The organism is Segatella sp., assembly GCF_977051555.1.
Genome location: NZ_CDRSSE010000024.1, coordinates 1 through 46,553 on the forward strand (window position 1 = coordinate 1; position 46,553 = coordinate 46,553).

Annotated in this window: 35 protein-coding genes and 2 pseudogenes; 4 read left to right on the forward strand and 33 right to left on the reverse strand. The window is 43.0% G+C overall.

The features are described from left to right. The first annotated feature begins 207 nt into the window (after positions 1–207). A complete protein-coding gene (locus tag ACWJAO_RS07275; protein WP_449139778.1) occupies positions 208–381 on the forward strand; it encodes a tyrosine-type recombinase/integrase in 174 nt (57 codons plus the stop codon). A 130-nt stretch (positions 382–511) separates the two neighbouring features. Here ACWJAO_RS07275 and ACWJAO_RS07280 read toward each other — a convergent pair whose 3' ends face one another. The 11 genes from ACWJAO_RS07280 to ACWJAO_RS07330 all read right to left on the reverse strand — a co-directional run bounded on the left by ACWJAO_RS07280 (position 512) and on the right by ACWJAO_RS07330 (position 19,784). After that, a complete protein-coding gene (locus ACWJAO_RS07280) occupies positions 512–2,176 on the reverse strand; it encodes a dipeptidase (RefSeq protein WP_449139779.1) in 1,665 nt (554 codons plus the stop codon). Between the two features lie 78 nt (positions 2,177–2,254). Then, a complete protein-coding gene (gene nadC / locus ACWJAO_RS07285; RefSeq protein ID WP_089543435.1) occupies positions 2,255–3,106 on the reverse strand; it encodes a carboxylating nicotinate-nucleotide diphosphorylase in 852 nt (283 codons plus the stop codon). A gap of 17 nt (positions 3,107–3,123) precedes the next feature. Then, positions 3,124–3,348: a hypothetical protein gene (locus ACWJAO_RS07290; protein WP_117586629.1), complete on the reverse strand. Its 225-nt coding sequence runs from the start codon at positions 3,346–3,348 to the stop codon at positions 3,124–3,126. A gap of 16 nt (positions 3,349–3,364) precedes the next feature. Beyond that, entirely contained in the window at positions 3,365–4,324 is a 960-nt protein-coding gene (locus ACWJAO_RS07295; protein WP_449139780.1) for a DUF4296 domain-containing protein, read from the reverse strand. 2 nt (positions 4,325–4,326) lie between these two features. Beyond that, the gene (locus tag ACWJAO_RS07300; RefSeq protein ID WP_449139781.1) at positions 4,327–5,040 is read right to left on the reverse strand and encodes a lipoprotein signal peptidase; all 714 of its coding nucleotides are present in this window, start codon (positions 5,038–5,040) and stop codon (positions 4,327–4,329) included. 3 nt (positions 5,041–5,043) lie between these two features. Then, positions 5,044–5,427, reverse strand: a complete 384-nt coding sequence (locus tag ACWJAO_RS07305) for a TraR/DksA family transcriptional regulator (RefSeq protein ID WP_022120972.1) — start codon at positions 5,425–5,427, stop codon at positions 5,044–5,046. A gap of 104 nt (positions 5,428–5,531) precedes the next feature. After that, positions 5,532–9,143: an isoleucine--tRNA ligase gene (gene ileS, locus ACWJAO_RS07310; RefSeq protein ID WP_449139782.1), complete on the reverse strand. Its 3,612-nt coding sequence runs from the start codon at positions 9,141–9,143 to the stop codon at positions 5,532–5,534. Positions 9,144–9,367: 224 nt separating this feature from the next. Further along, on the reverse strand, positions 9,368–12,721 hold the full coding sequence (locus ACWJAO_RS07315; protein WP_449139783.1) for an alpha-amylase family glycosyl hydrolase: 3,354 nt from the start codon (positions 12,719–12,721) through the stop codon (positions 9,368–9,370). Between the two features lie 291 nt (positions 12,722–13,012). After that, positions 13,013–16,384, reverse strand: a complete 3,372-nt coding sequence (locus tag ACWJAO_RS07320; protein WP_449139784.1) for an alpha-amylase family glycosyl hydrolase — start codon at positions 16,382–16,384, stop codon at positions 13,013–13,015. 259 nt (positions 16,385–16,643) lie between these two features. Continuing rightward, positions 16,644–18,638 carry an NAD(+) synthase gene (locus ACWJAO_RS07325; RefSeq protein WP_449139785.1) on the reverse strand — a complete coding sequence of 665 codons (1,995 nt, stop codon included), beginning with the start codon at positions 18,636–18,638 and terminating at the stop codon, positions 16,644–16,646. A gap of 6 nt (positions 18,639–18,644) precedes the next feature. Beyond that, positions 18,645–19,784, reverse strand: a complete 1,140-nt coding sequence (locus ACWJAO_RS07330) for a DUF2027 domain-containing protein (protein WP_118141458.1) — start codon at positions 19,782–19,784, stop codon at positions 18,645–18,647. Positions 19,785–19,961: 177 nt separating this feature from the next. On the opposite strand from ACWJAO_RS07330, the gene ispE reads away from it, so the two are divergent. Then, positions 19,962–20,822 carry a 4-(cytidine 5'-diphospho)-2-C-methyl-D-erythritol kinase gene (gene ispE, locus ACWJAO_RS07335; protein ID WP_119227710.1) on the forward strand — a complete coding sequence of 287 codons (861 nt, stop codon included), beginning with the start codon at positions 19,962–19,964 and terminating at the stop codon, positions 20,820–20,822. Between the two features lie 27 nt (positions 20,823–20,849). Next, the gene (locus ACWJAO_RS07340; RefSeq protein ID WP_287837781.1) at positions 20,850–21,464 is read left to right on the forward strand and encodes a DNA alkylation repair protein; all 615 of its coding nucleotides are present in this window, start codon (positions 20,850–20,852) and stop codon (positions 21,462–21,464) included. Between the two features lie 147 nt (positions 21,465–21,611). On the opposite strand, the gene ACWJAO_RS07345 is transcribed toward ACWJAO_RS07340, so the two are convergent. Together ACWJAO_RS07345 and ACWJAO_RS07350 are read right to left on the reverse strand one after the other, a co-directional pair. Then, a complete protein-coding gene (locus ACWJAO_RS07345) occupies positions 21,612–22,112 on the reverse strand; it encodes an NUDIX hydrolase (RefSeq protein WP_006846843.1) in 501 nt (166 codons plus the stop codon). A gap of 11 nt (positions 22,113–22,123) precedes the next feature. After that, positions 22,124–24,130: a dipeptidyl-peptidase 3 family protein gene (locus ACWJAO_RS07350; RefSeq protein ID WP_449139786.1), complete on the reverse strand. Its 2,007-nt coding sequence runs from the start codon at positions 24,128–24,130 to the stop codon at positions 22,124–22,126. Between the two features lie 207 nt (positions 24,131–24,337). Here ACWJAO_RS07350 and recQ point away from each other — a divergent pair, with 207 nt between their 5' ends. Continuing rightward, the gene (recQ, locus tag ACWJAO_RS07355; protein WP_449139787.1) at positions 24,338–26,200 is read left to right on the forward strand and encodes a DNA helicase RecQ; all 1,863 of its coding nucleotides are present in this window, start codon (positions 24,338–24,340) and stop codon (positions 26,198–26,200) included. A 51-nt stretch (positions 26,201–26,251) separates the two neighbouring features. Here recQ and ACWJAO_RS07360 read toward each other — a convergent pair whose 3' ends face one another. The 20 genes and pseudogenes from ACWJAO_RS07360 to ACWJAO_RS07455 form a co-directional block, all read right to left on the reverse strand. Next, positions 26,252–27,817: an ATP-binding protein gene (locus ACWJAO_RS07360; RefSeq protein ID WP_449139788.1), complete on the reverse strand. Its 1,566-nt coding sequence runs from the start codon at positions 27,815–27,817 to the stop codon at positions 26,252–26,254. A gap of 155 nt (positions 27,818–27,972) precedes the next feature. Then, the gene (locus ACWJAO_RS07365) at positions 27,973–28,761 is read right to left on the reverse strand and encodes a hypothetical protein (RefSeq protein WP_449139789.1); all 789 of its coding nucleotides are present in this window, start codon (positions 28,759–28,761) and stop codon (positions 27,973–27,975) included. Continuing rightward, on the reverse strand, positions 28,742–30,073 hold the full coding sequence (locus ACWJAO_RS07370; protein WP_449139790.1) for an AAA family ATPase: 1,332 nt from the start codon (positions 30,071–30,073) through the stop codon (positions 28,742–28,744). The genes ACWJAO_RS07365 and ACWJAO_RS07370 overlap by 20 nt, the downstream gene beginning before the upstream one ends. A 205-nt stretch (positions 30,074–30,278) precedes the next feature. After that, on the reverse strand, positions 30,279–31,394 hold the full coding sequence (locus tag ACWJAO_RS07375; RefSeq protein ID WP_317576554.1) for an MraY family glycosyltransferase: 1,116 nt from the start codon (positions 31,392–31,394) through the stop codon (positions 30,279–30,281). Positions 31,395–31,414: 20 nt separating this feature from the next. Next, positions 31,415–32,182, reverse strand: a complete 768-nt coding sequence (locus ACWJAO_RS07380; RefSeq protein ID WP_144150784.1) for a glycosyltransferase family 2 protein — start codon at positions 32,180–32,182, stop codon at positions 31,415–31,417. 59 nt (positions 32,183–32,241) lie between these two features. After that, entirely contained in the window at positions 32,242–32,802 is a 561-nt protein-coding gene (locus tag ACWJAO_RS07385; RefSeq protein ID WP_260849543.1) for a WcaF family extracellular polysaccharide biosynthesis acetyltransferase, read from the reverse strand. Positions 32,803–33,164: 362 nt separating this feature from the next. Next, positions 33,165–34,370 carry a glycosyltransferase gene (locus tag ACWJAO_RS07390; RefSeq protein WP_287837788.1) on the reverse strand — a complete coding sequence of 402 codons (1,206 nt, stop codon included), beginning with the start codon at positions 34,368–34,370 and terminating at the stop codon, positions 33,165–33,167. A 9-nt stretch (positions 34,371–34,379) separates the two neighbouring features. After that, positions 34,380–35,396 (reverse strand): glycosyltransferase family 2 protein, encoded by a 1,017-nt coding sequence (locus ACWJAO_RS07395; RefSeq protein ID WP_144150732.1) that lies wholly within the window; start codon positions 35,394–35,396, stop codon positions 34,380–34,382. Positions 35,397–35,406: 10 nt separating this feature from the next. Then, a pseudogene (locus ACWJAO_RS07400) lies at positions 35,407–36,412 on the reverse strand (acyltransferase family protein). Beyond that, positions 36,405–37,436, reverse strand: a complete 1,032-nt coding sequence (locus ACWJAO_RS07405) for a CgeB family protein (RefSeq protein WP_144150728.1) — start codon at positions 37,434–37,436, stop codon at positions 36,405–36,407. The pseudogene ACWJAO_RS07400 and the gene ACWJAO_RS07405 overlap by 8 nt, the downstream one beginning before the upstream one ends. A gap of 26 nt (positions 37,437–37,462) precedes the next feature. Further along, a complete protein-coding gene (locus tag ACWJAO_RS07410; protein ID WP_449139791.1) occupies positions 37,463–38,332 on the reverse strand; it encodes a sugar-transfer associated ATP-grasp domain-containing protein in 870 nt (289 codons plus the stop codon). Between the two features lie 49 nt (positions 38,333–38,381). Further along, positions 38,382–38,588, reverse strand: a complete 207-nt coding sequence (locus ACWJAO_RS07415; protein WP_449139792.1) for a hypothetical protein — start codon at positions 38,586–38,588, stop codon at positions 38,382–38,384. A 33-nt stretch (positions 38,589–38,621) separates the two neighbouring features. Then, positions 38,622–39,047 carry an ATP-grasp fold amidoligase family protein gene (locus ACWJAO_RS07420; protein ID WP_144150724.1) on the reverse strand — a complete coding sequence of 142 codons (426 nt, stop codon included), beginning with the start codon at positions 39,045–39,047 and terminating at the stop codon, positions 38,622–38,624. Beyond that, positions 39,041–40,000, reverse strand: a complete 960-nt coding sequence (locus ACWJAO_RS07425) for an ATP-grasp fold amidoligase family protein (protein ID WP_144150722.1) — start codon at positions 39,998–40,000, stop codon at positions 39,041–39,043. Before ACWJAO_RS07425 ends, ACWJAO_RS07420 begins: the two co-directional genes overlap by 7 nt. Next, positions 39,990–41,237, reverse strand: coding sequence for a hypothetical protein (locus ACWJAO_RS07430; protein WP_144150720.1), 1,248 nt, complete (start codon positions 41,235–41,237; stop codon positions 39,990–39,992). The genes ACWJAO_RS07425 and ACWJAO_RS07430 overlap by 11 nt, the downstream gene beginning before the upstream one ends. Beyond that, positions 41,230–42,780 carry a hypothetical protein gene (locus ACWJAO_RS07435; RefSeq protein WP_449139793.1) on the reverse strand — a complete coding sequence of 517 codons (1,551 nt, stop codon included), beginning with the start codon at positions 42,778–42,780 and terminating at the stop codon, positions 41,230–41,232. The genes ACWJAO_RS07430 and ACWJAO_RS07435 overlap by 8 nt, the downstream gene beginning before the upstream one ends. Before the next feature lie 189 nt (positions 42,781–42,969). Beyond that, a complete protein-coding gene (rfbC, locus tag ACWJAO_RS07440; RefSeq protein ID WP_144150716.1) occupies positions 42,970–43,533 on the reverse strand; it encodes a dTDP-4-dehydrorhamnose 3,5-epimerase in 564 nt (187 codons plus the stop codon). Positions 43,534–43,594: 61 nt separating this feature from the next. Then, complete coding sequence (locus tag ACWJAO_RS07445) at positions 43,595–44,656, reverse strand: NAD-dependent epimerase/dehydratase family protein (protein ID WP_287837794.1); 1,062 nt, start codon at positions 44,654–44,656, stop codon at positions 43,595–43,597. Between the two features lie 2 nt (positions 44,657–44,658). Next, positions 44,659–45,978 (reverse strand): nucleotide sugar dehydrogenase, encoded by a 1,320-nt coding sequence (locus ACWJAO_RS07450; protein ID WP_449139794.1) that lies wholly within the window; start codon positions 45,976–45,978, stop codon positions 44,659–44,661. 178 nt (positions 45,979–46,156) lie between these two features. Further along, a pseudogene (locus ACWJAO_RS07455) lies at positions 46,157–46,411 on the reverse strand (UDP binding domain-containing protein); the annotation flags it as partial. Positions 46,412–46,553: the final 142 nt, after the last annotated feature.

Genomic DNA, 46,553 nt, shown 5'->3' on the forward strand with positions numbered 1-46,553 from the left:
TCGGCGAACTTTGGCTTGCTGTTTAATTGTTTCTTGCCTTGTACCATAATTTGAATAATTTAAAATCACGATGCAAAGGTACGAAACTTTATCTAGGCACACAATACGGCATTCACCGAACACTTACGAATTATGAAATATTGCTCATTCTCAACCACTTGCAGCTCATTTCTCTCATCTTCACTTTCCGTTGCTTTTGCTTAAATTGTGCACTCGTCTCGACATACCTTTGCCACCCAGGCACTTGCCATGGGAGTAGATATCTATACCGTATCGCAACTACTGGGCCATACCCACATCAGCACCACCCAGGTATATGTTCACTCCCTGCTGCAGAAAAAGCAGGAAGCCATCCGGCTGATTGCCGGTATGGCGGCATAAAGAAAAGAATAATAGCAAACATAGTCACCCGCACTTCGGACAACGACAAGGGTCTATATGCCACGATGAACAGGTGGTATATAGACCCTTCTTACTTTCCGGTATCTTTGATTCTCAAGAATCAAAAAACTTATTTTTTCTCCTCTGGAACCAGGAACTTATCGCCACTCTGCTTGACAAGCTGCTTGGCAAACTTCTCTGGATAACCAGGACGAACTGGAGTAGCACCCAAACCGTATAGAGTCTTCTTGAAGGTACCATTCTTATCGGTTGGCTTGATGATCATATCATTGTACTTCACCACCATGAACTCGAAAAGCTGGTTCCAGCGAGCCAACATCTGCTGAGCCTTCTCTACACTATAGCCGTTGAGATACTTGACGGCAGCCTGTGGGTTCTGGGCATAAAGCTCCTGAGCCTTCTTCTCAACACCTGCCTGAGCAGCAAAATAGCTATTGTCCAAGCTATCACGAACCTCCTTCAAGGTTGGGAACATCAGACTGTAACGAGGATAAACCATGTTGCTGGTCATATTGCAAACCCAGTAAGCATTCTTCTTACTGAAATGCACCGCATCAACACCAGGAGTATTATAGCACTCAGGACGCTCGGTCATAGAGCAATATACAGGAGTGAACGCAGCCATGTTGGCATCATCGTTGGCAAACCAGAACACGCCACCAATCTCTCTTGGCAACCATGAACGCATCTGGCTCACGAATACGAAACCACTCTGCTGAGTGCTGACAGGACGCTCGTTGAAATACTGCTTGCCATCCACCTTGTACATCAATGGTGTAGGACGATAAGGCATCTCCCAGATACCACCGCCGATATCAGAACCGTCGGCTACAGAAAGAGGAGTACCCTCGTAATGGTCGCGCATCACATTCTCTACATCCTGAACGCTCACCTTCTTGTTAGGAACCACCCAGAGAGGCATATCCTTCGCATTAGGATCCTTGCCCAAAGCCCAATCAAGATAAGGACTCATATCATAGAAATGATTCAAGAGAGCCCAAGCACGAGCATCGCAGAAACGACGTCCTGAGAAATCAGGCTTAGCATATGCCATTTTCCATGAGAAATCTGCATCCTTGCCCTGATACCAACCCTTACTGCGAGCAAAAGAAACGACATCCTTGGCATACATCACGTTTTTCTTGTCCTTCATATTGAACTTGCCGATGCGACTCTGGTTAGCATGTGCACAAACTGCATTATCAGGAATACGGAGAGCTACCCAAACCACGCCCTTAGAGCCTGGTCCCTTGCCCATCATCTCCATAATCCAAGCTTCGTTCGGATCACAGATGGTAAAGGTTTCGCCTTCTGAATTATAACCATAGGTATTGGCGAGGGTGGTCATCACCTTGATAGCCTCGCGTGCCGATTTACTGCGCTGGAGAGCTACATAGATGAGTGAACCGTAGTCCATGATACCGGTAGAATCCACCATCTCCTCACGACCGCCATAGGTAGTCTCGCCGATGGTAACCTGCCACTCGTTGATGTTGCCGATTACGTTGTAGGTCTCGGCAGCCTCAGGAATCTCACCATGATATTTATTGGTATCCCAATCGTAAATCTTACGCATCTCGCCCTTGGCATGCTTAGCCGCAGGATAATGGCAGAGGTTCTGGAACATTCCGTAGTCATCGGCACTATATGAACACATCACAGATCCATCTACTGATGCTTTTTTTCCTACTATAAAGTTGGTACATGCCTCAGCCTCAGAGACACTGCCCAACATAGCTACAGCCATCAAGGCTGAAGCAAAAATCTTATTCATAAAATATATCTTTATTTATATAAACAAAGAGAAGAGCTAGAATTCCTAATTCTCCACTCTTCCCTCTTTATTCTTCACTTAATCACAAGCCTTGAAGCTCATATCCAAGCCCTTCACACTATGTGTCAAGGCACCAACTGAGATGAAATCAACGCCCTGCTCTGCATAATCGCGGATGGTATCGTAAGTGATACCGCCAGAAGACTCAGTCTCATACTTACCTGCGATGATGTCTACTGCCTTCTTTGTATCAGGCACAGAGAAGTTATCGAGCATGATACGATTTACACCACCATGCTTCAATACTTGGTCGAGTTCATCGAAACTGCGAACCTCGATTTCAATCTTCAGGTCGAGGCCCTTCTCCTTCAGATAAGCATGACAACGGTCGATAGCATTGTCGATACCGCCGGCGAAATCGATATGGTTATCTTTCAAGAGAATCATATCGAAGAGACCGATACGATGGTTCATACCACCACCGATCTTAACTGCCTGCTTTTCCAACATGCGGAGACCTGGAGTGGTCTTACGGGTATCGAGGATATGAGTCTTTGTACCCTCAAGGCGCTTTACATACTTAGCAGTCATGGTAGCGATGCCGCTCATACGCTGCATGATATTGAGCATCAAACGCTCTGTCTGGAGCAAAGAACGGGTCTTACCCTCTACAATCATTGCAATGTCACCCTTCTTAACATGGGTGCCATCCTGAAGCAACACTTCTACCTTCATGGTAGGATCGAAACGGGCAAATACCTTCTTTGCCATTTCAACACCTGCCAACACGCCATCTTCCTTGATAAGCAAGTGGCTCTTACCCATGGCGTCTTCTGGTATACAACACAAAGTTGTGTGGTCGCCATCACCGATATCCTCAGCAAATGCCAAGTCTATCAACTTGTCTTCTAATTGATCTACGCTTAACATATTATTAATGTTTATGTTTAATGTTTATTGATTACTTTTCCGTTCCACAGGGCACGGAGGATGCCTTCCTCATCGCGTTCCACCCGGATTTCGCCGCCTAACCATTCGGTCATCGGCAACTCCTCGCGAAACTCGAAGTAGTTCACCACCCTGCCCTCTTGTATTTCTACCACAGCCTGCTGCAATATCGAGCCATCCGGCAATATCACCTGATGGGCTCCACATCTTCTCATTTCAGCCATATCTTAAACATCGAGACTAATTACTCCTCATCTGAATAGGTTTATCAGGCATAGGAACCGGTGCACTGGTCGGAGGCGCCAAAGCTCCATCCGGACGTGCAGGAACACTTGGACCTGGTATACGGGTTTTACGAGCAGTATCTACTTTTGCCGAATCAGAAGATGCAGCAGAAGAAGAAACCGGTGCCACCTTTTTAGGATGCATACGGATGAGACGAATCTTATTGACAAACATCAGTTTAAGAGTCGTCAAAGAACCGGCATCAGAACTGAAGCCACCCTCATTCAACATAAAGTACCCCTTTATACATTTGACTCCAAGGCTATCATTATCAGCGAGTTCAATACTATAGTGCTGAGCACTCTGAATATGAACTACAGTCTGTGCCACACTATCGTTCTTAAACTGTATAGCCAGTAAGGCAACACCATCGCGCATACCATCTTGGAAGATAAACTGCGATTCGAAATCAAGACGGAACCGGTCACCCTTATGGAAAGCTGTATCAGCTTCAATTTTAAAACTGCGACTGTTGAAACCAGCATCTGTCGAGAATACCATTGAAGTAGCCTCTTTCCAGATATTGGCAGTATCGCCTACAGAAGTAAGATTGTCAAAATCACTATTTCCAGCACTATTTCCACCTAAAGCAACCGCCTCTTTATCCAATCTTTCAGCCAGATCCTTATACACATCATGCAACAACTCTGTATGGCGCATGTAATAAACCATCGAACTGTCGAAGTCTGCCGATGTGACATCATGTTTCTTCAGTACAGCCTCGCGATAAGCCAGACTATTCTTCTCACTACCACCGTCTTCGCTCTGCGCCATAGCAAGAGCGATGTGATAATCGAAGAGAATATCCGTCATCTTTCCTTTAGAGAGCACATCTCTTGGCAGCGAAGGCTTGCAAGAAGCGAAGGCTGCACAAAAGGTTACTATCCAACAGAGATAAAGAAAAGCTTTCTTCATGATTACTTGTCCTCCTTATTTTCTTGAGATTCAGACTTTTTCTTATCTTCAGCAGTTTCAACAGAAGAAGCGTCTGTAACATTCTTCTTATCACCACCTCCGAGAGCTTCCAGTTCTTTTCTACAGAAAAGCAAGAGAAAAATGATGCCGACTGATACACAGGAATCTGCAAAATTGAATACAGGATCGAAGAATGTACCATGCTGTCCACCCCAGAAAGGGAACCATTCAGGCCATGTATAGGTGAAGAACGGAAAGCGGAACATATCTACCACCTTGCCCATGAGCACGGGTGCATACCCCTCGCCGAAAGGCACAAGATAAGATACATAATAAGGTGAAGCACCGGTGAAGATAAGTCCGTAGAAGATGGAATCAATCATATTGCCGATTGCACCTGTCAGAACCAGCGCCACCAAAATGATGTATAACAAGCGATAGGTACCACGCTTAATGATGCGATGAAGATAAATGCTCAACGCACAGATGGCAACCAGGCGCAACAGACTAAGCCAGAACTTGCCGATAAACGACATGCCCCAAGCCATTCCGTTGTTCTCAACAAACTCGATATAAAACCAATCAGTAACACGAACAGACTCGCCAAGGCAAAAATGGGTCTTGATGTACACCTTGATAATCTGATCGATAACAAGAAGCACAACCACCATTGCCGTGACGAGCCATCCGTATTTAATTTTACTTGTTTTCTCCATTTATTACTTCTTTCTAGCCTCCTTAGAAGCTACACTCAAAGTGGCATGAGGTACAGCACGCAAACGCTCCTTAGGAATCAACTCACCTGTTTCGCGGTCAATACCATAGGTCTTGTTCTGGATACGAACCAAAGCTGCTTCCAATCCCTTGATGAACTTCTGCTGACGCTGAGCCATCTGGATGATTTCTTCCTTGCTTTGTGCTTCACTACCCTCTTCAAGAGCCTTGTAGGTTGGTGATGTATCTACCACATCATTACTGTCTGAGTGGTTCAGCTGAGCCATGCAATCATGATAAGTCTGCTTTGCCACCTTCAATTTCTCATCAATGATAGCGCGGAACTCCTCGAGTTCCTGATCGCTATAACGCAGTTTTTCGTTAGCCATAGATGTTATCTATTATATTATTTATTAATGCTTTTAGGAAATAAGGGCTAGAAAGTTAGAAGCAAGCAGTTTGGAAATGCTCCTAACTTCTAACTCCTAACTATTTAATTCTTCTCTACGAGAATGTTCAACTTAAAGTCATCAAACTCGGTCTCAACACCTGCGTTGTCGCCGATTTCGATGCTGTCTGCCAATACCTGACCCTTGATGTAGTCGGCGAATGCCTCGATGGCTGCGTCAGTCTCCTCATTAGGAGCCACAGTTACGTTGATGCGGTCGGTAATCTCCAGACCAGTCTCCTTGCGGAGGTTCTGGATACGGTTGATCAGCTCACGAGCCATACCTTCCTTCTTCAATTCTGGGGTCAACTCTACCTCAAGCGCTACAGTCAGATTGCCCTCGTTAGATACGAGCCATCCTGGGATATCCTCTGAGATAATCTCCACGTCAGCTACCTCTACCACGGCTTCCTGTCCGTCGATATTCAATGTGATGTTGCCTGCCTTCTCGAAGGCTGCAATCTGGTCCTGATCGAGTGCTGACATCTGGGCTGCAACACCCTTCATCAGCTTGCCGAACTTCTTACCCATCACTCTAAAGTTACACTTCACCTTCTTTACGAGAATACCCTGACCCTCAATGAAGTTAACCTCCTTCACGTTCACCTCGTTCTTCAACAGTCCTGCTACTGCCTCGATGTGTGTCTTCTGTACATCATCTACTGCAGGAATCATGATCTGCTGGAGTGGCTGACGAACCTTGATGTTCACCTTGCGGCGCAATGCCAATACCATAGAAGTAATCTTCTGGGCGATGGCCATACGCTCCTCCAGATCGGCATCGATAGCAGCCTCATCAGCTACAGGGAACTTATCGAGATGTACGCTCTCCAACTCGCCTCCCAAGTCGTGATACAACTCGTCTGCATAGAATGGAGCGAATGGTGCCAGCAGCTTAGCCACTGTCATCAGGCAGGTATAGAGAGTCTGGTAAGCACTCAGCTTATCCTCGCTCATCTCCTTACCCCAGAAACGTTTACGGTTCAGACGAACGTACCAGTTAGAGAGGTCATCGTTGACGAAAGCATCGATGAGACGGCCTGCGCGGGTTGGATCGTAGCCAGCCAACTCTCTGTCAACGCCCTTGATGAGGGTATTGAGTGATGAGAGAATCCAGCGGTCAATCTCTGGGCGCTTCTCGAATGGCACCTGAGCAGCCTCAGCATCGAAACCATCTACGTTAGCATAGAGGGCGAAGAAGCTGTATGTATTATATAAGGTACCGAAGAACTTGCGACGGGTCTCGTCCACACCGTTAGGGTCGAACTTGAGGTTGTCCCAAGGCTCACTGTTGGTCATCATATAGAAACGAACAGGGTCGGCACCATACTTATCAATCATCTCGAATGGGTTGGTTACATTACCAACGTGCTTACTCATCTTGTTGCCCTTGGCATCGAGAACGAGACCTGAAGAGATTACGTTCTTGAAGGCTACACTATCGAATACCATGGTAGCGATGGCGTGCAGGGTGAAGAACCATCCACGGGTCTGATCCACGCCCTCGTTGATGAAGTCGGCTGGATAGAACTTAGGAGGAATAGCATATCCCTCGTAGGTGCTGTGGATGAGTGCATCGCGGTCTGCCTCTGTGCCACGGGTCATCTCACCCTCGAATGGGTAGTGGAGCTGGGCGTAAGGCATTGAACCAGAATCGAACCAAACGTCAATCAGGTCGCTCTCACGATACATTGGCTTGCCCTCCTCGTTAACCAATACAATCTTGTCAACGTATGGACGGTGGAGGTCAATCTTATCATAGTTCTCCTGACTATAGTCGCCAGGAACGAAACCGTTATCCTTCAATGGGTTGCTCTGCATGATGCCGGCAGCCACAGACTTCTCGATTTCAGCATACAGTTCCTCCAGACTACCGATGCACTTCTCGCCACGGTTCTCATCACGCCAGATTGGCAATGGAGTACCCCAGAAGCGGGAACGTGAAAGGTTCCAGTCGTTCAGGTTCTCAAGCCAGTTGCCGAAACGGCCTGTACCGGTGCTCTCAGGCTGCCAGTTGATAGTCTTGTTGAGTTCTACCATGCGCTCCTTGCGGGCAGTATCCTTGATAAACCAGCTATCCAATGGGTAGTAGAGGATAGGCTTGTCGGTACGCCAGCAGTGAGGATAGTTGTGAACGTGCTTCTCGCTCTTGAATGCCTTACCCTCCTGCTTCAACTCATAGCAGAGTACGATGTTCAGGTCTTCAGCCTTATCAGAAGCCTTCTTGTCCCAAACACCATCCACATTAAACTGTGGGTCGTAGGCATTCTTCACGTAGTCGCCAGCATGATGAGCGTATGCCTCTTTGTTGACGCAAGCGTTCACGAAGTTGTTATCGAGGTCTTCGATGAGATAGAACTTACCCTGCAGGTCAACCATTGGGCGTGTCTCACCCTTCTTATTAATAAGGTATAGGGCTGGAATGTTGGCATCCTTAGCCACCTTGGCATCATCAGCACCGAATGTAGGAGCGATATGAACGATACCGGTACCATCATCGGTAGTAACGTAGTCGCCGAGGATGACACGGAAAGCCTCGCTATCCATCTCAACAAACTGATCACGACCATCCTCAGATGTAAATACCTTATCCTTATGAGCCGCAGCATATTCCGTAACGAAAGCCGGTGCAAAGAGATCAACCTTCTCGCATGGCTTTACCCATGGAAGGAGCTGCTCGTAGTGCATGCCTTCGAGATCAGTACCCTTCACATGGTCGATGATGCGCCATGGGCACTGTTTCTTCTCCTTATCGAATGGAAGGAGATCACCCTCCTTACACTCCTGATCAGCCTTCAGATATGAACCTACCAGCGCCTCAGCCATCACGAGAGTCATAGGCTCGCCATTGTAGAGGTTGTAGGTTTCGATAGCTACATAGTCAATCTTAGGACCCACACAGAGAGCCACGTTTGATGGCAAAGTCCAAGGAGTTGTGGTCCATGCAATGAAGTATGGCTTGCCCCACTTGGTCCACTCTGCCTTAGGATCCTTGATGAGGAACTGGGCTGTGGTGGTGAGGTCCTTGACATCGCGATAGCATCCAGGCTGGTTCAACTCGTGAGAGCTCAAACCAGTACCTGCACCTGGAGAGTATGGCTGGATGGTGTAACCCTTGTAGAGCAGACCCTTGTTGTAGAGCTGCTTGAGGAGCCACCAGAGCGTCTCGATATACTTGTTGTCATAAGTAATGTAAGGATGATCGAGATCCACAAAGTAACCCATCTTCTCGGTCAACTCGCGCCACTCTGCGGTGAACTTCATCACGTTCTCGCGGCACTTGTGGTTATAATCCTCTGTAGAGATATACTTCTCAGAAGCCTTGTTGTCGATATCCTTCTTGGTAATACCCAATTCTTTCTCTACACCCAACTCAACAGGAAGTCCGTGGGTATCCCATCCAGCCTTACGGTGAACCTGGAATCCCTTCATAGTCTTGTATCTGTTGAATGTATCCTTGATACTACGTGCCAACACATGGTGAATACCAGGGTGGCCATTAGCAGATGGAGGTCCCTCGAAGAAGATAAACTGAGGGCAGCCTTCACGCTCGTCGATAGACTTGTGAAAGATATCATTCTTCTCCCACGCTGCGAGTACGTCATTGTTGGTCTGTGTAAGATTCAGACCATTATGCTCGGCAAATTTCTTAGCCATATTATCTATTTTATTTTTATATTGTTTTTACTTTTGGGCGCAAAGTTACAAAAAAAAAAGGTTTTACCCAAAATCTTTAATATATTTTCTACTTATATATACAAAAAAGACTCCTAAATGACTGAAAGATTGCTCTATTCAAGTCATTTAGGAGTACTTAAACCTAAAATAAATGAAATATGATAAACTAAATGTTTCTAAAAGTAATGGCGGCTAACCATTTACTACTTGATAACAAACTTCTTGCCATTGCAGATATACATACCTGGAGCGAGAACGTATTCTGCATCAGAAACCTTGTTCACTTCGGCTACCTTCACACCGTTGATAGAGTAGATCTTCAACTTAGCAGTCTTCTGGACTGTTGTAGCCTGATTGATACCTGTAACAACCTCGTTAGTCTTACCGTCACGGTTATAGACTGCACCGTTTACGAAATCCAAGTTGGCTGTCTGCTGACCATTACCGCCATTATTAAAGATAATCTTGGTAGGAGTACTTGTCAAGTCGCCATCATACTTCCACATCCAGACATCCAAACCATTCTTCTTCTCACCAGTCTTGGTACAAGCAACACCTGGCCATTTACCTTCGCCACCAGTAAAGTTTTCTGTACCATTCCAAGCCCAGCAGTCAACCTGACTCCAGTCTGAAGGAGCGAGGAAGTAAGCGTAGATTCCTGTTGGAGTAGGAACAATCAACTTTTCCTTCTTGTTGAAGGTAGCTGTACCAGTCTTGGTAACATCGTCTGCATTGGTAGCGCTCCAAGTTACTGTCTGGCTCTCGCCTTCCATCATGTCTGCACCGATAGTGAAGGTAGCAGCCTGACCAGGAGTAAGATTTACCTGCTCACCATTACCTATCTTGTACCAACCGCTCTTTGCATTGCTGCTCAATGTAGCAGTAACAGATATAGTATTCTCGAAGTCCCCACCATTAGGGCTGAAAGTAACCTTAGCTGCAGCAACAGTATTGACAGGAGCGTCAATTTTCTTGGCACTAGAACCACCATCATACTCCAAATAGATGTCTCCTGTGATACCAGTAATATCACCAGACTGAGCACCGTTACCATTGTTCAAGATGACATTGAAGTTCTCTACACCATCGAAAGAGTAAGTCCAGTATTTAGCACCATCGATTTCCTCAGGACCATTCATTACCTTACCAGGCCATGCACCAGTCAAATCCTTACCGTCAGTACCTGTTGTCCAAGCATGGATGTGAGGAGCATTAGTAGCCTTTACTGTTACCGTGATAGAAGCATTAGGATCTACCTTTGTATAAGTAACTTTACCTGTCTTTTCCTTGCCCTCAGAACTTGTTGCACTCCAAGTCACAGTCTTGCTATCCTTGAAGTTCATGCCTTCACCGATAGTGAAGGTAGCAGACTTACCAGGAGTCAAATCTACCTTATTCTGTCCCTCTATCTGGTACCAACCAGACACAGCATCTTCTGAGAGTGTAGCAGTAACAGAGACCGTATTGGTACGGAAGGTGCCACCAGCAGGGGAAAGAGAAACGCTTGCAGGCTGAACAGGGGCCTCCTCTATCCAAGTTGTACCAGCTTCCTGATTACCGTCATATGCCTGTTCACCCAGAGACTTAGCTGCTGTATCATAGATGAAAGCACCATCCTCAATGAGCTTGCCGCCCTTCCAGTCTTTCACGAGAACGCGAACCTGGCCCTGATTGTTAGGAGCATCAACGGTAATAGTAGAACCTGAGTAAGTCTTACCTGTTACCAAATCAGTATAAGTACCTGCTGGGCAACCAGTGAATGTTGCACCACCATTGAGGGCTACGAGAGCATAGCTATCCTTGTAAGCACGCTTGAAAGCAATACCGCCTTTGACTGAGCAACCATCTGTTGTCCACTGACCCTTGCGGAGAGCAGGCACTGCCTGACGAATCTTGTTCAGACGGATGAGGTGCTGAGCTACATCATGATTCAAAGTAGCAGCCACATTACCTGATGCCTTATATTCACCGAAATCTGATGCTTCTACATCACCAGTGATATAACCACCGAAGTAAGCACGACCAGTGTTATTGAGAGGACCATTAGGACCTTTATCAATTACCACACCCCGACGGAAACCTACCTCAGAACCATAGTAGATACATGGAATACCACGGAAGGTAAACAAGAGAGAGAGGTTCTCAGCCCACTGAGCATCTGTACCACCAAAACGATTTGCGTCGTTTGGACCTGGACTATAGTCATGGCTATCTACATATACTACATTGTAAGTAGCGTCATTATAGCACTCGTCGCCACTTGCCAATCTGAAAGCCTGTTCGGCAGTGTTGTAACTGTAGTGCATTGGGAAGTCAATGACGTTGAATCCACTGTTCTGGGATAAATCCGGTTCATGCCATGCACCATTGAGCATCTTGGCATTGTTGCTCTTTGGAGAAGTCGTCTCCTTCAAGCAAAGCTGTTGTGGGCCTACAGGCTCAGCACCTTCAGGAAGTACCTGGCTATCCCAGTAGCTTTGACTTCCATTCCAATCCTTGAGCAAAGACTCGTCCGACTTCCAGGTATAGAAGTAGCAAGAGAGATTTTGCTGACCTCTGTAGGTAACATCGTTCGCACGTGTACAAACCTCGCCATACATAAAGAAAGGTGCATTGTTCAATCGCTTCGCCTTATACTTCTCACCGAGCGCTTTAAACTGAGGAATGAACTCCTTGTTGAATGTCAAGCGAGAGATATGACCAGATGTATCGATACGGAAACCATCGACACCCATCTTGATGAACTGACCATAGCACTTCACGAGATAATCTGCCACGTAGTCGTTCTCTGTGTTGAGATCCACACAGTCACCTGCAATCTGACCCATCCAACGGCTTGGGTTGTCCCAGTCCCAGTTGTTGGCAGTATGATGCCAATAGTTGTGTATATCGTGGTTATTGCCATCTGTATTCTTCATCAGGGCAAGACGACGCTGATACTGTATCTTTACATTGCCCAAGTAATCGTTGCCCAACTTGCTCTCGTCAGGGATCATACAAGCATCGATGTATGCTTGGTTACGAAGATGAGTATCACGGTCGAACATCTTGCAGAGCTTCTCCTCACCGAAGTTACCGGTGTGGTTGAGCACGATGTCGAGGATAATCTTGATACCCTTAGCGTGAGCCTTGTCGATGAGTTCCTGGAACATCACGTCACCGCTCTTGCTACCATCACCACTCTGATAGCGGCAATCAACCTTAGAGAAATCCATAGCATGATAGCCATGATAGTCGTAACCAGATGCGTTTTGTACAACTGGCGTAATCCAGATGGCAGTGAATCCAAGAGCCTTGATGTAGTCGAGCTTGTCAATCACACCCTGGAAGTCACCACGCCAACAAGGGTCCTTGGAACTCTTTTGTGCTTCCTGATTGTCCCAGCAGAGCACGTTGTTAGAAGGATCTCCATCGTAGAAACGCGTGGTAATCATGAAATAAATACTTTCGTCTCGGAAGTCAGTACGATTGCTAGTAAACGTGTCTGTAGCCATCGCCTGCATAGAGACCAGAATGAGCATAAGAACCGCCCATAATTTTGCGGCAAGTTTTTTCATAATGAAATTGTTAAGTTTAAAATTGAATAGTTGAATAATTATGTTGCAAATTTACGAATTCTTTTTATAAATACTATAAAATAATTCACTTTTCTACTGTTTTTTCTGTGCAATCGATTTCGCAATAACAATGAAAAAAGAGGCTGATTTTTGCATACATGATGTTTGCAAAAATCAGCCTCATTCAGAGGGTATTATGTATATAAACTGCTAACCGCACGGGGGCAAACTTACACTACCCGCTTACAGAGCAGGCGAAGTGCTTGTTTAAACCCCTAAGTAGCGGTAAGTTTATTTGATAACAAATTTCTTGCCATTGCAGATGTACATACCTGGAGCCAGAACGTATTCTGCATCAGAAACCTTGTTCACTTCAGCTACCTTCACACCGTTGATAGAATAGATCTTCAACTTAGCAGTCTTCTGGACTGTTGTAGCCTGATTGATACCTGTAACAACCTCGTTGGTCTTACCGTCACGGTTATAGACTGCACCGTTTACGAAATCCAAGTCTTTTGTCTGCTGACCATTACCGCCATTATTAAAGATGATCTGGGTAGGAGCACCTGTCAAATCACCATCATACTTCCACATCCAGACATCGAGACCATTCTTCTTCTCACCAGTCTTGGTACAAGCTACACCTGGCCATTTGCCACCGGTAAAGTTATCTGTATCACTCCAAGCCCAGCAGTCAACCTGACTCCAGTCTGAAGGAGCGAGGAAGTAAGCGAAGATACCTGATGGTGTAGGAATAATCACCTTTTCCTTCTTGTTGAAGGTAGCAGTACCGGTCTTGGTATTGTCTTCTGCATTGGTAGCGCTCCAAGTTACAGTCTGGCTGTCGCCTTCCAGCATATCAACACCGAGAGTAAAGGTAGCTGGCTTACCAGGAGTAAGAGCAACCTGCTCGCCATCGCCAATCTTATACCAACCGCTCTTGGCATTATCACTGAGGGTTGCTGTTACTGTGATAGTCTTCTCGAAGTCAGCACCATTAGGGCTCAAAGTAACTTTGGCAGCTGTGTTGACAGGAGCGTCAAGCGTCTTTACATTTGAACCACCATCATATTCCAAGTAGATATCGCCTGTGATACCAGTGATATCACTTGACTGCTTGTCGTTACCATTATTCAGAATGACATTGAAGCTCTCTACTCCATCGAAAGTCTTGTACCAGTAGTTGACACCACCAATCTCTTCAGGACCATCCATTATCTTACCGTGCCATGCGCCAGTCAACTCCTTGGTTGGAGTGCCAGGAACCCAAGCATAGATTGTTGGAGCCTTGTCTGCCTTTACATATACGGTAATACTTGCGTTAGGATCTACCTTGGTGAAAGATACAGAACCATTCTTCACCTTTTCATCATTCTTGGCATACCATGTAACAGTCTTGCTCTGCTTGAAGTTCATGCCTTCACCGATAGTGAATGTCTTGGTCTCGCCTGGAGCCAACTCTACCTTCTCCTGACCTTCTACCTGGAACCAACCAGAAGTTGCCTTACCACTAAGGCTTGCCTCTACAGTAACAGTATTGGTGCGGAAAGTACCACCATTCTGAGAGAACTTCAAACCAAACTCATTAGTCTGTGGCTCAACCCATGTTGTACCATCTTCCTCATGACCATCGTAAGCCTGTTCAGCCTCTGACTTCTTCTTAGGAGCATCCTTATAGATGAAAGGACCATCCTCACCTATCTGACCACCCTTCCAGTCCTTCACGAGAACACGGAGCTGACCCTGAGTAGCAGGAGCATCAACGGTGATAGTAGAACCGGTATAAGTCTTACCAGTTACCAAGTCAGTATAAGTACCTGCAGGGCAATCGGTGAATGTAGCACCACCATTGATGGCTACGAGTGCATAGCTCTCATCCTTATAAGCACGCTTGAAAGCGATACCGCCATCAGCAGGAGTACAACCCTCGTCGGTCCACTGACCCTTACGCAAAGCAGGAACTGCCTGACGAATCTTGTTCAAACGGATGAGGTGCTGAGCTACATCATGATTCAAAGTAGCAGCCACATTACCTGTTGCTGTGTAGTCACCGAAGTCTTTGGCTGTTACATCACCTGTAATATAACCACCGAAGTAAGCACGACCAGTTTCAGAGAGAGGACCATGAGGACCATTGTCAATCGCTGCACCGCGACGGAAAGCAATCTCAGAACCATAATAGAGACATGGAATGCCACGGAAGGTAAACATCAGGGAGAGATTCTCTGCCCACTGAGCATCTGAGCCACCGAAACGGAGCTTGTCGTCATATTGCTGAGGACCATAGTCGTGGCTGTCTACATATACTACATTATAAGTAGCGTCATTATATTTCTTATCGCCTGACTTTGCCAAACCGTATGCGGCGGCAGCATTACCGAAGTTGTAGTGCAATGGGAAGTCGATCACATTGAAACCGCTTGCCTGAGAATAGTCAGGCTCATGCCACTTACCATCCACCATAAAGGTATTGTTGCTGATTGGTGTAGGATCCGCGTCCGATTCACAGAGAGCCATCTGGTGATCGTCCACACCTGTACCGCCATTGGCCTTATCAAAGAGGACCTGTGTATCCCAGTATTCCTGGCTACCATCCCATTTGTCGAGCAAGGTCTTTGGAGCCTGCCATGTGTAATAATAGCAAGAGAGGTTCTCCTGACCACGGTATGTGACATCACTGTAACGGGCACAAACCTCACCATACATAAAGAAAGGTGCCTTGTTCAATCGCTTATCCTCGTACTTCTTACCGAGGGCTGCAAACTGAGGAATGAACTGCTTGCAGAAAGTCAAACGTGAGATGTGACCGGATGTATCGATACGGAAACCATCCACACCCATTTTGATGAAGCTGCCGTAGCACTTCACGAGATAATCTGCCACATAGTCGTTCTCGGTATTCAGATCAACGCAGTCTCCTGCAATCTGAGCCCACCAGCGATTAGGAAAGTCCCAGTTGAAGTCACCATAGTGATGCCAGTAGTTGTGAACATCCTGGTTCTTGCCACGGATATTCTTCATCAGGGCAAGACGACGCTGATACTGCTCATAAGCGACACTTGTAAGGTAGTCGGAGCCTAACTTCTCCTCATTTGGAATCATACAGGCATCGATAAGCGCCTGAGTAGCCAAGTCGGTATCACGGTCAAACTCCTTGCAGAGAGTCTGCTCACCGAAGTTACCGGTGTGGTTGAGCACGATGTCGAGGATAATCTTAATACCCTTGGCGTGTGCCTTGTCGATGAGTTCCTGGAACATGGCGTCACCGTCCTTGCTACCATCGCTGCTCTGATAACGGCAGTCTACATGCTGGAAATCCATGGCATGATAACCATGATAGTCGTAACCGGAAGCATTCTGTACGACTGGTGTAATCCAGATGGCTGTAAAACCGAGTGCCTTAATGTAGTCGAGTTTGTCGATGACACCCTGGAAGTCACCTCGCCAGCAAGGGTCTTTTGTTTTGATCTGTTCTTCCTGGTTATCCCAGCAGAGCACATTGTTTCCTGTGTCACCATCATAGAAACGCGTGGTCATCATAAAATAGATACTTTCGTCTCGGAAGTCAGTACGATTGCTGGTAAACGTGTCTGTAGCCATCGTCTGCATAGAGACCAACATGAGCATTAAAACTGCCCATAATTTTGCGGCAAGTTTCTTCATAATGAAATTGTTAAGTTAAAATTGAATAGTTGAATTATCTGCCGCAAAATTACAAACTATTTCTAGCCGCCCAACAAGATATTTCACTTTTCTGCTGATATTTTTGTGCAATCGATTTCACAAATATTAAGAAAAAGAGGCTGGATTCTGTAAACCAAATATTTACAAAATCCAGCCCCTTTAAGAGTATATAATTAATATAACGGGCGCGCCAGAAAACAGAAAGAATATTGTACTTTTGGCTTGTCCGAAATCAATTTTAGAGGTTTTCAGCCTCTTGCAACCAGATGGCTGAAGCTGCATCACTAGGCATACGCCAGTCACCACGAGGACTGAGGCTTACGCTACCTACTTTCGGACCGTCTGGCAGACAGCTGCGCTTGAACTGCTGATTGAAGAAACGGCGCACGAAGGTCTTCAGCCACTTTTTGATAGTCTCCTCATCATAGCTGTCAGGATCATTATCACTGATCTTTACACGCTCCAGTTCGGAATCAATAAATGCCTTCTTTGCCAACATGTAAATCTTGGAAGGACGGAAACCGAAACGCAGGAAATAGTAGAGGAAGAAATCATGCAGTTCGTATGGTCCCACCAAATCTTCCGTCTTCTGCTTGATATTTCCATTCTCATCTGCCGGAATCAACTCTGGACTGATAGGAGTATCGATGATATCACGAAGAGTGATGCGGCTCTGTTCGTCTACCCCACTCTCTGCTACATGATTTACGAGATGACGGATCAGGGTCTTAGGAATGCTGGCATTCACGCCATACATGCTCATGTGGTCACCATTATAGGTAGCCCATCCTAATGCCAACTCTGAAAGGTCGCCGGTACCGATAACCATACCACCCATCTTATTGGCTAAATCCATCAGGATCTGGGTACGTTCACGAGCCTGGGAATTCTCGTAAGTCACATCATGCACACTGGCATCCTGACCGATGTTCTCAAAGTGCTGGGTTACAGCCTTGGCGATGCTGATTTCCTTAATGGTAATACCAAGACTCTGCATCAGCGAGATAGCATTATTGTAGGTTCTGTCTGTGGTTCCGAATCCCGGCATAGTGACACCTACAATACCCTTTCGGTTCATTTTGAGTTTATCAAAAGCTTTTACACAAACGAGTAAGGCCAGCGTAGAATCCAAACCGCCGCTAATACCGATTACTACGGTCTTGGCATGGGTATGAACGATACGCTTGGCTAATCCCATGAGTTGGATATTGAAAATTTCCTCGCAAGAGGCATTCATATCGCTGCTGGTAGGAATAAACGGATGAGGATTCACCTCACGTTCCAACACAAAATCGCGTTCATTTTCGGTTGGATCGGCTTCGATATTACGGATATTGAACTGACCGCCGAGAACAGAATACTTAATATTGCGCTGGGCATTTACATAAGTAGAATTCGTACGACGCTCAGACCGGAGTTTCTCTACATCTATCTGCGAGATAACCATCTGCGGTTCAATAGAGAAACGTTCACTCTGTGAAAGTAAAACTCCATTCTCATAAATCAAGGCATTTCCACCATAAACCACATCCTGCGTACTCTCACCGAATCCGCAGGAACTGTAGATATATCCGGTCATGGTACGGGCACTCTGCTGGCTGAGCAGACTCTTCAGATAATGATGTTTTCCGATGAGTTCATCGCTTGCAGAAAGATTGAAAATCAGGTCTGCTCCTGCTAGCGCCAGTTTGTTGCTAGGAGGAGCCGGAGCCCATACATCTTCGCAGATTTCCACACCAAACTGTACGCCATCGAAAGTTTGAAAAATCTGAACATCAGGCGTCAGTTTCACCTTATGTCCGGCATAACGGACTTCGCAATCTCTCAGGTCCTGAGCCGAGGCAAACCAGCGTTTCTCATAAAACTCGCTGTAGTTTGGAAGATATGTCTTCGGTACAATACCGAGAATCTGTCCATGCTGGATAACGATACCACAATTGAGCAACAAGTCGCCCGCTATCACCGGCGCACCCACGATAGAGATGACATCGAGTTTGCGTGTGAAATCGAGCAACATCATCACCGCCTGCTCAGATGATTCAAGAAGCATCTGCTGGCGGAAGAGATCCTGACAGGAATAGCCCGTAACCGAGAGTTCCGGAAATGTAATGATCTCTACACCCTTTCCCTCAGCCAGCGCTATCTGTTCCTCTATCTGCTGGGTATTAAAAATGACATCACCCACCTTTACGGCAGGGATGGCACTGGCTACCTTAATAAATCCGTACTTCATAATAAATTACTTTATTGTTACCTGTGTAGCACCATAGCCATACTCCTGGAAAGAAGCATCCTGATAGGTGCAACTCTTATAGCGATAGTTCAACTCATGAATGAGAGTCTGGCGCAACACACCTTCGCCCTTTCCATGAATAAAGATAATTTTCTGTCCCTTCTTTTTCTTATATTCCTCCATGGTCTTCTTGAAGATATCCATCTGATAATGAAGAATATCTGCAGAATTCATTCCAGCAGTTGTTTCAAGCACTTCATCCGCATGAAGATCTATCACAAGGGTACCATCATCCTTCTTGCTCTTCTTCTTGCTGGTGTTGGCGACAACCTTCTCATCCTTATACATCTGCTCTTTCAGACGCTTGGAATCGATAACCAGCGGACGGGCTATTTCATCGTTCTCTACAATCGTAAAGAGATAGGCTGGAGTCTCGAAGAAATCGTTCTCCTCAAAAAGATGAAGTTTGTAGAATTTCACGGGATCGAGACGGAACTGAACATCTGTTGCCGGCTTCAGGAGAAATGGCTTGTCCTTCTTGTAAGCTATCATCTGGATGGCGATATGCTCCATCTCGTTCAGAGCCTCACGACCGAATTCCTCGATGAAGAGTTTGGTGTTCGGTTCTATTTCTCCCTCTGCTTTCAGAGTCCATGCATTTCCCTCAGCCACGAGATAGGTATAGTGGAGATAGTAGTTGCTGTCATTCACCATATAGGTCTCGAAACGGGTATTGGTTACGTCCTTGATGTTGATAGGTACAAAGGCGAGATAAGCACTGAGTTTGTTGCCACCCGTACGTTCCTCAACCGGTTTCACAAAGGTTATCTCACGGTCGGCAGCATCATATTCCTCTACATCCATATCCACGTCATCGTGATCATTCAAGATGGCCTTGATACTCCGGCTGTCCTGATGCAGTTCGGTATTGGCATGCTCCTCAGCCTTCTGCTGCGCATCCATCTTAGCCGAAATCATCTTGCCCATGGAGTATTCATCCTGCTCCACCACAACCACCTCGTTGATAGGCATCGGAATCTCAAAACCATCCTCATCCTCAACGAGCACAATATTTTTACCTTGGAAGCCGGCAACCTTTCCGCCACCCACTTCGCTCAAGAATCTGACTTTATCTCCTTTTTTCATAATCTATTAATAATTTGTAATTGCAAAGATACAAAAGATATTGCAAAACAGGGCTTATTTTAATATTTTTAATGCTACTGATAAAAATAATCCTGTAAAAGATGCACCATGTTAGATATTTTTCCGTATCTTTGCAAAGAAAAAGAAATAGTAACGAACCCTTTAAACTGAAAAGTTATGATTACATTTCCTTGCGCCAAGATCAATCTTGGTTTAAATATAGTTAGCAAGCGGAAGGATGGATACCACAATCTCGAAACGGTGTTCTACCCTATTCCGCTGACCGATGCACTTGAAATCAAGCTCATGGGCGATGAATTCCCTAGCGATGTTCCTTGTGATCTGAAGATTACAGGTAACGCAGTGGATTGCGATGAACAGAACAATCTCGTTGTAAAGGCTTATAATCTCCTGGCTGCCGACTTCAGGATTCCACGCATCCATGCTCACCTGGTGAAGCGTATTCCTTCGCAGGCAGGTTTGGGTGGCGGTTCTGCCGATGCAGCCTTCATGATCCGTTTGTTGGACGAGCGTTTCCGCCTCAACATCGGTAATGCGGAGATGGAAAAATATGCTGCCAAACTGGGCGCAGACTGTGCCTACTTCATTTCTGCTGACCCCGAAGATGGCGATACTGCTTGCTATGCAGAAGGCATCGGCGAAGAACTGATGCCGGTAAGTGGTCCTGGCGATAATCTGAGGGGTTATCATCTGGTTGTGGTGAAGCGCGATGACATTGCCGTCAGCACCAAAGAGGCTTATGCAGCCATCACCCCACAGGCACCAGCCAAATGTTGCCGCGACATTGTACGCCAACCTATCGAGACTTGGAAAGAGGAACTTGTCAACGATTTTGAGGCACCTATCTTCAAGATGCACCCGGAACTGGCAGAAATCAAACAGAAGCTGTACAACCTGGGTGCCGTATATGCAGCGATGAGTGGTAGCGGAAGTGCCATCTTCGGTATCTTCAAGCATAAACCTGCAAATATAGAGGAACAGTTCGAAGGAATGTTCTGTAAAATAATGAAACTTTAATTTAGTTAATAGTTTACTCAAAATATAATGAACGAAAAAACACATCAGAAACTGATGACTATCAAGCGAAGCTTCCGCTTGCTGATGAACGGTCCGGGATCGCAATCTATGCGCGATAAGGGACTGGGATATAAACTGAATTGGGGCGTACCATTCTATGAACTGAAAAAGATGGCTGAGGAATATGGTAAAGACTATGACCTCGCCATCGAACTGTGGAAGGAAGATATCCGGGAATGCAAGATTCTGGCTACACTCATCATGCCTGCCGATAAGATGCTTCCGGAAATCACAGATTTATGGATGGAACAGGTACAGAGTCAGGAGATGGCAGAGATGCTTGCCTTCAACCTTTTGCAGCACGTAGATTATGCGCCTGTCATCGCCTACCAGTGGATAGCGAGTGACAAGCCGCTCTATGAGATTGCCGGTTTCCAGCTCCTTGCCCGTCTTTTTGCCAATGGGAAAGAGCCTAACGAGCGTGGCATCAACGAATTCCTGGATCAGGCTGCCACTGCATTGCAGGGTGACAACATGGGAATAAAACATGCTGTCTCTAATGCGGTTCTCCGTTTCTGCGACTTCGGTGAAGATTTCGAGAAAATTGCAAGAGGCGCACTCAAGGGAATCTACGAGATATAAAGGTTCTCCAGATGCAGTCAGAAACAGGCCACGACCCTGCTAAAAATACGTCCCGACGTAGCATTTGCTGCGTCCCGACATAAAAAAAAATACGTCCCGATGCAGCAAATGCTACGTCGGGACGTATTTTTATGGCTAATTTCAGCGTTACATGAAATACTTCTGGTATTCGTTTTCGAAGTTCGGAGTGAAAACACCCTTGCCGATGTTTTCGCTGATTTCATCCTTGGTCCAGAATCTGCCACCGGCCAATTCTTCCTGGCTCGGTTTCACCTCGCCATCATATACACAGCGATGTACATAAACCAGTTCCTTTTCCCGCTGACTCTCAAAGACATAATGCCCTAGAGATTCCGGTTCAAAATCGGTGATACCCAATTCTTCCCTTACCTCGCGATGCAAAGCCTGACTCACACTTTCGCCTAAATCAACATGACCGCCGCAGGCTGTATCCCATTTATCCGGCTGGATATCCTTCCAGGCTGGACGATGCTGCAGATACAGATCACCCCGGCTGTTGAATACATGCAGATGAACAACCGGATGCAATATCTTGCTTCCGTCATGGGCATGACCGCGGGTTACAGCGCCCAGGATATTACCCATTTCATCTACTATCGGAAATTCCTCGTTCTTATTATCTATCATCGTTTCTCTTATTACAAAGTTCCGTATTCATCAGAGTAGCGCAACATCTGGTCGACGTAGCTCTCCTCATAATCCAATACCACGTCTGTAATTTCGCCTTCTTCATCCATCTCCAGCGTCATCTTCGGATTGATAAATCCCTTGTATGGAGCGAGATTCAGTTTCTTGTATCTTGCCAGTATCTCACGGTGCAATTCCGGATCAATATTCACGGCATACTTCTCTACCAACAGGCGGGCAGCCTCAAAATCGCCCTCGCTCTTGATGCGCTGAATTTCAGCAAGCAACTCACCGAAGAGATGGTGGAGCTTGGCATAATCATTAATCTTCACATAAGTCTTCGTCGTAATGATATTGCCCTCGCTGTCCTTCAAAGCATCCTCGGCAGAAGCATAGTTCATATCCATCTTCACCAGTTCCACAGCACCCTCGGCATGTTCCATCACCCACCAGGCTATCAGCGCACGGTTGCGCATGTGGGCTTCCTCTATCTTGTCGCCTTCCTTGATGCGGATGGTCTGGGTGAGCAGACCGTTCATCAGATAACCGTAATACTGAGCCTTGTATGCCTCATCATTCGGAGTCAGACCCAGTTCTACCAATTTATGGTCGGCTACATAATAGAGTCCGAAAAGATCGGCTCTCGCCTCTTCTATCGTACTGCCATACGCCTTCAGTACATCAGGGTCGGTACCAGGCAAGAGCTGTCCGCTACCATGTCCCAGACACTCATGCAGGTCGGTATGCAGATCATCGGTAATATCTTCGTACTGATTCATCAGACTGATGGTATCCTCGTCGATAACGAATTCATCGCGGAAACCATTGCCTTGAGCAGCCTTGTTATATGCCTCGGTCAGGTTACCGATGGTCACACTCTTAGAACCATATTCCTGACGGATCCAGTTGGCATTCGGAAGATTGATGCCGATGGCAGAAGCAGGATATTCCTCGCCACCCAACATCGCCGCACAGATGACATTGGCTGTAACACCCTTCACCTCCGGCTTGCGGAAACGTGGGTCTACAGGTGAATGGTCTTCAAACCACTGGGCATTCTGACTGATGGTCTGGGTGCGCTTCGTTGCTTCAAGATCCTTATATTCCACGATGCCTTCCCAAGTACCTTTCAGTCCGAGCGGATCGCCATACACTTCGATAAATCCGTTGATGAAATCAATCATTCCCTCGTGCTGCTGCACCCAGGCGATGCTGTAACGGTCGAAATCCTTGAGATCGCCTGTACGGTAATACTTCACCAGGAGATCGATGAGATGTTTCTGTTCCTCATTTTCTGCATATTTCTGAGCACGGAGCAACCAGGAAACAATCTCCTTGATAGCTGCGCCATAGAGGCCGTCTTCTGTCCATTTCAGCTCCACCAGTTCACCATTACGCTTGGTCAGTTTAGAGTTCAGTCCATACGAAGGTGCCTGTTCGTTGCCCTCTTCCTTCATCCTGGCATAGAAACGTTCTACTTCTGCCTGGGAAACATTCTCATAGAAATTGCAGGCAGAAGTCTGCACCAGATCCTCGCCATCCGTCTGATTCACGCGCTTAGGCATGACTTCCGGATTGAAGATGACAGGCACCAGAATGCCCAACAGATCTTCCTTGCTCTGTCCCTTGGAAAGAGGCAGATATTCATCGGCAATCGCCTCAACCATCTCATAGAAAGATTCCTCTGAAAATCCTGGCACAAACTTTTCACATCCATAGTGATGATGGATGCCGCTGGCAAACCAGACACGCTTCAGATAAACTTCGAAAGCCTTGAAATCTTCGCTTTCGCGATTACCCTCGTAATGACGGTATACAGCCTCCAGGGTTTTACGGATGCGCAGGTTGTATTTGCCCTGCTGGTCAAAGGTGATATCACGTCCCAAGAGGGTTGCCTTCGACAAGCAATAAATATAAATTTTCTGTGTGAGCGACAGGTTTTCGAAACCCTTCAGCTCATAACGGAGCATCTGGATATCGGCAAATCGCTCTTGAGTGTTTACATTACATTTTGCCATTTTTATCTGTTTTTACCATGCAAAAGTAACACATTTTTTTCACATATCAAACTTTTTCTCCTGTTTTTCGCTCTTTGCAAAGTTTTTTACTTGAAATATGCACTTTTTCTTGGAGAAAACTTTTATTTATGCAGATTATTCATTACCTTTGCATGAAAATCAAAACAAGAACATGCCGGTAAAGGCAGAAAACATAAAACGGCAATCATGCAGATAAACGAGATATTAAAAAGCTATTTTGGATACGATTCCTTCCGCCCCAACCAGGAAGCGATTATCAGAGAGGTAATGCAGGGACACGACTGTCTGGTTCTCATGCCGACTGGTGGTGGAAAGAGTCTGTGCTATCAGGTTCCCGCATTAGCAATGGAAGGTACCGCTGTGGTCATTTCACCGCTCATCAGTCTGATGCACGACCAGGTGGAGGCGCTCAAGGCAAACGGTATCCCGGCAGAGGCACTGAACAGCGGAAACGACACGACCGATGAACTCATCATCCGCCGCCGATGCGAGAAGGGAGAACTGAAACTCCTTTATGTTTCGCCCGAAAAACTCATCAGCGAGATACCTTATTTATTCAGCAACATCAAGATTTCGCTCTTTGCCGTTGACGAGGCCCACTGCATCAGTCAGTGGGGACACGATTTCCGTCCGGAGTATTCGCAACTCGGTATGCTGCACGAGAATTTCCGCAATGTCCCGGTGATGGCGCTCACAGCTACAGCCGACAAGATAACACGCGAAGATATCATACGCCAGCTTCATCTCAATGGGCAGACGTTCGTAAGCAGTTTCGACCGCCCCAACCTCTCCCTCACCGTAAGACAGGAGAGCACCAAAAAGGCAAAGCTCCAATACATCACCCGCTTCATCAGTAATCATCCGGAAGAAGCAGGCATCATCTACTGTCTCTCACGCAAGAACACCGAAATGGTGGCACAGGAGCTTATCGATCTGGGTATCAATGCCGCAGCCTATCACGCCGGAATGACTGCCCAGACCAGAGCATCAGTACAGGAGCGGTTCAAGATGGACCAGATTCAGGTGGTATGTGCAACCATCGCTTTCGGAATGGGCATCGACAAGAGTAATGTGCGCTGGGTAATCCACTATAATATGCCTAAAAGCATCGAGAGTTTCTATCAGGAAATAGGTAGAGCCGGAAGAGATGGAGCACTATCAGATACCGTACTGTTCTATTCGATGGCCGACATCATCACCCTCCGTTCTTTCTGTGAAGAAAGCGGACAGCGTGATGTGAACATGGAGAAACTGCGCCGCATGGAGGAATATGCCGAATCGAGAGTATGCCGACGACGCATTCTGCTGAATTATTTTGGCGAGACATCATCCTGCAACTGCGGCAACTGTGATGTTTGCAAGAATCCTCCACGCACCTTCGACGGCACCATCAGAGCACAGAAAGCCCTGAGTGCCGTGGTCCGTTCGGGTGAGCATATTGCAGTAGGTACCTGCATCGAGATTCTGAGAGGCATGCATTCTTCTGCCGTTGTGAAAAACAAATACAACGAGATGAAAACCTTCGGTGTGGGCAGGGATACAACATCTAAGGACTGGAATGCTTATCTGCTGCAGATGCTGCAGATGGGATTTTTCGAGATTGCCTACAACAACCACAACTACATGAAGGTTACCGATTTAGGCTGGAAGGTACTGAAGGGAGAACATCATGTTTCGCTGGCTTATATCGAAGAAGATGATAAAGCCACCCGCCCAAAGAGAACGGTACGCAACAGGAAGGGCGCCATCGCCCAGCCGGGAAATCTCATTCCTGAGGTGCATGCCGAACGTGTCATCTTCCAGGAAGACTCGAAAGGCGTGGAAGACAAAGGGCTCTTTGAACACCTCAGAAAGATACGCAAGAACCTTGCCGACGAACAGGGTTATCCTCCATATATCGTACTCAGCGACAAGAGCCTTCATGAACTCGCAAGAATAAAACCTACCACCAAGAATGCCATGAGCCTGATCAGTGGTATCGGAGAATTCAAGCTCAATAAATATGGCGATACCTTCATCAAGGCTATCAGGAAATATACAGGACTATAACAGAAATTTTCTGCATTTTCAGCTTGTCTTGCCTCAAGATACAATTCTGTCTTAAGATACAATCTTCCATTCCAGGCTGTTCACCTCGTCCTTCACAGAAAAGTTCAAGCCAATCTTCACCACCTTCTTGCCACTCATCTTGAAGGCGTCGGCATAGTGCTTTGCGTCTATCTGGGCGAGAGCCTCCTCGGCACTCTTGTTGAACTTCAGTTCCATCACGTAGATGGTATCATTCGTCTCCATCATAATATCGATTCTGCCCTTCGCTGTATGAGGTTCCACTAGGATGCTATAGTTGGTAAGCAGGGCAAACATGATGTAGAGCGTCTGCTGCCAATGCCCCTCGTAGTGGGTGTTGTCGCAGTAAGGCACCGTCTCCAGGAAGTCGTTCAGCAGGCAGAAAGCGGCATCCATATCCCCCTTCTTTACAAAGACCGACATCTTGGCGATGGTCGTGTTAGCCTTCGCCGACTTGTCCATCAGATAATGAGGCAAGAGACTACCATATAGCCCCACCCTTATCTCCTGGTTAGGCAATGCCAACTGATACAACTTTGTCGGTTTGTCATATCCCTTGATGGTGACATATCCACTCTGATAGAGCAAAGGTACGATGGTGGTCATCGTTTCTGTGGGGGCATCAAAGTCCTTCTTGCCCACCTCTATGGCCTCGCCAAGGTCTGCAGGCAAAAAATCATACTTTCTCATCATGTTGATTAGATAAGTAGGAGTGCCCGAGCCAAACCAGTAATCATCCATTCTGCCATCGGCAAAGCAATTGAGCAGACTGTAAGGATTGAAGACATCAGGAGATGGCCAAGTGAAGTGATAACCATCATAATGGTCTTTCAGCTCCTGGATGGTCTCCTCCCTGCTCAGTTCCAGATGCCCGGCAAGAGCGTTGATGTCATCGCTCATCTGGGTCAACATTTCCTCCTTGGTGATGCCGCAGATGCCGGCGTAAGGCTCATCCATGCTCACATTCTTGATGTTGTTCAGCTCGCTGAAGATGCTGAGCTGCGAGAACTTCGTGATACCCGTAAGGAACACGAAACGGAGCAATGGCTCGCAATCTTTCAAGGGACTGTAGAAATTGCGCATCGTATTGCGCAAGACATCGAGTTTTTCCTTCTCATGCGCCACATCCAGCAGCGGAGCGTCATATTCATCGATGAGCACCACAGCCTGCTTGCCAGTCTTTGCAGTAACTGTTCTTATCAAGTTGAGCAAACGAACGTTTGGGGCTGGAGAATTATAATCCACTCCAAACCTATCCTCATTTTCCTTCAATATATATAAGAGGTATTGATCCAGCTGTTCCTTCTCCATATGTTTGCCTCCAGCAAGGCTGAAGTGCAGCACGGGATATTCATTCCACTCTTTCTCCAGCTCCTCAATGGCAAGCCCCTTGAACAGTTCCTTCTTGCCTTCGAAATAACTCTTGAAGGTGGAAACCAGCAGCGACTTGCCGAAACGGCGTGGTCGGTTCAAGAAGAAATACTTTCCATCCGTATGGGTCATACGATAGACATATTCCGTCTTATCTACATAGAACTTATCCTCCTTGCGGATACGTTCAAATGTCTGAATTCCTATAGGATATAATTTTCTTGCCATAATCAAACGCTGTCTAATGAATTGCAAATATACATCAATTCTCCCAAACAACCAAGCATTTCTACGATTTTAACAAAAAAACAATCCCGGCCCAAAGATTCCTTTTTGAATCTCCGAGCCGGGAATATCTTGTATTTATATATATAGAGAGAGGATTAAAGTTCATCTAAATTAAAATCTGGATAATCCTCTGCGTAAATACTAAAACTTAAAAGATCATCATCTGTCATTTCATGCTTATGAGACTTCAAATCCTCCCATACTTCCGAGATGAGACTAGCTATCAGAGTTGCCTCTTCTGCTATGTAACAATACTTATAATAAGCTTTTCCCCACCATTGAAGACTTTTATAAATCTGTTGCCAAGATTTATTCTCCAACATCTTTGCAAAGTCTGCCTTGCCTTTTACAAAATCGTTGATTGACTGATAAGGCAAATCTTCTGGTGCGAGATAGGCCTTGCAAAACATCGTGGGACTCATTACGACCCACTCCTTTTTTGAAACATTGGAATACCTTTTAGAGAACATCCAATGAATCGCTTGTTGACACAGTAAACCATCAAAAACAAATATTGCCTTGTCAGAAACTAGACAAACAGCAGGATTCAACAGTTCAAGAGTATGCGATACTTTACGATTCAAGCTAGCAGTCTCTAGTCCATCAGTCGATTTATACCCCAACCTCAACTCAACCATTAGCAACTTACCGGTAGTCTTACGGTTATTTTCGTAATCAGCGATGCCTATTACCGCATCCATTGTAGCTTGCTTTTGCCCGCCACAAATCATAACCTCATAAGTATCCATGTCCAAACATTCGATTCGCTCGTCAAAAAAATTATCTTTATAATCCCTTTTACAAACGTCACTTAGTAGCGCCCCAGCTTTTTCATAAATGGGGTGCGACTCTACACACCCATTATCAAAGATCTGTATCGCCATATTGCTGAATCCTTTCCAATGCTATATTGAACGAATTGAAGATAGGCTCGATGTCACTGCCGAGAGGCTTAAAAGCATATTGAAACCCATCATCATCCACACTCTGAGCTAAATAGAAGTTTGTTTCATCCAAGATTTGTTCCTTCTTGGCTATTGCCTTGATGGCAGCGACAAAGTCAGGATTATGACTCGCCAAGACTATTTTCACTCCCAATGACTTACGGATAAGAATCAATAATCTAGCAAAGACAACAATCCACTGAGGGTGCAAATGAACTTCCGGCTCATCTATCATAAGAACCGTCTTGTCATCCAAATGACCATTCTTTATCAACTGGAAAAGATAGGCAAACGACTTCATACCAGTAGCGATTTTATCCAAAGGAAGCAACAGCTTGCCATCCTTGCGCTCATAATACATTTCTTTATTGCCCAACAAACTGTCAGAAACATTAATTTTTCCATTTAGGATTTCTGATATGCGATACAGCAAACGTATGTTTTGCTTATCATGACAACCATTTTCCTCTAGCATCAATTTTCTTAATCTTTGCCAAAATACATTTTTTAAGAAGTCATCCAAGCCGAAAGCCATTGGAGTGTCTATGTAAATCGCTTTGTCCAGATTAAAGAGAGAGCCTAATCTCCCATCAGATATAATGTTGACCCCTTCCTCTTGCAAGGAGATTTCAAAAGGAACCATCTCATCTTCATATAGATATGTATGAAGAAAAGACAAGACATCTGTCAAGGAGCGATCCTCACTTTTATACAATACCTCTTGCTGCATTTTATCTACCTGTAGGCTTATCAACTCTGCAAAAGCTTGAGCATTTCTAGCCTTTTCCTCACCATCCAAATTCTGATTCAAGAAATTGAGAACTCTGTCTTTTCGTTGTTCTTGAACATTCTCTGCATTCAAAAATTTATCTAGTTGTGAGGAAAATTCACCTATAAACAAATGTAGCTTAACCGTGTATTCGTCTATTGAGCCTAATGAGAAATTATCATCGAGTTTTAAATCGTCAACAGATTGCAAAATATTCTGTCCATTGTTAATGCCTCTATGTAGTTCCCACATTTCCCTGATGGCACGACTGATATTTTGTAACAATGAATTTATTTCTGTTTTATATCCTTTAACCAGATAGGAGTCAAAGTCCGTAGCAATATCTATCATATAATACAACCATCTAGATATAGTACTCTTACCACAGCCATTTGGTCCTGCCAGCACGGTGATACCATCTATCAGAATATCAGCCTCCTTGATAGCATGATAGTCATATATAGAAAAACGATACTTACTCATTTATTCAATTATTTATAATTAGTTTTCGCAAAGGTACAACTATTATATGAAAACACCTAAGATTTCATAGTTTTTAACACGAAAAGCCATCACACTACCCCCATGCAGCCACGCCCTCATCCACCCCCACAAACGCAAAAATCCCGGCCCAGAGATTCCACAGAATCTCTGAGCCGGGAATATCTTGGTATTTATATTTAGAGAATTATATTTCCTGTTTTGTCCTCCTGGTGTGCAGGATAACATCCAGGATAAGGTGGAACACAATCCATACCACGATGTCTATGCCCAGGATATACGTGATGTTGATATCCCCTATCAGCGCCACGTTGATCAGGATAAACATCAGCGAGAGCAGACAGATGCTTACCATCACCTGTCTCACCCTCAGTCCGCACCTCAGCAGCTTATGGTGGATATGGTTCTTGTCCGGCAAAAACGGGTTCTTCTTGTTTCTCAGCCGGTGACCCACCACTCTCACCACGTCGAGCAGCGGCACTAGCATGGTAGTAAACGCCAGTACCATGTTATAGTCGCTCACGGCACGGGGATGCACATCCACCGTACTCAGGTGAATCATCAGGAAGCTGATGATATATCCCAGAGAGAGCGAACCCGAATCGCCCATGAAGAGCTTCCTGCCCCTCATCTCGTTTCCAAACACATTATAATACCAGAACGGGATGATCACACCCAGTGCCGAGATACACAGCAGGGCATAGGAGTACAGTCCCAGCCAGATATGCAGCCCCGCCAGAGCCACAAGCGAGATGGCACAGAGCCCCGAAGCCAGACCATCGATACCGTCAATCAGATTGATGGCATTGGTAACATACACCACGATGAGCACGGTAAACGGCATGCCGAACCATGGTGAAACCTGATACACCCCGAAGAGACCGTCGAGTGACTTGATCCATACGCCCGAAGCCACGAGCAGGCTTGCCGCCAATATCTGCACCAGGAACTTCTTCTTATACCCCACTCCGATGAGATCATCGGCAAGCCCCACCAGAAAGAGCATCATGCTACCCACCAGCAGGGCGAGGTATTCATAGGGAGCCTCCCCCTGCATGCCCCCACTCTTCAGACCCATCAGATGATGTACCAGCACCAGACCACCCATGGTAATCAGCATCACGGGGAAGAACGACAGACCGCCCAGCCTTGGTATCGGAGCATGATGCACCTTTCTCTTATCAGGCATATCAAACAATCTCTTCTTATGAGAGATAAGCAGAATGTTAGGCAACACGATATTGGCAATGATTATCGCCACGATAAAGGCACCCAGCAAATAAAAATAAATTGGCTGAATCATATATCTATACTATTTTTTTTTTAGCATTTACTTTTTAATATTTCACCTATTTTATATAGATAGCGTAATCCCAGCAGGAAGATGTTAGAATACACACCGTTCTTTTTGAGCGCTTTCAGGTGGTCACGCATGATGTGCTTGTGGCTCTCTAATCCAGAGCTGGATGCTCCACCCGTACGCATGGTTACAAAGTCCTTGTTGATATAGTGCGTTTTAATTTTATTTACGAAGATAAGTCTCAGCAGATTTTCAAAGTCAGCTGCCACTCGATAGTTTTCAGCATCAAAGGCACCATATTTCTCATATACCTCTTTACGACAATAGAACGAAGGATGCGCAGGCATGAATCCCAATCTCATCATCCATCTTCTGAAAGGCTTGGAGCTATAGTATCTTACGCATTTCTTCAAGTCCTCATCGTCCACATAGTGTATGTCGCCATACACGGCATCCACCTTTTCATTCTCCAGAGTCCATGCGATGCAAGCCAATGCATCATCCGAAGTATAGAAGTCGTCCGAGTTAAGAATACCGATTACATCCCCCGTAGCCATCCTGATGCCCTTGTTCATGGCATCATAGATTCCCTTATCAGGTTCACTGATATACCTCATTCTCCCCTCAAACAGAGGTTCCATCTTCTTTACCACCTCAAGCGTATTGTCTTTCGAAGCCCCATCCACGACCAGCAATTCATAGTCGTGATAGGTTTGGGCGAGCACACTCTTCAGCGTATCGCCCACCGTCTTCCCGCTATTATACGTAGCGGTAATGATCGAAATTTTCAACATTTCTCGTAATATATATAAATTAGAATTGATTTCTGCTTCCGAATTTTGGGGGTGAATCATTTTGATATTGACCTTTCCCTCACCTTAACGGCAGGATTTCCCTGATACACGGCATACCCCTCAAGGCTATGATTGGCCACAGAGCCTACAGCAAGAACGGCGTGGGAACGAATGGTAACGTTAGGGCAAACCACAGACTGTGCTCCAATCCAGGCACCATCTTCTATGACGATGTTCCCAACAATCAAATCAAAGGTTGCCTTCTTGTAATTATGATTCCCGCAGAGGAGCATAGCCCCTTGGCTGATGCATACGTTATCGCCAATGGAAACCATCACAAGATTATCTATCCATACATTCTCACCTATCCATACATAGTTCCCGATAGTTAAGTTCCAGGGATATTTGATATTCACCGATGGTTTGATTACCACCCCTTTCCCTATTCTAGCCCCAAACAATCGCAGCAGCCTTATTTTCAAGCCGATAAAAGGTACAAGAGGATTGATAAAGAAGAGAATGTTCGTGAAATACCAAATAATAGATTTGATTTTCCCTGCCCCAGTATGATACCATGAATTATGATACCTCGAGAGGTCCACCCCCTCGCCATTCATTTTAGTCATAAGAAGAATAATGATTTTTAAAAAAAATATGTATTTTAGAAGACGGCAGCACTGCATAGGGTGTGCCACCCATCCGCCAGGATGTAGGAGTTACAGCAGCCAATTAAACATTAAAAAGCTTTCTCCATCACCGAGGCCAGTTTTCTCTGTCCCCTGGCATTGATATGGATGTCGTCACGATAGTCGTCGAGGGAGAATCCGCTGTCTATGTCCCTAATGAGCTTCACCCCGTTCTTCTGGCACCAGGCGATAATCTCCTGCTCATTTTATACTTGCCCACCTGCATCTCAGGCTTATCGTCATGCAGGAATAAAAACAATCAAGATAAACTAAACAGATTAAAATCTATTTAATCAACTATTTTCTCTCAACAAATCGTTATATAAAAGAACATAATCCATAAATCGATCGTCTTTGTTGAAATAATTCAAAGCTCTTTCCCGACAAACATCAGTATAATATGTCTGATCACCTTTACAGATATTTTCTATCGCATGCGCAAGCGCTGAAACATCACCTTGTTCTATTACAACACCCGTTTTTTCATCAACTGCTTCAGGACTTCCCCCTGTACGATAAGTAACTACAGGCGTTCCACATGCTAATGCCTCCAAATTTACTGTTGGAAATGTATCTGCATAGGTTGGATTAATGAAAACATTTGCAGACGAATAAAGTTTTACTAATTCTTCTACATTTTGAGTTCTTTCTAATCCTGTAATCCCATTAGGTAGTTTTTTTACTTGCTTCTCTGTTAGTCCTACCATGATTAATTCAAAACTATCAGATAACAATTTTCTCAATTGAAGGATATCATTAAATCCCTTATCATTATTCCAAACATTTGACACAGCCAAAACCCGAAATAATTTATTACTTGACAAAGCATTTAAAGGGCGAAATACATTCAAATCTATACCATTCCTAAAAACCTCAATTCGCTTATCCTGTAAAAAGGACTCTTCAACAAAATTAGCCATCCATTGCGAACAAGCAACAACTGACAGATTCTTACAATCCTGAAATAATTGCTTTTTCAGAAGCCAATGAACCTTAGACTTATCTAATAATGTATGAGGATATTTATCACGAAGTGGGCAATCGTGACAACCTGTTTTCCATCTGAAACAATCTTTTGTAACAAAATGAAAACAATGTCCAGTAAAAGCCCAACAATCATGAAATGTCCATACAACGGGAATATCAGAAGCTTTTAAATATTTAAAAAGCAGACGATAGTTAATGTAATGGTCATGAATATTATGCAACTGTATAACATCAGGTTTTATTTCCTCTATCTTTTCGATAAAATGACGAGTAGCTCTACGAGAGCACAACCCCTCATTATCAAATATACGCTGCTCACCAAAATGAAAAAATGTATCAAATCTGTTACCTATTCTAATCAGTTTATTAGCCGATGGATTAGAATATCTTCCATAAGCAATATAGCTCTTCCAGCCATATCTCATTGCTGTCTTTCCTATTTCCTCTGCTATTTTACCTGTTGATCCCCAATTAGCGGTAACATTGATTTGTAAAAGGGTCTTTTGTCTCATCTTCCGTTATCACAATTGCGGTCTATGACCAATTATTTTTTTCAAAGCAGCAATCAATTTATCACAACCTTTCACTCCCAATACAAGTAAACCAATATAATAAATATAGAAATAAACAGAAGAAGCAAAACCCATTTTCTTCAATTCTTTGGCGTATAGAGTAAATACTTTAATACCACTCTTTCTTTGTGCATTCAAGAAACCATATGAATACTTAGACATATTATGCTTAATTATCTTATTTGTATCATTATGGTATTTTTCTGCAATATAATCTATGAGTTTTACATACCAACCCATAAAGTTAAGAGAATTACTCATTGGATTAGAACCTGAAACATATAAACCCTGTTCTGCTTTACTCTTGCCAAAATATGGAGTACCACCTTCAATAGCTTGCGTTATAATAGTATGACAATAAGCAGATGGATAGATTCTACATACCTCTGCCAAAAGATAAAGCTGATAAAGAAGCGAACCATCAAAACGGTTTGTTTCAAACTGCTTGGCATATTCTCTTCTTATTGTAAAGCCTGAAATAAATACACTTTTATCAAACATTGCCATATACGTTTCATCAGAAGCCTCAAATCGTCTATCACAACTATAATATCTAAAATCCTGGTGACTACCATCTGCATAATTATTTCTGTAAGAACGCAAGATATATCCACAATCTTTATGTTTATATACAAAATCATAAAATTTATCTAATGCTCCTGATACAAAAAGGTCATCGTCACCCATAAAAAGGATAAATTCGCCACTTGCATTATTGATGAGATTTCGAAGATTACAATCATAGCCACAATTGTCTTCATTCTCAACATAAACCACATCATATTTGCTTTGACTCTTAAAGTCCTCTACCTGCTTACGAACTTCCAGTCTTTTAGGAGCTTTGTCCTCACATATTACAATTTCTATACCATCCACATACATGGTATCTATACTATCCAATAATCGTCTTATTTCTGCAGGACGATTGTAACTTGGAATACAAATCGAAAATAATTTACGGTCCATAATATATAATTTATTTTTTTCCGAACAATAAGCTTCCCAGTATTTTGCTTTTAGATAGCAGTCTGACGGCAACTATACATATCACAAAAACAAAGAAAGCCAAAAGCGGAGTTAGTATTAATATGTTAATTTCATAATTGAAGTTATTTAGATGTATTATCTTTGCCATAATTCTTTCGAGCAAGAATGTTTGTAATATATAAACACCTAAAGTATATTGTCCCGCTTTCGAGACTTTTTGCAAGAAAGCAGATTGACAATTATGACAAATATGATAAATAAGACTCATGATAAAAAAACTTCCAGCCAAACCTACAGCTATTCGAAAAATATATTTATATACATATTCCCCCAATCCGAAAGTCTTTTGCAAACATTCTTGTATAGAACCAAATCGCAGCCAAATGGATTCGTCAATATTCCAAAATGTCAAAAGTACGACGAAAACTATAAAACTACCATACAAAGCCTTTTTTTCCTCTATCCATCTATTACCTTTTTGATTTAACAACATTCCCGCAAGAAAGCATGGAAACATTCTTGTTATATCATACTTTCCAATAAAAAGAGATACAAATAATATGAGCAAAAATGCCCCCCCCATATCTAAGGGTATCTTTCATCGCATTTGCCATCCAACCAAACAAATAACAAATAAACACACTCTTTAAGAACCAAAAGTTCTCAATGACAGTTGTAAAAAAAGACAAATTATTACCTGACGTAAAATGCAAGAGAACATACGATAATATCCCCCAAGACACACAAGGCAGTATAAGCTGCTTTGCCTTCTTCATCACAATATCCCAAAATGACAGTTTCATAGAAGAGCTAGAAAAATATCCAGCTATCATCATGAACAACGGCATATGAAAACTTTGAATAGATCGCCACACCGCATCATGTGCAAACCCTTCCATTCCATAAATAAAATGCTGGATAGCATGTCCCCAAACTACAAGAAACATAGCCAACACCTTACATAAATCTAGATAAACCAATCTTTTTTTATCCATTTTTCACATCTAAATATAATTGTACTATTTCACGGCATCGATCAACCTCCGATCCTCCTAATTCATTCAATCTTTTATAACCATTTTTGGCTATACGATTAATTACTTCTGAATGTTTCAAAAGATAACTTGCCTTAGCGACCAATTCTTCTTCATTGCGAAAATAGACAGCACATTCATCTTCTGGGAACATTTTGTCCATATCATCAGTGTAGGCTGACAACATGAGAGTCTGAGTTGCAGGTATTTCAAAACAACGCCTGGTATAAGTATCACTGTTCCACTTAGAGAAAAGCACCAGACAGATTTGCGACCTGTTAATAGTATGGTTATATTCCTTGCCACGCACGCCAGACTTGATTACGTCTTTTATCTGTTCATAGAGTGGAGCCTCTTCCCAGGAGTCACCATTAAAAACTGTTATTGGTAAGCCTGCATCCACCAGAGCCTTGATATATTTATCACGTCCATCATTCTCAAAATGAGCAATAAAAGAAATAGGAATATCTTTCTCGCACGCTTCTTTATAATTATTCTTGGCAATAAAATATGGTAGGAGGATTTTCACATTTTTACCTCCCACTTTTTCATAGTCTAGTATGTTCTTTTTCCTATATACATAGTTCACGTCTGCTAGAGGGATTATCGACCTAAAATGGCGATAGTATCCATTGCTTGGAATCGTTTTAAATGGGTCATCATTATTGTAAGTAAAAATAAAGTTACCCATCGCCTTCAACTTCTTGATGGTACTTGGCCAGATGTTATAACAGCGATACAGAAAGATGAAATCAGGACTCAACTTCTCTGCCATTTTCAAAATATCGTGGTTATAGAAATATAGCTTGAAACCATAATGATAACGAGTTTGCAACCTTGAGAAGATGTGTTTAATGCAACTATCATTATAAAGATAGTCATCATAGTCAACAATCTTCACCTCATGCCCCAGACTCTTAAATCCTGAGAGGAAGGCAGGTGCATACATCGGTTGTCCAAATGAACCTACTAACAAAATCTTCATAACACATATTTTTTCATTCTTGTTTTTTAAATATATAAAGCCAGCGTGTTGTCGCTCAAATGCTTCTCACAATATTCCTTGATTTCTTCCGTATATTCACCCAGAGCTGGCTGTCCCGTGAATTGGAAAATCCACATACTGAAACCATTTATGTTATATTCAATTAGGATTGGTTCGCCATTCTTTTGGATGGCAACATCCAGTGCCAACAATCGATGATGCGGCACACATTTCCCTACTTCCTTGGCAAAGCCAACAATTTTGTCCCAGTTGGGCACGTTAAAATTATACTTGGAGAAATCTACCCCATTGAAGACATTTTGCTTAACACCATACTGATCAAAGACAACATTACTCATCTTACCACTTTTAGATATACCTACAAATCTACCTCCAGCATGGCCATTATCAACATAGTTACCCTTACTGCCTATTCTCATAACAGAAGCAATGACATGACATTCCTCATCTTTAACCGAACGATAGACGGCGAGGCGTAAGGTATTGACAGAAGTATCGCAAAACTGGCTCATGAAGTCAGATTGTACGATAGCCTCCTGCAAGATGAAATCGCTGCCTCCATTTTTCTCCAACCAGTCGTATGTAAGTCTTCCATTATTCTTAGCATGAATAAAGCCACCATCATGCTTGCAGAACAACTCCACTCCATTACCAGAACAGGATTCAATGGAAGGTTTGACGATTATTTTATCTGCGCAACAGTTATCTAGGAGAGAATCTAATGTCTTGGAGTCTATATCAGTTCTCTGATAATTACAGTCGTAATAATGACCCTGAATTTTCCTCAGTATAGTCTTTGGGCAGAATCCCGCAGGTAAAATTCTCTCAAAGAAATTCTTGTCAGAATAGAATCCCACCATTTTTTCTGGATTCAATATGGGTTCTATCACGTAATGGCAAGTTGTCTCAGGTAAAATTCTCAAATCATCGCCCATATATTGATAAAACACCCTGTAAGTTTCCTTCAATGGATTTACTCCCAAGATCTTCCAGTACCCCCCCCCATTTTTCCTCACCTGGGCTAGCGGCATTAGGGATATTGTTGACTTTCAGCATATAAGCATACTGCTTACTGTAAATAGAGCAGAAACGCCCAATATACAGTTGCTTGATAAATTTCTTAATCTTCATATTTTTAAAAATTTGTTTTACATTATTATTTTCTTACACATTGAGAGTTATCATATCTCCCATTCTATCGTTCCAATCCATCGGTCTGAAAGAGCCAAAAGCATCAGCAGGGAAGAAAGTTATCTCGCCGAAGTAAGGTCGATGGTTTATCTCATAAAAGTCTATTCTGGAGAAAGGAAGTTTGTTGGCTAACTTGGCCGCCAACAATTTCATTTCCGAAAAGCTATCAGGACAAGGTATGTCTTGCTCACTGTTTTGAACATTATCATTCAAGCCAACCAAGCCAACCAAGTGCTCCCATTGCATGTCAAAGAAGTCAATTTTCTCGTCAGTGTTTCTATCGGAGATAACCTGACAGTATGTTGGTACACCATCAAAGCAAAAAAACTTGTAGTCACGAAGGTCATTTTCTGCTATAGAATCGAGATGAAGTGATAGAGTACAACCCTCATTTACAATAAGGTATCCGCGATAGGGGGTAAAACGATGAGTTCTCCTAGCTTTTCATCCCATGATTCGGGAGAGAATTTAGCTAAGCCACTAGAATCAAAGAAAGTTAATTCGCCAAAGAACACTTTATTGTCTATTTCATAAAAATCTGTACGGACTTGAGGTATGCCAACAGAAAGTTCTTCTGCCAATTTCTTCATTTCTTCAAAATGCTTAGGAAGTTTTACCTCACCTTTGAAATTATCACTACCCTGTTTTAGGTCGAGATGATTTAAATGCATATCATAGTAATCAAAGCAAACCTTATTGGCACGATCACTAGCTACAAATAAGACTTTAGGTTTACCATTGAAACAGAAAAATTTATAATCTATCAATTCTTCAGGTTTTTGATTTGCATTATCATTAATACAGAAACTTGGTGCTTCCATCATAAATTTCTCTGCAAAGATTTTTTTCTCAACATTCTTGTATGGCCATTCTCTGCCATCCCAATACATATCTCGCTTCATGGCAGCCTTTAACTTGCTAACCGCTTTTGACTTATCAAAAGTCTTTTTATCTCGACAAATACAAATACTTCCTGAATCATGGTTACACTTCAAGACAAACTGATTAGGCAAGGCATCGAAGTCTATATCCTCAGGCTTGTCCCATACACCAAGAGTTGGGATAACATATTGTTCACCGATTTTTTGAGCCACATAGTCTTTCACCTTCACTTTGTCTACCATCATAGTATATTCAGGTTTACGATTATAGACCTTGAGCCACTGTAGCTTTTCATTGAAAGTCTTTGGATTCTTCCAGTTAATAAACTTGCCACAAAAGCAGCGATACTGTATAGTTAAGTACCACTTGTCTGGCACGCACTTTTTTAAAGGTGTCGCATTTATCAAGTAATACACTAGCCAAAAAGCACCATCTTTAGAGAAAAGATGTGTCCATAAATTATTTTTCATTTTCAATATTTATTGTTTTTGGAATCAAACTATTCAAAATATAAAATATCAAAACACCATATAAAGCAAACTTAAATATCTGAATCGGATAATAAGCAAACCATCTTGGTGTTGATACGATAACTAATAAGGCATAATATTTCCAATAAACAGAATTAGAATAGAAAAAACTGTTTACCACCTTAACAACCCAAAGAGCAAAGAAACCAACACCTGCAGCCCAGCCCCAACAATAAGAGAAAGTAGAAATTAATCCACCACCTCCTGAATAATAAAGATTTTGTTTGTATGAAGAAAGATTAGCTAAACCTGGCAAGAAATTTGAAGGAACAAAAATTGACATAAAAAAATAGACTAATGATTTTAATCTATCTTCTAACGTTAAAGCTCCAATGTCAATCATATAATGAAGACGCATAGAGGCATAAAACACAAAGCTAGCATTTCCATCCTTTTTACTTAAAGTAAATCCAGAACTATCAACACCAGAACGGAAGTACCCCCAAAAGTTTAAAAATATATAACCGAAAGCAACCGCTAACAAAACATGTTTAAATTTAAAATTATTAAAGAATCGAATAAGGAATATTGATATCAACAACATAACTGTTGATATACGCCCCCCATACAGCAAATCCTTTATAACAAATATAAAACATACGAAATACACCAAAAATCTTTCATTAGATTTCCTTGCATATATCAATGCACAAGTTATAAATATAATAGAATATTCAAATACAGATGACCTAGCGCTTTCACCCCTGCCATAGCCACCAGACTCGAAAATATTTTTTCCAGATACTCCTAAGATTACACATAAAAAAGCAATACTTAGAGCCAACCAAAAACCTAATTGGTTCTCTACTAGAATAGTTTGTTTAACCAATCTTACGTCATTTGGAACTTCATATTTAATAAAAGTTGAAAGAAATAATAAGAAAAACAAAAGACAATGACTAGCAAAGAATACGGTATCTGTGTTTTCTGCTGTTGTTATTCTAATTATATGTTGCTTGAACCCGAACAAATATCCTAAAGGCTCAACACAATAACTCATTATAAAAATAGAAATAAAAAACATAGGAAAATTTTGTTTTAACAAAGAATTTCCTATCATTTTGGCATTAATAATAATAAGCCCTAATCCCGTTGCATACATACATAAAATATTAGTCGGCAATAAGAAACCAACTAAAGCATATGTAAGCATAACTAAAAAAAACACGTTATTCATTATTTTTAAACAAAATGTTTACTTTATAGAAAAAACTAAAGAACATATTGCTTATCACCATCCTCTCCGAATTTCGTAAAGAAATAAAGAAAATAGCACAGGCATATACAGAAAAGAAGAATATAAATTGCAGTATAAACATCCAAAGAGAGAAATTAACAAACGAACCCAAATACCAAATAATACAATACAGAGAAAAAGGGGCAATTAGACGCAAAACAACATTAACTATGTATTTTCTAAACGATAAACCTACATTCAATTTGCAAAATACAAGGCATAAAATCGATCCTATAATTTCAATTATTGCGTAAGAAACAAAAGCCCAATGGATATTAACACCCACATACAACAAAATAGCTATTAAAAAAGTTGTAAAAAATTTAAGCGTATCAATTACGATTGTATAATTTTTTATATTACCTACCGCTTGTATTGACGCTGAATAGCCTACAGTGGCTTGATCAAATAAGGTACCTATAATAATAACAGAACAGAAAAAAGACGTATTAGTTGGTACCTTACCTAACCATAATGTAAGCAAATTCTGCATGTTAAATAATATAGGTATTGCAAAAACAGAAAGTAGCAAGAAACCTAATTTACACCCAGTTTCAGACAGTCGTAACATTTTATCTCTTTCACCTTCACCCTCTGCGGCTATCACCTGAGGTTTTATTGCTGTTAATAAAGCTGCAGAAACAGCCCCCAGAGCAGCATTAATCTGTAAAGAGATACCATATGCAGCATTTATAACTGTACCAAAAAACTTATTTAAAACCATGGCGATGCCTTGAACTCTACCAAATATACATAAAGTACCATAAGTCGTCCAGCAAGCAAAGGAAATAAGTTCCTTTATCTTAGACTTTGATAAATATGATAAATTAAGCTTAGTGCATTCCCTGTAACAATGAATAACATAAAAATAAAACGCAAAAAAGTTAAAAAATGAAACAACAACCATCAAGCAACCATACCATATCAATCTATCACCCGAAATTACTGAAATACAACATGCAATCAACAATTTTAAAATCCCTTCCAACACATCTATAATAGAAATAAAGACTATATTCTCGTGAGAGAGTAATACCGCACGACAAGGTGCTGTAACTAAAGCAACAAGCAACATTAATACCATTGCTATATAAACGACCTTTGCTGCAAAAAGCCGATTACTATTAATATTTAAAAAGCCATCAAATAAATAAAACATCAAGCCAATCATACACAACGAAAGGAATACTCCTAAACAAATATGTATAACTAAACTATTAACAACGTAGCCTCTTAGAATACCAAGTGATTTTACAGATCTATTTTGATTAAATGACAAATACCTTTGAGTCGTACTGGAAAGAGCATTTGTTATAAAATACAACATAGATACTACTCCAGCAACCAATGTATAAATACCATAATCTCCTGACCCAAGAGATTCTAAGACTAAACGTGTAGAATAAAGAGACAATAATACATTCAATATTGTTCTAGCATATTGAGATAACGTATTGACTAACAATCTTGTTATTGGTTTCATATTGATTTTATATTAATCAATTAAATATTTACTTTTTAAAAATAATTAATTGTTAAATTTTTCAGTTTTACAAAAAGCTTACTCAATGCATTGACTGGCTCAAACTTAATGTCTCACTTGCCAAGCGCTTCTTCGGTAAACAGGGAAGATGGGCTATTGCCATATTGTATATTGAAATCTTAATTGTTATTATTTTAACACAAATTCAAATGGACTATCAAAGTCCTTCAACATCTCATGCTTCATATCTTTCTCTGAGAGTATAGCCTGCTCAGTTGGTATCTTCCAATCAATACCTAAGCTATCATCAAGAATACTGATACCTCCATCAGCTTCTGGATGATAAAACTCGTCACACTTATATTGAAACACTGCCGTCTCACTCAATACAGCAAAGCCATGAGCAAAACCTTTTGGGATGAAGAACTGGCGATGATTATTCTCCGTTAGTTCCACAGCCACATGCTTACCATAGGTAGGTGAACCCTTGCGTATATCCACAGCTACATCCAGTACTCTGCCCTTCACGCAGCGCACCAGTTTGCTTTGAGTAAAAGGTGGACGCTGGAAATGCAAGCCTCGCATCACACCATAACTACTCATACTCTCATTATCTTGGCAGAATTCAATATGACCTACCTTCTCATCAAACTCTCGTTGAGAAAAACTCTCGAAAAAATAGCCACGAGAGTCCTTGAAGAGGCGTGGTTCCAGAATGCATACCCCTTCTATTTCCGTTTTTATTACGTTCATTGCTAATTTAAAAACAACTTCTTATCAATGTCTATGACAATGATTTTATCAAACTGATTCTTTATTTTACTCCATAATATCCCTTATACCACTGCGCAAAGACTCTTAATCCATCTCGCAATGATGTATTAGGTTTATACCCGAAATCTTCCTCTAATGGTGTAGTATCAGCATAAGTAACTGGCACATCACCAGGCTGCATCGCCACCAGTTCCTTATGCGCCTCGAAATCATAATCCTTCGGAAGCACACCTGCACGAATCAACTCTTCCTGCAAAATCGTAACAAAATCTAAAAGATTTTCAGGATGGCTGTTACCAATATTATATACCTTGTATGGTGGGATAGGCAAACCGTCCTCGCCCACTCGCTTCTCCGGCGCATGCTGCATCACTCTTACGATGCCCTCTACAATATCATCTATATAAGTAAAATCACGCTTGCAGTTTCCATAATTGAAAATCTTGATGGTTTCACCATTTACCAGTTTATTGGTAAAACCGAAATATGCCATATCAGGACGACCTGCAGGACCATATACAGTAAAGAAACGCAAACCAGTACTTGGGATATTATAAAGCTTAGAGTATGCATGAGCCATCAACTCGTTGCTCTTCTTGGTAGCAGCATACAGACTTACAGGATTATCTACCTTATCATCAGTAGAATAAGGAACCTTCTTGTTGCTTCCATAAACAGATGATGAAGAAGCATAAACCAGATGCTCTACCTCGTGATGGCGGCAAGCCTCCAGGATGTTATAGAATCCTATGAGATTGCTCTGAATATAAGCATCAGGATTCGTAATACTATAACGTACGCCTGCCTGAGCTGCAAGATTCACCACTACAGAAATCTTGTTTTTTGAGAAGATTTCCTCTACAGCTTCCTTGTTGGCAATGGAGTCATGAACGAATGTCCAATCCTTACCTAAAGCTTCTATCTCCTTCAATCGCTCATACTTGATGTTCACATCATAGTAATCGGTAATACTATCGATACCAATTACCTTGATGTTCTTAGCATCATTAAAAAGGCGCTTTACAAGATTACTGCCGATGAATCCGGCAGCACCTGTCACCAAGATGGTCTTACCATCTAGACTAATATCATAATCTACCATAACTAGTCTCTTCTAAATATATCTCTTGTATATACCTTATCTTTTACATCATCCAAACAGGCATCATAGCGGTTAGCTATGATGGCTTGGCTCTGTGCCTTGAATGCATCCATATCATTTACTACTTTGCTTCCGAAGAAGGTACTGCCATTCTCTAATGTAGGCTCGTAGATAATTACCTCTGCACCTTTCGCCTTGATACGCTTCATAATGCCCTGGATGGCAGACTGGCGGAAGTTATCACTGTTACTCTTCATCGTCAGGCGATAAACTCCTATCACACAGTTGTGCTCCTTGCTTGCATCATAGCTACTATTCTCATTATAGTAGCCAGCCTTTCTGAGTACGGCATCGGCAATATAGTCTTCTCTTGTACGGTTACTCTCTACAATTGCCTCTATCAGGTTCTCTGGAACATCGGCATAGTTTGCCAGGAGCTGCTTGGTATCCTTTGGGAGACAGTAACCACCATATCCGAAACTTGGATTATTGTAATGCGTTCCAATACGTGGGTCAAGGCCTATGCCATCAATGATTGCCTTGGTATCCAAGCCCTTGACTTCGGCGTATGTATCCAATTCATTGAAGTAACTTACTCTTAGGGCAAGATAGGTATTGGCGAAGAGCTTGACGGCTTCTGCTTCCTTCATGCCCATAAAGAGTGTATCGATATTTTCCTTAATGGCTCCTTCCTGGAGCAAAGCGGCAAAAGTTTTGGCTGCTTCTTTCAACTTTTCTACATCAGTAACCTTCAAGATTGCCTCATTTTCTTCTGCGAACTCAGGACGATCTAGCAGCTTAGGATAGCCTACGATGATACGGCTTGGATAGAGATTATCATAGAGTGCCTTGCTCTCTCGGAGGAACTCTGGGGAGAAAAGGAGATTGAATTGCTTCACCCCCTTCTGGGCATACTTCTGATATAGGCTTCGGGTGTAACCTACTGGGATGGTACTCTTGATTACCATCACTGCATCGGGATTTACCTCCAGCACCAAGTCGATAACTTCTTCTACATGAGTGGTATCGAAGAAGTTCTTCACTGGGTCGTAGTTCGTTGGTGCTGCAATGACTACGAAGTCGGCATCTTTGTAAGCTGACTTGCCATCCAAGGTAGCTGTAAGATGCAGAGGCTTCTCTGCCAGATACTTCTCGATATACTCATCCTGTATCGGTGATATATGATGATTCAGTTTATCTACTTTCTCGGGAATTACATCTACTGCTGTTACCTCATGGTGCTGGGATAAAAGCGTAGCAATACTAAGTCCTACGTAACCGGTTCCGGCTACGGCAATTTTTAATTGAGTAAAATTACGCATAGTTTTAAGTTCTTGAATAATAAGCATCCTGAGTCTCTTTCGGTGGGTCAGTTTCCGAAAGAGAGCTGTAGGATGCCTTGTAGGTGGAGTATGTAGTGCCCACACTACCAAGCTACTTTTCGCTAGTGTTGATTTGCTGGGGCAATTGAATTCTTCCCTGTAGGAGGTGCGGCATCTCCTAGTCTCTCCGGAAGATATCTCGTGTATATACCTTATCTTGTACATCATCCAAACAAGCATCATAGCGGTTGGCGATAATCGCCTGGCTCTGAGACTTGAAAGCATCCATATCATTCACCACCTTGCTACCAAAGAAGGTGGTACCGTCCTCCAATGTAGGCTCGTAGATAATCACCTCTGCACCCTTTGCCTTGATTCGCTTCATGATGCCCTGGATGGCAGACTGGCGGAAGTTATCGCTGTTGCTCTTCATCATGGATTACTACATTTACCTCAGTTCGGGATAACGAGCTCTATCTAAAGGCTTTATAATGTTTTTATATAAGGGACACAGAGGCTTGGCAACCATCTATATATCTTGGATGGTTGCTGAGACAAAATCCTCATGTAAAATA

Excerpts from the sequence above, each read along its gene's own strand:
- ACWJAO_RS07325 (WP_449139785.1), bottom strand. The coding sequence starts at position 18,638 with ATGAAGTACGGATTTATTAAGGTAGCCAGTGCCATCCCTGCCGTAAAG.
- ACWJAO_RS07365 (WP_449139789.1), bottom strand. The coding sequence starts at position 28,761 with ATGGCGATACAGATCTTTGATAATGGGTGTGTAGAGTCGCACCCCATT.
- ACWJAO_RS07385 (WP_260849543.1), bottom strand. The coding sequence starts at position 32,802 with ATGAATGGCGAGGGGGTGGACCTCTCGAGGTATCATAATTCATGGTAT.
- ACWJAO_RS07320 (WP_449139784.1), bottom strand. The coding sequence starts at position 16,384 with ATGAAGAAACTTGCCGCAAAATTATGGGCAGTTTTAATGCTCATGTTG.
- ACWJAO_RS07280 (WP_449139779.1), bottom strand. The coding sequence starts at position 2,176 with ATGAATAAGATTTTTGCTTCAGCCTTGATGGCTGTAGCTATGTTGGGC.
- ACWJAO_RS07445 (WP_287837794.1), bottom strand. The coding sequence starts at position 44,656 with ATGGTAGATTATGATATTAGTCTAGATGGTAAGACCATCTTGGTGACA.
- ACWJAO_RS07300 (WP_449139781.1), bottom strand. The coding sequence starts at position 5,040 with ATGGAGAAAACAAGTAAAATTAAATACGGATGGCTCGTCACGGCAATG.
- ACWJAO_RS07345 (WP_006846843.1), bottom strand. The coding sequence starts at position 22,112 with ATGATAGATAATAAGAACGAGGAATTTCCGATAGTAGATGAAATGGGT.
- ACWJAO_RS07435 (WP_449139793.1), bottom strand. The coding sequence starts at position 42,780 with ATGAAACCAATAACAAGATTGTTAGTCAATACGTTATCTCAATATGCT.
- ileS (WP_449139782.1), bottom strand. The coding sequence starts at position 9,143 with ATGGCTAAGAAATTTGCCGAGCATAATGGTCTGAATCTTACACAGACC.
- ACWJAO_RS07430 (WP_144150720.1), bottom strand. The coding sequence starts at position 41,237 with ATGAATAACGTGTTTTTTTTAGTTATGCTTACATATGCTTTAGTTGGT.
- ACWJAO_RS07405 (WP_144150728.1), bottom strand. The coding sequence starts at position 37,436 with ATGAAGATTTTGTTAGTAGGTTCATTTGGACAACCGATGTATGCACCT.
- ACWJAO_RS07395 (WP_144150732.1), bottom strand. The coding sequence starts at position 35,396 with ATGGACCGTAAATTATTTTCGATTTGTATTCCAAGTTACAATCGTCCT.
- ACWJAO_RS07375 (WP_317576554.1), bottom strand. The coding sequence starts at position 31,394 with ATGATTCAGCCAATTTATTTTTATTTGCTGGGTGCCTTTATCGTGGCG.
- ACWJAO_RS07290 (WP_117586629.1), bottom strand. The coding sequence starts at position 3,348 with ATGGCTGAAATGAGAAGATGTGGAGCCCATCAGGTGATATTGCCGGAT.
- ACWJAO_RS07360 (WP_449139788.1), bottom strand. The coding sequence starts at position 27,817 with ATGGCAAGAAAATTATATCCTATAGGAATTCAGACATTTGAACGTATC.
- ACWJAO_RS07350 (WP_449139786.1), bottom strand. The coding sequence starts at position 24,130 with ATGGCAAAATGTAATGTAAACACTCAAGAGCGATTTGCCGATATCCAG.
- ACWJAO_RS07305 (WP_022120972.1), bottom strand. The coding sequence starts at position 5,427 with ATGGCTAACGAAAAACTGCGTTATAGCGATCAGGAACTCGAGGAGTTC.
- ACWJAO_RS07415 (WP_449139792.1), bottom strand. The coding sequence starts at position 38,588 with ATGAAGATTAAGAAATTTATCAAGCAACTGTATATTGGGCGTTTCTGC.
- nadC (WP_089543435.1), bottom strand. The coding sequence starts at position 3,106 with ATGTTAAGCGTAGATCAATTAGAAGACAAGTTGATAGACTTGGCATTT.
- ACWJAO_RS07340 (WP_287837781.1), top strand. The coding sequence starts at position 20,850 with ATGAACGAAAAAACACATCAGAAACTGATGACTATCAAGCGAAGCTTC.
- ispE (WP_119227710.1), top strand. The coding sequence starts at position 19,962 with ATGATTACATTTCCTTGCGCCAAGATCAATCTTGGTTTAAATATAGTT.
- ACWJAO_RS07425 (WP_144150722.1), bottom strand. The coding sequence starts at position 40,000 with ATGAAAAATAATTTATGGACACATCTTTTCTCTAAAGATGGTGCTTTT.
- ACWJAO_RS07450 (WP_449139794.1), bottom strand. The coding sequence starts at position 45,978 with ATGCGTAATTTTACTCAATTAAAAATTGCCGTAGCCGGAACCGGTTAC.
- ACWJAO_RS07390 (WP_287837788.1), bottom strand. The coding sequence starts at position 34,370 with ATGAGACAAAAGACCCTTTTACAAATCAATGTTACCGCTAATTGGGGA.
- ACWJAO_RS07370 (WP_449139790.1), bottom strand. The coding sequence starts at position 30,073 with ATGAGTAAGTATCGTTTTTCTATATATGACTATCATGCTATCAAGGAG.
- recQ (WP_449139787.1), top strand. The coding sequence starts at position 24,338 with ATGCAGATAAACGAGATATTAAAAAGCTATTTTGGATACGATTCCTTC.
- ACWJAO_RS07330 (WP_118141458.1), bottom strand. The coding sequence starts at position 19,784 with ATGAAAAAAGGAGATAAAGTCAGATTCTTGAGCGAAGTGGGTGGCGGA.
- ACWJAO_RS07315 (WP_449139783.1), bottom strand. The coding sequence starts at position 12,721 with ATGAAAAAACTTGCCGCAAAATTATGGGCGGTTCTTATGCTCATTCTG.
- rfbC (WP_144150716.1), bottom strand. The coding sequence starts at position 43,533 with ATGAACGTAATAAAAACGGAAATAGAAGGGGTATGCATTCTGGAACCA.
- ACWJAO_RS07295 (WP_449139780.1), bottom strand. The coding sequence starts at position 4,324 with ATGAAGAAAGCTTTTCTTTATCTCTGTTGGATAGTAACCTTTTGTGCA.